This is a genomic window from Rathayibacter sp. PhB127, from assembly GCF_003751665.1.
Classification (GTDB): Bacteria; Actinomycetota; Actinomycetes; order Actinomycetales; family Microbacteriaceae; genus Rathayibacter; species Rathayibacter festucae.
In genome coordinates this window covers 1-56,009 of the sequence record NZ_RKHW01000001.1, presented here as the reverse complement: position 1 = coordinate 56,009, position 56,009 = coordinate 1, and the positions used below count along the sequence as shown (strand labels likewise).

The window sequence follows — 56,009 nt, the reverse complement described above, 5'->3', positions numbered from 1 at the left end:
CAGGAGTGGAGCGCCGCGCGCCGGTCCCGCGGCGGCGCCGGCATCAAGGTGCGCCTGGTCAAGGGCGCGAACCTGCCGATGGAGCAGGTCGAGGCGTCGGTGCACGGCTGGCCGCTGGCGACCTGGTCGACGAAGCAGGACTCGGACACCCACTACAAGCGCGTGATCGACTACGCGCTGCACCCGGACCGGATCCGGAACGTGCGGGTCGGCGTCGCCGGCCACAACCTCTTCGACGTCGCGTACTCCTGGCTGCTGGCCGGCGAGCGCGGTGTCCGCGAGGGGATCGAGTACGAGATGCTGCTCGGGATGGCGCAGGGCCAGGCGGAGGCGGTGCGCCGCACGGTCGGCTCGCTGCTGCTCTACACGCCGGTCGTCTCGCCCGCCGAGTTCGACGTCGCGATCGCCTACCTGATCCGCCGGCTCGAGGAGGGCGCGTCGAGCGACAACTTCATGTCGGCCGTGTTCGAGCTCGAGGCGCAGCCCGCGCTGTTCGCCCGCGAGGAGGCCCGCTTCCGTGCCTCGGTCGCCGCGCTCGACGGCGCGGTGCCGCCCGCGCACCGGGTCGCCGACCGCTTCGCCGCGTCGGGCCGCCCCGGCTTCGGCGACTTCCGCAGCACTCCGGACACCGACCCGTCCGTCGCCGCGAACCGCGCCTGGGCGCAGGAGATCCTCGCCCGCGTGCCCGCCTCCCGCGCCGGGATCGACGCGATCGAGGCCGCGACGATCAGCACCCGCGAGGAGCTGGAGGCGGCCCTCGCCGCGACCCGCGCCGCCGGCTCCGCGTGGGGCGCCCTGCCCGCCGACGAGCGAGCGCGCATCCTGCACCGCGCCGGCGACGAGCTCGAGGCGCGCCGCGGCGAGCTGCTCGAGGTGATGGCCGCCGAGGCGGGCAAGACGATCGACCAGGGCGACCCCGAGGTCTCCGAGGCGATCGACTTCGCGCACTACTACGCCGAGCGGGCCCGCGAGCTGGACGCGGTGGACGGCGCGGTCTTCCACCCCGCGCAGCTGACGCTCGTCGCTCCGCCGTGGAACTTCCCGGTCGCGATTCCCGCAGGCGGGGCGCTCGCCGCGCTGGCCGCCGGCTCGGCCGCGGTGCTGAAGCCCGCCGGGCCGACCGCGCGCTGCGGCGCCGTGCTGGCCGAGGCGCTCTGGGCCGCGGGTGTGCCCCGCGAGGCGCTGCTGCTGCTCCGCCTGCCCGAGGAGGAGCTCGGCGCGGACCTCGTCGCGCACGCCTCCGTCGACCGGGTGATCCTCACCGGCGCGTACGAGACCGCCGAGCTGTTCCGCTCCTTCCGGCACGACCTGCCGCTGCTCGCCGAGACCAGTGGCAAGAACGCGATCATCGTCACGCCCTCCGCCGACCTCGATCTCGCCGTGAAGGACGTCGTCGCGAGCGCCTTCGGCCACGCCGGCCAGAAGTGCTCGGCCGCGTCGCTCGTCGTGCTGGTCGGCTCGGTCGCGCGCTCCAAGCGCTTCCGCGCGCAGCTGCTCGACGCGGTCGACTCGCTCACCGTCGGCCTGCCGACCGACCCGGCGACCCGGATGGGGCCGGTGATCGAGCCCGCCGCGGGCAAGCTGCTGCGCGGCCTGACGACGCTCGGCGAGGGCGAGAGCTGGCTGCTTCAGCCGCGCGCGCTCGACGACACCGGCATGCTCTGGAGCCCGGGCGTCCGCGACGGCGTGCGCCGCGGCTCCGAGTACCACCGCACCGAGTACTTCGGCCCGATCCTCGGGATCATGACGGCGGCGACGCTCGAGGACGCGATCGCGCTCGTCAACGAGGTGGACTACGGCCTCACCTCGGGGCTGCACGCGCTCGACCCCGCCGAGATCGGCACCTGGCTCGGCGGGATCCAGGCCGGCAACCTCTACGTCAACCGCGGCATCACCGGCGCGATCGTCGAGCGCCAGCCGTTCGGCGGCTGGAAGAAGTCGGCGGTCGGACCGGGCACCAAGGCCGGCGGGCCGGACTACCTGCTCGGGCTGGGGTCGTGGACCACCGCGCCGTCCACGGCCACCGCCGCGGTCGAGGACCCGCGCGTCGGCCGGCTCGTGGCCGCCGCCCGCGCCGAGCTGCCCGCCGCGGAGGCGGACGCCGTCGAGCGGACGGCCCGCAGTGCGGCGCAGGCTCTGGCCGCGGGTGCCGCCCGCGACGTCACCGGGCTGGCCGCCGAGCGCAACGTGTTCCGGCACCTGCCGTACGACGCCCCGGTGCTGATCCGCCTCGCGGACGGCGAGCCGGTGGGCTCGCTCGCGCAGGTCGTCGTCGCCGCGGCGACCGCGGGCACCCGGGTGGCGGTCTCGAGCGCGACGGCATTGCCGCCGCAGCTCGTGTCGGCCATCGCGTCGGGAGCCTCCGCTGTCGCCGTCGAGGACGAGGCCGCCTTCGCGGCGCGGGTCCGCGAGCACGGTGCCGGCCGGGTGCGCCTGCTCGGCGCCGACGCCTCCTCCGTGACCGCCGCCACCGGCGGACGCCCCGACCTCGCCGTCTACGCGAACGAGGCCACCGAGTCCGGTCGCCTCGAGCTGCTCCCGTTCCTCCGCGAGCAGGCCGTCTCGATCACCGCCCACCGCTTCGGCACCCCGGACCATCTGACGGACTCCCTGCTCTGACCCCCTCCCCCTCCCCCGCGAGATGCCACTTGTGCACGCATTTCACGGCGTGTCGCGTGCACAAGTGGCATCTCGCGGAGAGGGAGTCCGCCCGTTCGCGACAGGGTGCGGGGGGACGGTCGACGGGGCGGGCGGCGGGCGCCAGGCTGTGCGCATGACGCGGCAGGAGCAGGCGCCCCCGGCCGCGGTGAGCACCCGGCGGGTGAGCATCGGGGCCGCGCTCGATCCGCGCAGCAACAGCATCAACGCACTGCGGCTGGGGCTCGCGGTCCTGGTGATCGTGTCGCACTCGTTCCCGCTGGGCGGCTACGGCGACCCGCCGGGCGCCGGCGGCAGCGGCGGCTCCGGGCTGGGGCACTCCGATCTGGGCGACTGGGCGGTGGGCGGCTTCTTCGTCACCTCCGGCTACCTGATCACCGCGAGCCGGCTCCGCTCGCGCTCGCTCGGCGACTACCTCTGGCGGCGGTTCCTGCGCATCTACCCCGCCTTCCTCGTCTCGCTGCTCGTCGTCGGATTCGCGATCGCGCCGCTCGCCTCGCTGCTGCTCGGCGCCGGACCGTGGAGCGCGGCGGGCGGTGCGCGATTCGTGCTCGGGAACCTCGCGCTCTACATCCGCGAGTACGGGATCGACGGGATGCTCGGCTCGGTGCCGTACCCGGGGGCCTGGAACGGCTCGCTGTGGAGCCTCTTCTTCGAGTTCGTCAGCTACCTCGTGATCGGGGTGCTGATCTCGGTGGTGCCGCGGCGGTGGGTCGCGCCGCTGGTGGTCCTCGGCTTCGCGGGGCTGACCCTGGTCGCCGGCGTGCTGGCCACCGATCTCGTGCCCTTCCCCGCGGCCCTCAACCAGACGGTGACGCTCGTCGCGTACTTCCTGGCCGGCGCGATCGTGCATCTCTTCCGCGACCGGATCCCGCTCACCCTGCCCCTCGCACTCCTCGCGGTCGCCCTCTTCGCGCTGGTGGTGGCGAGCGGGCTGTACCGGGTGCTGGCGGGGCTGCCGCTCGCCTACCTGATGCTGGCCCTCGGCGCGCGCCTCCCCCTTCGGCGCCTCGGGGCGACCCACGACGTCTCCTACGGGATGTACATCTACGCGTTCCCGGTGCAGCAACTGCTCGCGCTCGCGCTGGTCGACGCGGACGTGCCCCTCGTGGCGTACGTGCTGCTCTCGATCGCGGCGACGCTGCCGTTCGCCTGGGCCAGCTGGCTGCTGATCGAGCGCCCGGCGATGCGGCTGAAGCGGCTGACGGCGCGCGCCCCGGTCGACGACGAGGGTCACGTCGGCTGACTCCCTCCCGCGAGATGCCACTTGTGCACGCGACACGCCGACAAAAGCGTGCACAAGTGGCATCTCGCGGAGGAGGGAGGGGGTCAGGCGTCCCAGCCGCCGGGGAGGTCGCGGATCACGCTCCAGCGCGGGTCGAGCTGGGTCGCCGCTCCGCCGTTCCAGGCCCGGCTGTGGAACCAGGGCGCGATCACCTCGGCGTCGCCGTGGCGGTGCCGGCCGAGGTACCCGCCCCAGTAGGAGAACGTCGAGTTCGTCAGCACGAGGCGGCGCGAGGCCGCCAGCAGGGCGAGCTGGCGCGGCACCGGGGTGCCCGGCTCGGGGCAGCGCACGTCGACACCGGTCAGGAGCGGCCCGAGCTTGAGCCGGCACCAGTCGAGATCGTCCGAGACGAGGAGCACGCTGCGCACCTCGGCCGACTCCCGCGCCCGCGCCAGGGCCGCGCGCACGTACTCGACGACGTCGAAGGAGTAGCGGCCGCGGAACTCCGGGACGCTGTAGTAGTCGCCCCGCCGGATGTTGATCGTCAGGTCGGCCGACGGCCGCGCCGCCGCGACCAGCTCCGCGAACGGGCCGGCGAGCAGGTGCGAGTCGAGGAAAGCGTCCAGCTGGTCGGCCCCGAAGTCGACGCCGAAGCGCTGGTGCGTGCCGCCGGCCTCGCGCGGCTGGAGGAAGGAGACGTCCGCGGGAGCGACGACCAGCTCGCCGACGCGCGGGAGCAGCTCCGCCCACTCCGCCGCCCGCGCCGTGCTGCGCACCACCGTCGGCTCGCCGCGCTCGCGGCGCGCGGCGGCCTGCAGCCAGAAGTAGAGCAGGTTGCCGACGCCGAAGGCCTCCTGCGGGATCAGTACCGTCGCGCCCCGCCGGCGGAGCGGCTCGAGGACCGCCGCCCGCAGATCGCCGAGCCGCGGCGTCACGAGAGCTCGCCCAGCGCCACGAGCTGCGCGAATCCGGGATGCGCGGCGCGCACCTCCTCGAAGGTGCCCTCGCCCTCGATCCGCCCGTCCTCGAGGAAGAGCAGCCGGTCGGCGCCCCGCACGGTCGAGAGGCGGTGCGCGACGATCAGGACCGTCATGCTGCCGTGCAGGGCGGCGATGGCCGTCGAGATCTCGTGCTCGGTCCGGTTGTCCAGCGCCGAGGTCGCCTCGTCGAGGACGAGGACCGACGGCCGGCGGTAGAGGGCGCGGGCCAGCCCGATCCGCTGCCGCTGCCCGCCCGAGAGCCGGACCCCGCGCTCGCCGACGCGGGTGTCGAGGCCGAGCGGCAGCTGCTCGACGAAGTCCTCGAGCTGGGCGATGCGGACCACCTCGCGGATCCGCTCGGGATCGACGCCGTCCCGGGGCACCCCGAAGGCGATGTTCGCCGCGAAGGAGTCGTCGAGCAGGAAGACGTCCTGCGGCACGACGCCGAGCCCCGCGTACCAGCCCGCGAGATCCTCCTGGATCGGCCGGCTGCCGCAGAGCACGCGGCCCTCGGTCGGCTCGAGCAGGCCGAGCACGAGGTCCAGGAGCGTGCTCTTGCCCGCGCCGCTCGAGCCGACGAAGGCCGTGGTGGCGTTCTCCGCCAGGCGCAGGGTCACGCCGCGGAGCACGTCGCGGGAGGCGTCGGGGTAGCGGTAGACGACCCGCTCGAGCTCGATGTCGCCGGCGAAGCGGCCGCCGGGGCCGGGCGTCTCGTCGTGCGAGCCGTGCGCGTCGAGCTCGCGGGCCGCGTCGTCGACGATGCGCAGGCTCGCCTGGCCGCTGCGGACGATCGCGAAGGTGGCGGAGATCCGGTTGAGGGTGGGCAGGGCGCGGAGCGACGCGGCGGCGAACACGCCCAGCACCGAGAGCGCCTCGGCGGACGAGCCGGTCGCCACGAGGATGCCGGAGACGCCGATGATCGCGACGACGAAGCCGATCTCGAGGAGGTACTTCGGCAGCTCCGAGACCAGCGAGAGCATCCGGGACGCCTGGGCGCCGCGGCGCTTCGCGGCCTGGAAGCCGGCGACGAGGCTCGAGGCGCTGGAGGAGAGCCGCGCCTCGCGGAAGCCGTCGAGCGACGGGAGGAGGAACTGCCAGGTCTGCAGCGACGCCTCGGCGGTCTCCTCGCCGATCCGCCCCTGCCGCCGGCGGAGCAGGCGCTGCGTGCCGCCGAGCAGCAGCGCGAAGAAGACGGCCGCGAACAGCGTCGCCCCGGGCGAGGCGACGACGAGGACCGCGACGAGCGCGACGAGCACCAGCAGATCGGAGGCGACGCCGAGCACGCCGAGCAGCACCCCGGACGCCTGCGCGGTCGAGTCGTTGATGTTGCGGTACACCTCCGACAGCCGCCGCGTGCGGTGCACGGCGAAGGGGGCGAGCACGTAGCGCCGCAGCAGCTCGGTCGACGCGTCCGCCGCGATCCGGGTGGTCCGGCCGAGCAGCCACCAGCGGAAGACGATCGTGCCGATGCTCTTCAGCACGAAGACGGCGGCGACGAAGCCGGCGACGAGCGGGACGAGGGTCGCGACGTCCGAGGTGCCGACCAGGCCCGCGATCGTGCTCGTCACCGAGCCGGCGCCGGTGTCCGCGCCGGTGAGCAGCGCCATCAGCGGCACCATCGCGGCGACGCCGAGGGTGTCGAGGACGGCCAGCACGATCGAGCCGGCCACCGCGACGACGAGCCAGCCGGGCGACGCCGCGCCGGCGAGGGCGAGCAGGGTGCCGAGTCCCTGCCGGATCGAGCCCCTCACGCCGCCCTCCTCGCGGAGACGCCGGCGTAGACGTCGGCGATGTCGGCGCACATCCGCGCGACGGAGCGCGGCACGGCGGCGGCGGCCGGGTCCTCCGCCTGCCGCTCGAGCGCCCGCGCCACGGCCGCGGGATCGTCCGGGTCGACGAGGGAGCGGCGGTCGAGGATCTCCGGGTTGCCGCCGACCGCGGTGGCGACGACGCCCAGGCCGCGGGCGACCGCGTCGAGGAGGGTGTACGAGCAGTTCTCCCAGACCGAGAGCTGGGCCACGACGTCCGCCTCGGCGAGCATCCGGGCGGAGTCGACGAAGCCGGGGAAGGCGACCGCGTCGCCGAGGCCGAGGGCGCTCGCCTGTGCGCGGAGGGCGCCGTCGAGCGGTCCCTCCCCCGCGACGGTCAGCGTGGCGCCGGGCACCCGGCCGTGCAGGACGGCGAAGGCCTCGAGCAGGGCGTCGATCCGCTTCTCCGGCGCGAGGCGGGAGAGCGAGACGACGCGGAGCGCGCCGGCGGGGCGGGGGCGGCGGGCGGCGGCGCCGGCGGCGTGCGCTGCGGGAGCGTCCACGCCGTTCAGCACGACGGCGACGGGCAGCACCGCGTGCCACTTCTCCCTCATCGCGTGCCGGGTGGCCTGCGAGACGGCGATGGCCCCGTCGAACCGGCGCAGCCGGGCGCGGTGGGCGAGCGCCATCGTCCGGGCCTGCGCGCCCGAGCGGTGGTAGACGGCGTCGGGGCCGGCGATGCCGTGCTCCGTGGTCAGCCGGCGGACGCCGCGGGGCAGCGGGGTCGCGGCGCTGACGAGGTCGGCGTGGGCGAGGTGCGAGTGCACGATCGCGGGCCGCAGGGCCCCGGCCGTGGCGGCGAGCGTGCGGACGGAGGCGGCGAGGCCGGCGGCCGTGCCGAAGCGGCCGGTCGTCACCGCCGAGCCCTGGGCGCGCAGCCGGTGCGCCAGGGCGCCCTCGGGGCAGAGCACGACGACGCGGTGGCCGGGGATCCCCTGCCGCGCGACGTCGACGACGTGCCGGGCGACTCCGCCGTCGTCGGCGACGGGCACCAGCCAGAGGGCGATCGGAGCCGCCCCGCGCACGGTGCCGCCCCCGCCCCCGCCCGCGCTCACAGCCACTCCTCCAGCCGCTCGAGCGCCGTCCAGAAGCCCTCGCCGCTGTCGACGTGGCCCTGCCAGATCTCGGGGATGAACGGCACCCCCGGCGCCAGGGCGTCGAGCGCCGCGGCGAACACCGGCCAGTCGATCTCGCCCTCGCCGATCTGCACGCCCTCGCCGTCGATCCCGGTCGCGTCGACGAGGTGCAGGTGCGCGCTGAGCGGCGCGAGCAGCTCGACCGCCGCCGAGAACGACGTGCCGAGGAAGGTGGTGGCGAGCTTGGTGTGCGAGGCGTCCAAGCAGAGGGAGGTGCCGGTCTCGCGGGCGAACGCGGCGGTGTCCTCCGGATCGACGAACAGGTTGTGGAACTGCTGGCCGCCCATCAGCCAGGGGTAGGGCGGCAGGGTCTGCGCCAGCAGGCGAACGCCGCCCGCGTCGATCCGGTCGAGCGCCTCGGCGACACGCGCGTACATCGCCGGGCGGCGGGAGGGGTCCACGTGGGCGTGGCGGGTGAAGCCGCCCATCGTGACGACCATCATCGGGTCCTCGTCCTGCCGGAACCAGCGCGAGAGCGACCGGGTGACCCCGATCGTCCGCTGCACCTCGGCGATCGAGCGCTCCCAGACGTCGCGGTCGAAGGAGGCGAGATCGACCAGGAAGTCGCCGGAGAAGAGGTCCGGCAGGTGGGTGGTGAAGCCCCGCTCCTGACGCGCGGTGAAGACGTCGTCGACGTCGATCTCGAGGTCGCGGTAGGAGAAGTGGAACTCGAGGAAGCCGGGGTTCGACGCTCCGAGCAGCTCGGCGTGGTCGTGGTAGCGGACCGGCAGCCCCCAGGGCCGCCGGAACCGGAACGGCCGGCCGGCCGGGGTGCTCGCGCGCAGATCGCCGTCGAAGAAGAAGCCGCCCGCGGCGACGTCGCGGTGCAGCGTGCGGCCGAGCAGCCGCGGGAGCTCGTTGGGCTGCAGGCCGCGCCCGGGGCTGCGCACCGCCACGTCCGCCGCGCGCACCACCTCGCCGCTGCGCAGCTCCCGCGCGGCGACGAGCGACTTCGCGAGCGAGACCCGGTTCATCGACTCCCCGGTCGAGACCCCGCGCGGCTCGGCCGAGCCCAGCGCCGACTCGATGTCTCGGATCTCGGCGACCATCCGGCCGAACTCGTCCGGCAGCAGCGACACCGAGTGGTCGTTGCCCTCCATCGCCCGGTCCACGGTGAAGTGCTTCTCGATGATCCGCGCGCCCCGGGCGACGGCGGCGACCGGCACATGCCAGCCGCGCTCGTGCCCGGAGTAGCCGGTGACGCCGCCGCTGATCTCGGCGAGCCGCTCGAGATAGGCGAGGTTGAGGTCGCGGTAGGGCGCGGGATAGGTCGACTGGGTGTGCAGCAGCGCGTAGGAGGTGCCCAGCGAGCGCAGCAGCGCCACCGACTCGAGGATCTCGCTCTCGCGCGACATCCCGGTGCTCAGCAGCAGCGGCAGGCCGCGAGCGCCGGCGTCGGCGAGCAGGTCGTGGTTGGTGAGGTCGGCCGAGGCGATCTTGAGCCCGGGGACGCCGTAGTCGACGAGGGCCTGCACGCTCGGCGAGTCCCACGGGGTGCAGAGGACGTCGATCCCGGCGTCGCCCGCGTGGTCGAACACCTCGAAGAGCGCCTCGGCCGGCAGCGCGAACCGGCGCAGCAGGTCGATCGTGTACTGCGCGCCCAGGTCCTCCCCCGCCGTGGCGCCGCCGCCCTGGCGGTAGAGCGAGTCGAGGTCGCGCAGCTGGAACTTGACCGCGTCGGCGCCGGCCTCGAGCGCGAGGTCGACGAGGCGCTTGGCGAGGTCGACCGAGCCGTTGTGGTTGTTGCCGACCTCGGCGATCACGAAGGCCGGATGCCCCTCGCCGACCGGGTGGCGGCCGATCTGCAGCGCCGCGCCGCCCTCGATCGCGATCGCGACGAGGTGGCCGCGCTCGTCCACGAGCGGCACGTGGCTGATCCCGTCCGCCCCGAGCAGGGCGGCGGCGGCCTGCGCCGGGTCGTCCACGGGCGCGGTCAGCACCGCCGTGTTCGCCACGGCGAGGACCGCGACGTCGAGCGACGCGGTCGGGTTCGCGATGATCCAGCGGCGGAAGTCGCCGTCCGACAGCGAGCCGCGCAGGACGCCGTGGCCGTCGACGCAGAAGACGATGCGCTGCTTGTTCGCGTTGATCTTGGCCAGCGCGGTCAGCACCGGGTCCTCGGCGAAGACGATGTAGGGCGCCAGGTGGCGGTCGACGATCACGCGCGCCCCCGCCGTCTCAGGTCGGCGAGCAGGTGCTCGGCGACGACGAGGTCGTGCTCGCCGTCGATGTCGCCGCCCTCGACCTCGTCCATCACGAACAGCCCGACCCGGCCGCCGATGCGGTTCCGCTCCTGCTCGTAGACCTCGGTCCGGGTGAGGTAGAGCGAGCCGGTCTCGCGGTAGAAGAACTCGGGCGCGGTCAGCTCCTGCCGGCGCGGCCGCGCGGCGACGTCGTAGTGCGCCAGCGCGCTCTCCTCGCCCCGCGAGCGCCAGAGGAACGGGGTCTGCGCGACGACGCCGACGAGCGAGTCGACTCCGGTGCTCGCGAACTGCTCGACGGCGCGGTCGATCGTGCCGGGGAGGCGGATCGGCGAGGTCGCCTGGAGCAGCAGCACCGCGTCCGGCCGGTGCCCGAGGGCGACGCGGTGCGCGATGGCGTGCAGCACGACAGGCTCGGTCGCGGTGTCGTCGCGGGCGAGCTCGGCGGGACGGAGGAACGGCACGTCCGCTCCGGCGTCCGCGGCGATCGCGGCCAGCTCGGCGTCGTCGGTGGAGACCAGCACGTCGAGACCGGCGGCGAGCGCCTGCTCGATGCTCCAGACCACGAGCGGCTTCCCCGCGACGAGGCGCGCGTTCTTGCGCGGCAGGCCCTTCGAGCCGCCGCGCACGGGGATGACGCACAGGATGCTCATCGCACTCCTCCCTCGGTGATCGCGAGCGCCGCGGCGGCGACCGCGGCCGCGGGTTCGAGCGCCGGCGCGAGCGGCGCCGGGGTCGGCGGCCCCTCGCCCCAGACGGACAGTCCGTAGCGGCCCCAGAACTCGCGCACCCAGGCCGGCGGCTCGACGCAGGTCACCCAGGCGGGCGTGCCCGCTGCCGCGGCCTCGAGCACGCCGGTCGAGAACACCGAGGCGATCGGCCGGTGCTGCGCGGCCAGGTCGCCGCCGGCGAGCACGCGGATGCCGCTGCGGCGCCAGGCCGCGTGCTGCCAGCGCGAGCGGCGGTCGACCTCGGCCGGGTGCGGGCGGTAGTCGGCGCCGGTGTCGCGGCAGAAGCGGCCCGCGGTGGCGGCGGCGATCCGGCGCGGGAGCTCGGCGCCGTGCAGCTGGCCGAGGAAGAGCGGGCGCTCCTGCGTCAGGGCCGCGCGCGGGCGCTGCGCCGCCGACCACAGCAGCTGGCTGCCGACGACGGCGGTCGTGACGTCGCTCCGCCCCGAGCGCCAGAAGTCGGCGTCCGCGGCCGAGAAGGCGAGCAGCGTCGACTCCGGCGGCAGCGGCGGGGCGAACGGCGTCAGGAGGCCGTGCTGCACCACGAGGACGCGGGCGCCGAGCGGCCCGGCCCAGCGGTGCGCGGTCGCGCCGGAGCGGAGGTAGTGGCCGGTCGCGACGACGGCGCGCAGCCCCCGCAGCTCGACCGGGGCGGCCGAGCCGTCGGGCACGGGCCGGACGGTCCACTCGCCGGGGAGCAGAGCGGTCACGTCCCCGGGCGCCAGGACGGCGACGGGCAGCCCGTCCAGGTGCGCGAGCGAGGCGGCGGTCGCCGCGACCGCGCTGGCCGTCGCCGCCTCGACGGCGAGCAGGATCGACGGCTCCGCGCCGCGCAGGTGCAGCACGAGCGGCGCCGGGGCCGACGGGCGCAGGCGGGACCGCGCCGCGCGCAGCGGGTCGCGGCCGCGCTGCCAGCGGCGCCAGCCCTCGAGATCGGTCGCGTGCCTCAGCCCCACAGCGCCCTCACCGCCCGCATCCGGTGCACGAAGGTGTGCTCCGCCCGGGTCCGAGCGGCCGCCGCGTCGCGCACGCGGTGCGCCCAGACCGGGTCGGCCTGCGCGTGCCGGACGTGCTCGACGAGCTGCTCGCGGCCGTCGAAGACCAGCACCTCGCGGTCCACCTCGTAGTGGTCGGCGATGTCGGGCCGGTCGAGCAGGGCGAGCGCGCCGACGCCCGGCGCCTCGAACGCCCGCATCGACAGCCCGCCGTGCCCGGTCCCGTGGATCGCGAGCGTGGCGATCGAGCCGGCCATCGCGCCGTAGTAGGCCGCGCGCGAGACGTCGCCGTGCGCGCGCAGACCCGCTCCGCGCAGCCGTCCGGTGCGCACGACGTCGCCCGGGTGACGCGACCACTGCCGGCCGAAGACCTCGACGTCGACGCCGCCGGCGGCGAGCTCGCGCAGCACCCGCTCGCGCTCGGGGTAGCGCGCACCGATGAAGGTCACCGCCGCGGACGGGCGCGGCGTCCAGGCCAGGAGCGAGTCGAAGGCGTCCGGGACGTGCGTCGCCTCGATCCCGGCCGCGCGGAGCGTCGCGACGTCGCGCGGCGAGTAGCTGGCGATCGAGACCCGGGCGGAGGCGAGCGCGCGGAGCCGCTGGAGATCGAAGGTCATGTTGACCAGCTCGTCGTAGAGCCAGAGCACGACCGGCGCGCCGCCGCCGGCCAGCGCGGCCCACCACTCGTCGCCGAGCGAGTCGCCCTTCACCACGAGCACCGCGCGCGGCGACGTCTCCCGCAGCGCCCGGATCGCCCGCTCGGTCTCGGAGCGCCGTGACCACCGGCGCAGCCGGGACCGCGGGAAGCGGTGCGCCACCGCGTCGCGCAGCCGCACCACGCCCGCCGTGTCGTCGTAGCGGTGCACGACGACGTCCTCGCCGAGCTCGACGAGCGCGGCCTCGATCGCGCGCCAGTAGTCGTGGAAGACGGGGCTGACGACCAGCACGGGCCGGCTCATGCCGCCGCCCTCTCGGCCGCGGCGATCAGGCGCAGCTCGCCGCGGAGGACGGCGAGCGGCCGGACGCCGCGCCCCGCGAGCGCGCGCAGGGCGTTGGCACCGAGGTTGACCACCGACGCCGCGCGCAGCGACGCCGCCAGCAGACCGGGGTGCGAGCGCCACTTCCGCGCGTAGCGCAGCCGGGCGGCGACCAGCCAGACCAGCCGGCGGGCGGGATCGGAGGAGCCGCCGCCGGTGTGCACCGCGACGACGTCCCCGGTGTACACCGACGGCACCCCGCGCGCCCGCAGCCGCCGCTGCAGGTCGACCTCCTCGCAGTTCATGTGGAACGACTCGTCGAAGCCGCCGATCGCCCGGAACTCGGCCGTCGGGAGCAGCATCGCCGCGCCGACCACCCAGTCCACCGGCAGCACGGCGCCCTCGACGCAGCGGGTGTCGAGACCGACCGCCGCGCGCAGCTGCGGCCGCCAGCGCGCCAGCGGGGTGAGCCACTCCACCACGTAGTGGCCGAGCCGCGGGAAGCGCCGGCCGACCCACTGCGGCTGCCCGGCGCGGTCGCGCAGCGCCGGGGCGACGACCGCCGGCAGCCAGGGGGTACCCGCGGCGACGAGGTCGCGGAGGAAGGTCTCGCCGATCTCGAGATCGCTGTTCAGCACCAGCAGCAGCGGGTGCGCCGCCTCGGCCGCACCGCTGTTCACGGCGGCGCCGAAGCCGCCGTTGCGCGCGCGGCGGACGAGCGCGAAGCCCTCGCCCGCGGGGAACGGCACCGGTGAGGCGTCGTCGACGACGACGATCTCGTGCTCCGGGGCGCCGACCTGGCGGCGCAGCTGCTCGAGCAGGGCGAGGGCGGGAGCCGGATCGCCGTAGTGCGGCACGACGACGCTGACGGCGGGCCCCGGCCGCTCCCGCTCGCTCACGACGCGACCGCCCGGCTCTCGCGCGCGCGGCGCAGGGAGCGGCGGGTCGGCAGCACCGCCGGGCGCGGCGGATCCCAGTCCGCGGGCAGCGCGCCCAGGGCCGGCAGGATCGTGCGCAGGAGCGCGTCGATCTCGTCCACCGCGCTCGCCGCGACGGCGGCGCCGCGCCCGTGCGGATCGGCGAAGTCGTCCTCGGCGCCGTACGGAGCGGTGTCGCGCGCGATCAGCTCGCGCAGATCCGCTCCGGGGGCCGCCTGCGCCAGCCGGGCCGCACGGCGGATCGTCGCGGTGCGCCGCGCCGCCGAGGCGAAGTGCTGGGCGACCCACTCGCGCTGCTGCGACTCGAAGACCAGCACCAGATCGGCGTCCTGGAGCAGGCGGCCGTCGGCCTGGCGCGCTCGGTGCGAGGCGACGGAGAGGCCGCGGGCGCGGAGCGCGTCGCCCAGGTCGGGGTCGAGGGCGCGGCCGACCGGGGCGTGCGTCCCGGCGCTCGAGACCTGCCAGAGGTCGGAGCCGGCGAGCAGCTCGGCCGCGAGTCGCTCGGCCGACGGCGAGCGGGCCACGTTCGCGTGGCAGAGGAAGAGCAGCCGGGAGCTCATCGAGCCGGCCGCCGGAACGACGACGGGACCTCCGCCTTCGGCGCGGCACGCACGACGTGCTCCAGGGAGCGCGCGGGCTCAGCGGCGCGCTCGGGCTCGGTGACGCGCGTGCGCTCGGGCTCGGCGGCGCGCTCGGGCTCGGCGGCGCGCTCGGGCTCGGCGGCGCGCTCGGGCTCGGCGGCGCGCTCGGGCTCGGCGGCGCGCGTGCGCTCGGGCTCCACCGCGCGCGCCGGCTCCGCGGGCCGGACCGCCGGGAGGGAGCGGGCGGGCTCCTCCGCGGCGGCCCGGCGGCCGGTGGACCGGCCCCGCGAGCGTCCGCCGTCCGGCTCCGCGTAGTACGGGTTCTTGCGGTCGTAGTAGTACGAGTAGCCCGCGTCGCCGTCCTGCGCCGAGACCATGTTCAGCACGGTCCCGAGCACGCGGCCGCGCACCTGCTGGACGATCCGCCGGGCGGCGGTGACCTCGGGGCGGCGGGTGCGGTTGGAGGCGACGACGAAGACGACGCCGTCCACGACGGTCGCGACGATCGACGCGTCGGTGACCGGCAGGATCGGCGGCGCGTCGATGATGACGAAGTAGTCCTCCGCGAGCCGCTCGATCAGCGCGCGCATCGCCGAGGAGCCGAGCATCTCGGACGGGTTCGGCGGGATGTGCCCGGCCGGCAGCGCGAACAGGCCCTCGGTGGCGGTCGGGCGGATCGCGTCCTCGACCGGGATCTGGTGGCTGAGCACCTCGCTGAGGCCGACGGCGCCGTCGATCCCGAGCAGCTTCGCGACGGTCGGACGGCGCAGGTCGGCGTCGATCAGCAGGGTGCGCTGCCCGGAGTCGGCCATCACCCGGGCGAGGCCGGACGCGATCGTCGACTTGCCCTCGGCCTGGTTCGCACTGGTGATCACGACACTGCGGGTCTCGTCGTCGACGCTGGAGAAGCGCAGCCCGGTGCGAAGCGCGCGGAAGGCCTCGGCGGTGATCCCGTCGACCGCCCGGGCGTCGCCGCGGCGCCCGCCCCGGCCCTTGCCCATCTTCGGGATGCGCCCGAGCACGCCGACGCCGAAGAGCTGCGTGAGGTCGTCGACGGTCCGCACCCGGATGTCGAGGGCTCGGCGGAGGATCGCGAGGACGAAGCCCAGCACGAGACCGCCGGCGGCCCCGAGCAGCAGGTTGCGCAGCCAGTTCGGGCTCGTCGGCGCGGCGGCCGGCTCCGCGTTCTCGAGCGGCACCACCGTGATCTGCGGGGTGCGGTCGGCGGTCGACTGCGTCTCGATGTCGGCGATCACGTCGGCGAGCGCGGCCAGGGCGCCGTTCGCGAGCGCCGCGGCGTTCTCGGGCGTCGCCGCCGAGGCGGTCACCTCGATCAGGGTGCTGCCCGGGGCGACGGCCGCGGTCAGCCGGCCGTTCAGCGGCTCGCCACCGGGGTTCGCCTCGGGATCGGACTCGATCCGCTCGTAGACCGCGCTGCTGGAGATGAGCGGCAGGTAGGCGTTCGCCCGCGTGACCGCGGTCTGCGCTCCGCTGATCGCATCGGCCGAGCTGCCGTCGGTGGCCGCGATGACGAAGCCGGCCGAGCTGGAGTCGTAGACCTTCGGCGTCACCGCGGAGAAGGCGGCCATCGCGCTCACGCCGACGAGAACGGCGACGACGATGATCTTCCAGTTCCGCCGGATGAAGGCGATGAAATCGACGACAGTCACTGTGCGCCTTTCTTCCGATCAGAGCAGCGGTTCTCTCCGAGCAGGGCTACTCGACGATGCTGGCCTTTTCGCGTCAGGCTAGCCTGATGCGCCCTCTCCCGCGCAAAGGAATTCCTCCGCCCGAGGAGATGTTCTGCGAGGATTCCGGCATGACCCACGACGTGGACAGTGCGGACCTCTCCGGGGGCGGAATCGGCCTCCGGGTCCGGCAGCGCCCGGATCTCGCAGCGGTGTTCCCGATAGCACACTCGGCGCGGATCATCGACGCGGCACTGATGGGCCTGATCATCTATCGACTCGCCGTTCCTTTCCTTCCGGGATCATTTCCGGCCGCCCAGACCGCGGTTATCGGACTTCTTCTGATCAGCCTCTTCCGCCGCCCTCCCCGCTCTCTCCGGGCCGTCGCCTGGTATCCCTTCCTCTGCCTCGGCCTCCTCGGCTTCGCCGTCGTGATCTCGGCGGTGAACGGACTCGATCTCGAGCGGAGAGCGGGCAACATCGGCCTGCTGATGCTGATGGCCGCCTTCCTCGCCAGCGGCCGGATCGACGTCGCCTCCGCGATCAAGGGCATCGGCGTGGCCCTGACCCTGAACGCCGCGCTCTTCGCCGCCGGCGTCGCCCCGGACGCCTACCAGGGCGCCCTCACCGGCTATCTGCAGGACAAGAACGTCGCCGGGCTCTACTACGGTGTCGCCGCCCTGCTCCTCGCGGCGACCCTCCAGCGCCGGTGGCTCCGGATCGCGGTGCTCGCCGCCGCGGGCCTCGCCGTCGTCGCCACCGACTCGCGCACCTCGATGGCCGCCTACGCCTGCGGGATCCTCTGGCTCGTGGTGACCCCGCGGCTGGGCCTCGCGTTCCGGGCGCTCACCGGCGTCGGCATCGCGGCGCTCTTCGTCTGGGCCGAGGCGAACCTGTCCACCGCGGGCGTCTACGGCGTCGAGCGGGCCGGCTCCGACGCGCTCCGCGAGAGGATCCTGCAGGCCTCCTTCGACCGCGTCGCGCTCGCGCCGTGGAGCGGCGGCGGCCTCGGGACGGCGACGGCCGACGTCGACGGCATCGCCTGGTTCTTCCACAACTCCTACCTCGCGCTGCTCGCCGAGGGCGGCGTCGTGCTGCTCGTCGGGGTCCTCGCGATCTACGCGGTCGCGGGGTTCGGGCTGCTGCCGCGGCGCCCCGAGACGTTCGCGCGGCACGCGGTCGGCGCGGCGACCGTCGTGGTGCTGCTCTGCGCGACGCAGCTCGGCGAGGTGTTCTTCGCGCCGATGTCGTTCGTCGTCGTCGGCGCCGGGTTGGCGCTGCTGGCCGAGCGGCGGCCGGAGGCGGCCGCGGACGCGCTCCCCGGAGCCGAATTCCCCGGGACGGCGCTCCCCGGGACCGAGCTCCCGCTGACCGAGCGCCCCCGCAGCTAGCGCCCCGCGACCTCGCGGAGCACGGCCCGGACGTCGGCCCACATCCGCACGGCGTTCGCATCGGCGAGCACCCGGGCGCGCCCCGCCCGCGCGACCTCGGCGCGGCCGGCGGGATCGCCGAGCGCCGCCTCGACGGCCGCCGCGACCCCCGCCGGATCGTGCATCGGCAGGCCGAACGCCGTGACGCCGTCCTCGAGGTAGCCCGCCATCGCGGCGCTCCTCGTGACCGCCGCGGCGGTTCCGCAGCCGGCGGCCTCGAGCAGCACGCTCTGCCCGGTCGGGTACGCGAGCTCGTGGGTGGGCACGACCACGAGCTCGGCGTCGCGCAGGTTCTCGCGGTGCTCCGCGACGGGCACGGGGGCGTGCAGCACGACGTTCGCCGGCAGCGACCCGCCCGCGAGCCGCTGCGGCGTGGTGAAGACGTCGAAGCGCCGGTGCGGCAGCAGCGCGGCCGCGGCGACGAGCGTGCCGAAGTCGCGCCCTCGGTCGACCCCGGCGGCGAGCACCTCGAAGCGCTTCGGCCGCCCCGGGCCGGGTGTGTAGTAGTCGGCGTCGACCCCGAAGCCGACGGGGACCACCTTCCGCTCGTCCACCCCGTGCCGGGCGAAGACCTCTCGCTGATTCGCGCTGAGCACGAGGATCCGGTCGACGCCCCCGAGCGCCCGGAGCACCCGGCGACGGCGCTCGGGAGCGCCGGTCAGCAGCTCCTCCGCCCACCAGCAGGAAAGCGCGACGAGCGGCGTCCGCGCGTACGGCGGGATCCCGGCGCGGCGCAGCAGCGCCGGGAACTCGGCCTCCGGCTCCAGCACGGCGAGCACCACGTCGGCCGAGGCGACGGCCCGCAGCGAGCGCAGCTGGGTGTCGAGCGCCAGGCCGGTGCGGTGCTCCAGCACGTCGCGGAGCTTCACGTGGGCGGGATGCACCGCGTGGCCTCTCGCGAGGAGCCGGGTGCTCTCGTCCCGGAGGAGATCCGCGCGATAGGGGAGACGTCCGCGGAGAAAGGGCTCGCCGGGTCGGGCGAGGATCGTCGAATGCTTGAGGAAGAGCCCGAGGATCCGGAGCGGCCGGACATCCCGATCCTCCGTGAATGCGTCTTCAGCGGATATCCCAGGACTCATCGTTCCGATTCCCTTTCCTCGAGAGATCGCAGAAGCAGCGCCATTCGATCCGCTCCCGCGGCGGGCGAGAAGTGATCTCTCCATCTCCGCCACTTCTCCCCCGTCTCGCCCTCTCCCTCTCCTCTCGTCGAGGCGGCGACGGCAATGGCGATAGCGGCGGCCAGAGCATCGGCGTCATCCGCCGGGGAGATGGCGCTGATCGACGGACCGACGACCTCGGGAAGCGCTCCGGCGTCGCTCACCAGCACCGGTGTCCGCGCGGACATCGCCTCCGCCGCGACCAGTCCGAAGGACTCCGGCTCGATCGAGGGCACCACGACGAGATCGACCCGGGCGAAGAAGTCCGCCGGGGCCAGCCAGCCCGGCCTCTCCACCAGCGCGGCGACCGGGACGAGAGCCGACTCGACCTCGCGGCGCTCCCGCTCCGAGACGAAGCGCGGCTCGCCGGCCAGGAGCAGCCGGTACGCCCCGGGCTCAGCCGCGTCGAGCCGCGCGAGCGCCGCCGCGAGCACCCGGACGCCCTTGGCGACGGAGGGACGACCGAGGAAGCCGAGCACGACCGGGCCGTCCCCGCGCTCGTGCCGCGCCGCCGGCAGGACGGGCGCGCACCAGTTCGGCAGCACGGTGGCGCCGCGGACGAGGTCCGCCAGGTACCGCGACGGCACCAGCGTCGCCAGCGCCCCCGCCCGGGCGAGCGGCACGAGCGCGCGCTGCAGGCCGGACGGGCGCTGGTGCAGGTGCACGAGCCGTCGCGGACGCCCGGCCGTCGCCGCCGCCGGCACCAGCCCGTTGCACCAGAGCACGCCCCGGCGGGACGACGCGTCCCAGCGCCGCAGAGCGCGCATCCACGCGCGCCGGCCGGAGGCCTCGAGCTCGACGACCGGGTGGCCGGCCGCGCGGGCCGCGGCGACGAGGCGGCCCGGCTCCGACGGCCCGACGACGGTCACCGCGACGCCCTGCTCCTCGAGGGCCGCGGCGATGCTCAGCAGCATCACCTCGCCGCCGCCGATGTCGCCGTTGTTGGTGGCGAGGACCACCCCCTCGCTCCACAGCCCCCCGCCGGCGCGTCCGCGAGCCTCCGTCATCCGCCACTCCCCGCTCGATCCGCGACCACTCCGGGCCCGACTGCTCCCCACGGTAGGACGACCGGGCGCGCGAGGAGGGCGACTGGGATACTGGCCGGATGGAGCTCGTGACCGTTCTCTTCGCCGAGGAGGCGGTCCCGCTGCTGACGGCGTTCGTGCACCGGCGGGCCGAGACGGCCGGGCTGCGCGCGCTGGCGCTCAAGGGCCCGATCGCCGACGCGGACGGGCTCCGACCGCCCCGCGCCTCGGGCGACGTGGACGTGCTCGTGCCGCCGGAGGACGCGCCCCGGCTGGTCGCGCTGCTCGCGGGCGACGGCTGGACCGAGCGCCCCTGGCCCGACGCGCCGACGCTCGCCCAGAAGCACTCCCGCAGCTACCGGCACCCGGACTGGCCGGTCGACATCGACGTGCACTGGCGCTGGCCCGGGTTCCTGGCACCCGCGGCGGAGGCGTTCGAGAGCCTCTGGAGCCGCCGGCGCACGGTCGAGATCGCGGGCCGTCCGGTGGCGACGGTCGGCGTCGCCGACATGGCCCTGATCCTGGCGCTGCACTCGCTCCGCGACGCCTGGCAGATCACCGATCCGCGGCGGACCGGGCCCTCCGACTACGAGCTCCTCGTCGACGCGGTCGCCGCGCGCCCCGCCCTGCACGCCCCGCTGCGCGACGCGGCCGAGTCGCTCGGCGCCGTGCCGACCGCCGCGCCGTTCCTGCACGCGCTCGGCGTCCCGGCCCGGGCGGGCGAGGCCCCGGCCGATCAGCTGCGCGCCTGGCGGCTCGGCGCCCTCTCGCGGCACGCCGCGGCCGGCTGGGTGGAGGCCCTGCGCGCCGCCCCCGCCGCACGCCGGCCGGCACTCCTGCGCCGCGCCCTCTTCCCCTCCGGCTCCGCCCTGCGCGCCGCCGACCCGAGCATCGGACCGCGCCGCCGCGACGCCGTGGCGGGCTGGTGGCGCCGCTTCCGCCGCGGTGTCCGCACCGCTCCCGAGGCCTGGCGACTCCTCCGGCAGGCCGACCACGGCGCGGATCGGACCCCCGCATGACCCGGGATCTCACGATCGCGCCGTTCGGTCTCGGCGTGCGCCTGAGCTTCGACGACACCGTTCCCGAGGCCCTGATCGCGAGGTTCCAGGAGTCGTGGAGTGACGTGACCGACGTCGCGGAACGCCCGGGCTCCGCGCACCGGGTCTCCCTGACCGAGCCCGAGGGCGTCGCGGGCGTCATCGCCCAGCCGACCGAGGAGGCGCTCGCGGAGCACCTCGGCGCGGCGCTGACCGTCGCCGCCGTCGACGCCTGCCGCGGGCGGCTGCTCAGCATCCACGCGTCCGCCCTGGCCCTCCCCGACGGGCGGGTCGTCGCGTTCACCGGCCGCCCCGGCGCGGGCAAGTCGACGCTGATCAGCCTGGCCGGCCGCCGCTTCGGCTACCTCACCGACGAGACGGCCGCCGTCCGCCGCGACGGGACGGTCCTGCCGTTCCGGAAGCCGATCGCCCTGCACGCAGGCGGCTCCGGCTGGAAGCGGCACCGCTCCCCCGCCGCGTCGGGGATGCTCCCGCTGCCGGACGCGCCGCTGCGGCTCGCGGGGCTCTGGCTGCTCGCCCGCGACGCCGACGGACCCGACGCGCCGGTGCTCGAGGAGCTCGGCTTCGACGAGGCGCTGCGCGCGCTCCTGCCCGAGCTCAGCTGGTTCGCCGAGCTGCCGTCGGCACTGCACCACCTCGCCGCGCTGGTCGACGCGATCGGCGGCGTGCGGCGGCTCCGCTACCGCGAGGCGGAGTCGGTGCTGCCGCTCCTGGACGGCGTCGGCGAGCCGGCGGTCGTCGTCGAGGGGCCGGTCGTCGTCGAGGAGCCGGAGCGCGCCGCGTCCGCGGAGGGCGCTCCCGGCGGCTACCGCCGCGACGCCGGCACGGAGTGGATCGAGCGAGACGGCGTCGTCTCCTGCCTGCGCGGGAGCCTCGTCGAATCGCTGACCGGCATCGCTCCGGCGCTCTGGCGCACTCTGGAGCGGCCGGCGAGCCTCGAGGAGCTGACGGCGGCCGTCGTCGCCGAGCACGGCGCGCCGCCCGACGGCGACGCGCGCCACGCCGTCCGGGCGGTGCTCGCCGAGCTGGTCGAGCGCGGACTCGTCGAGCGGGTCCCGCCCCGGGCATGAGACCGGGCGGCACCACCCGATCAGAACCACCCGATCAGGACTGAAGGGGCTCCGAGCCGCCGGCTCGGAGCCCGAGGGCTCAGGGCTGCGGGGTGTTCTCGCCGACCGAGCCTCGAGCGAGGAACAGGTCGAGCAGGTTCACCACGCCCAGCGCCCGGATGTACAGCGCGGCGACGTCGAACCGGCGGGCCGGCAGGCTGTCCCAGGCGGCCGGCCCGGGCGGGTTGGTCGAGCGGTTCTGCGCGTTGACGTCGATGTTGATCAGCGTCGTGAGCGCGGAGAACAGCGGGGTCAGCAGGGCCGACTGCACCGAGGCGATCAGCGGCGTGAGCGTCGTGTTGAGCAGCGTGTTCAGCAGGCCGTTGATCGTGGCCACGACGGCCCCGGTCGCCGCGGAGAGCGGAACGCCGTTGACCAGGATGTTCGCCTGGAGCCGGGTCGTCAGCGTGCTGACCAGCGCGGTCGTGAAGGTGTTGATCGCGGCGGCCGGAAGCGCGAGGTTGTTGTCGACGAACAGCGTCGAGTTCGGCGGCAGGCTGTTGAAGTAGGCCGAGTAGGTGCCGAACGGCGTGTTGCCGGGCTGGCCCGGCGCGGGGCCCAGCAGCGACAGGAGGTCGACGGTGATCGTGGCCGGCGTGACGCCGAGCTGCGCCTGGATCGGCTGGGCGCCGCCGGGGATGTTGCCGGCGAAGATCGCCGTGCTGTTCACCGTGATCGGGAGGATCGGCAGCGACAGCGCGGACACCAGGCCGAGCGTCGCCGTGACCGCGGCCACGATCGACGCGAGCACCGGTGACGCCAGCACCAGGTTCAGCCGCGTCACCTGGTAGTCGCGCTGGATGTTGAGCGTGCTCGGCACGCAGGCCGACTGGATCGCGGCGCGGCCGGTGACGGCGCCGATCTGCAGCCGGAGGTCAGTGACCTGCCCGACGAGGTTCGAGGCGAGCGTGCCGCCGATGCCGGTGAGGATCCGCCGCAGGTCGAGGGTGGCGAAGTCGGGGAACGTCGCCGACGCCGGATTGAGCTCGAGCTGCCCCTGATTGTCGACCGCTCCCGCCGCTCCGCGGCTGTTGCCGTCGATGTTCGCGAAGGCGTACTGGTCGAGGACGCCGACACCGCTGGGCGCGGCGACCGAGAGCAGCGTCGAGAGGGCGCCGGTCAGGCCGGTCGCGTTGATCTGCAGCGTGTTCAGCGCCGCGACGCTCGTCGTCCCGAACCGCGTGGAGGTGGGCGTGCTCTGGTCGGGCACGAGCGCGCGCTCGCCCTGCAGGGTGGCGACGTTGTCGAGGTTCACCCCGCCGAGGAATCCGCTCAGCAGGATGCCGCGCGCCTGCGCCCGGAACAGCGTCCCGACGGGGTAGCAGCTGACCGAGGCCGCGGAGGCGGACTGCGCGACCATGATCGCCGGCACCGACCAGGCGGCACCCGCGACGACCGTGCGTCGCGTGACCCCGAGGCCGTTGCTCCCGGGCTTCCTGGTCTTCTTCTCGCTGATCCCGGAGGATTCGAGCGGATGAGACTCCGTCATGTGCGGCCCTTTCCCGGGATGCTCGACAGATCACCCTCGTGGTGGTGTCGGTGGCGAATGTAGCGAAGGAATTCCGGGGAGAGAGCCTCTGGCGGATTTCTACTCCTCCTGGCGCTGATGCGCGGTGACGGAGGATCGGAGAGAATCGTCTCTCCGAGTCGTATTCCGATATCGGCTGCGGAAAGAGGAGAAGCGGATGCTGCCAGCCGATCCCCGCGCGCGACGCTGGCGCCGGCATCCCGACACCGCTTTCGTCGACGACGGCGAGCGCGTCCTGGTGCTCCCCCTCGGCACCTCGCCGCTGGGCGGTCCCGCCGCCCTGCGGGCGAGCGTCGCGGAGACCTGGCGGGAGCTCGGCGACGACCCGCAGGACTTCGCCGTCCTCGCCTCCCGTCTCGCCGAGCTGCATACCGCCGCGGCGGCGGAGATCGAGGACGACCTCGCCGCGATGCTCGCCGAGATGGAGCAGCTGCTGCTCGTCGAGGGCTCCGACGGCGGCGACGCCGACGACGGGGCCGCGCGGTGAGGGCGAGCGTGATCGTCCCCAGCTACGCGGGCGCCGACCGGCTGCCCCGCCTGCTCACCGCCCTCGCCGCGCAGTCGCACGCCGAGCTCGAGGTCGTCGTCGTCCTCGACGGCGTCGTCGACGGCAGCGAGCGCGTGCTCGACGGCTTCCCCGTCCGCCGGGTCGTGCTGCCGGAGAACCGCGGGCGCTCGGCCGCCCTGAACGCCGGCTTCGCGGCGGCGACCGGCGCGGTGCTGATCCGCTGCGACGACGACCTCGAGCCGCCGCCGGGCTGGGCCGCCGCGCACGTCGCCGCGCACGCGGGCGATCCGGTCGGCGTCGTCGGCCTCTGCCCCAACGCCTACCCCGACTCGGCCTACGCCCGCGCCTACGGCCGCGACGCCGACGCCCGCTTCCGCGCGCACGCGGCGGCCGCTCCCCCGGAGAGCGCCTGGCGGCTCTGGGGCGGCAACGTCTCGGTGACCCGCGCCGTCTTCGACCGGGTCGGCGACTACGGCACCGAGTACCGCGAGTACGGCTGGGAGGACGTCGACTGGGGCTACCGCCTGCACCGGCTCGGCCTGCCCGTGCGGCTCGTGCCGGGCGCCGAGGCCCTGCACCACGGAGCCTCGACGAGCACCGCGATCCGCAGTCGTCGCGCGTTCCTCTCCGGCGCGGCGCGGCGCACCTTCGAGCGGCTGCACCCGGAGGAGGTGCGCCCGCCGGCCCCGCCCGCCGGAGTCTGGGACCGCGCGGTCGGCGCGCTCGCCCGCGTCGAGACCGAGGAGCGGCTCGCCCGCCTCGCCGGCGGGATCGACGCCGTCCTGCCCGCCGTTCCGCGGGCGATCGGCCGGAAGCTGGTCGCGGTCGCGGTCGAATCGGCCGCGATCGCCGGCTACCGGCGGGCCGCCCGGCGCTGACCCGCGGGGCGAGCGGCAGCGCGCCCGAGGTGCTTAGGTGGCGCGCATGCGAGTGCTGTTGATCGGCGGGGCGGGCTACATCGGCAGCCACACCGCCGTCGCGCTCCTGGACGGCGGGCACGAGGTCCTCGTCGTCGACGACCTGTCCCACTCGAGCGCCGGGACCGTCGAGGCCGTCCAGACGCTGACCGGAGCGCGCGTTCCGCTGCTGGTCGCCGACGCGAGGGACGAGGAGCGGGTCGCTCGCTTCGTCCGCGAGCACGACCCCGTCGACGCCCTGGTGCTGCTCGCCGGGCTCAAGGCGGTGGGCGACTCGGTCGCCCGGCCGCTGGAGTACTACGCCGTCAACCTGGGGCTGGCGATGGCCGCCTTCTCGGTCGCCGCGGCCGCCGATATCCGCACGATCGTCTTCTCCAGCTCGGCCGCGGTCTACCGCGGCGACGGGCCGATGCCGCTCGCGGAGGAGGCGCCGACCGGGCTCGACCTGGCCAACCCGTACGGCAAGACCAAGCGGGTGATCGAGGAGATCCTCACCGACCTCGCCCGCGCCGATCCCGGCCTGCGCGCCGTCAGCCTGCGCTACTTCAACCCGGTCGGGGCGCACCCGTCCGGGCTGCTCGGCGAGGACCCGGACGCGGCGGCGAGCGGGCTGATGCCGCTGGTCTCGCGCGCGGCGGCCGACCCGGAGCGGGCGGTCGACGTGTTCGGCGACGACTACGAGACGCCGGACGGATCGGGCCTGCGCGACTACATCCACGTCGCCGATCTCGCGGCCGGGCACGTCGCCGCGCTCGAGCACGCGGCCGCCGGCCACGCGGTCTACAACCTGGGCACGGGGACGCCGACCAGCGTCCTGGAGCTGATCGCCGCGTTCGAGGCCGAGAGCGGCGCCGTCGTCCGCCGGCGCACCGCCGCCCGCCGGCCCGGCGACGTGGCCGCGAGCTGGGCCGACCCGGGCAAGGCCGCCCGCGAGCTGCACTGGACCGCGACGAGGACGATCGGCGAGGCCGTGCGCGATCAGTGGCACCGGCAGACGGCCGGCCGGACGCTCGCCCGCTGACCCTCCCGACAGCCGCTCCGATATCGGCGGGAAAGGCGATCGCCGACGATTGCCCGGCGATTCTCGACAGCTTTCGAATGCTCATCGAGCCGTGATGAATGACAGAGAGGAATCACCTCCGTCATTCTGCGACGGCTCCTCTGTCTTCTTCTTCTCCGGCGATATCAGGCGATTAGCCTCCAAGGCATCGTGACCCCTCTGACGGGGGCGACGGGCTGACGTGAGATCAGCATTCATCACGGGGAACGGGGCCCATCATCACTGCCTTCATCGAAGTGACCGATCGGCAGCGAGCGAGCGCGGCGACCGGTCCGGGCCTGATCGTGCACGAGTGGGTCGAGCGCCGCGGCGGAGCCGAGCGCGTCCTCGAGGCGATGACCGAGGCCTTCACCGACGCCGACGTCCGCGTGCTCTGGAGCGACGCGGACGCGGTGGTCGGCCGTCCCGTCACCGAGTCGTGGCTCGCGCGGACTCCGCTGCGCCGCCACAAGATCCTGGCCCTGCCGGCGATGCTGCCGACCTGGCGCCTGCCGCTCGGCGCCGCGCACGAGTGGGTGCTGGTGAGCTCGCACCTCTTCGCCCACCACGTGCGGACGACCGCGCCGACGAAGAAGCTCGTCTACGCGCACACCCCGGCCCGGTACATCTGGGAGCCCGACCGCGACGGCCGCGGCAGCAGCCGGTCGGCCCGCGCCGCCAGCATGCTGCTGAAGCCGATCGACCGGCACCGGGCCGGCGAGGCGACCTCGATCGCGGTCAACAGCCGCTTCACCGGCGAGCGGGTCGCCGACGCCTGGCACCGGCCGTCGCGCGTCATCTACCCGCCGGTGAACACCGAGGTCCTCCAGGCGATCACCGACTGGCGAGCCCCGCTGAACGACGACGAGCTGCGGATCCTCGACTCCCTCTCCCGGCCGTACCTCCTCGGGGCGTCCCGCTTCGTGCCGTACAAGCGGCTGGAGAAGGTGATGGACGCGGGCGTGCGGACCGGGCTCCCCGTCGTCATCGCCGGCCACGGGCCGTGGGAGGCGCGGCTGCGCGCCTACGCCGCGGAGATCGCCGCCGACGTGACGTTCGTGATCTCGCCGTCGGACGAGCTGATCCGCGCGCTCTACGCCCAGGCGCTCGTCTACGTCTTCCCGGCCGTCGAGGACTTCGGGATCATGCCCGTCGAGGCGATGGCCTGCGGCACCCCGGTCATCGGCACCGACATCGGCGGCGTCCGGGAGAGCGTCGCGCTCGCCGGCGGCGGCGTGACCGGCGACCTCGAGGGGCGCGCCGACTGGAACGACCTGCTGCAGCGCGCCACCGACCTCGACCCGGCCTGCTTCCGCGAGCGCGCCGGCGTCTTCTCCCGCTCCCGCTTCATCGAGGAGCTCCAGGACTGGGTGGCCGAGCAGCTCGACTGACGCGCGGCCGTGGACCGACGAGCGCGGTGCTGGCATCCCAGCTGACCGACCAGCGCGGTCTGCTGGCCTTCATGCTGATCGAGTAGCCCGCGCAGCGGGCGTATCGAGATCCACCACCGTCAGAACGCGAGTCTGCAGACCAGCCCCGCTGACGACGCCGGGTCTCGATACGCCCCTCCGGGGCTACTCGACCAGCATGCGCGCGCGCCGCAGCGTCTCTCGACGAGCGCGGCCCCTCATGCTGATCGAGTAGCCCGCGCAGCGGGCGTATCGAGATCCGCCGCCGCTAGAACAGCCCGCGCGGCGACTCCACCGAGGCGAGGACGCCGGGGGCCGCCACGATCGTCAGGCGGGCGACCTCGTCGGCCGTCAGCTCGGGCAGGCGCTGCGCGAGGTCGAGGAAGCGCTCGACCTCCGCCTCCTCGAGCAAGTCGGCGGCGAGGGTGCGGAACTTCGCGACGTACTGCTCGCGGGTGAACGGGTGCGCGCCGAGCGGGTGCGCGTCCGCCACCGCGATCTCGTCCACGATCGTCGTGCCGTCGGTGAGCAGGATCTCGACGCGCGCGCCGAACGCCTTCTCGGCCGGGTCGGTCGAGTGGTAGCGGCGGGTCCACTCCGCGTCCTCCTCCGTCGTCGTGCGCTGCCAGAGCGCGACGGTGTCGGGGCGGGCGGCGCGCTCGGGGGCGTAGCTGCGCTCGTGGTGCCAGGCGCCGTCCTGCAGCGCGACCGCGAAGATGTACGGCACGGAGTGGTCCAGCGTCTCGCGGGACGCCGTCGGGTCGTACTTCTGCGGGTCGTTCGCGCCGGAGCCGATCACGTAGTGGGTGTGGTGCGAGGTGTGCAGGACGATCCGCTCGACGCGCTCGGGATCGGCGGCCTCGGGGTGCGCGTGGTGCAGGCGGCGGGCCAGGTCGATCAGCGCCTGCGCCTGGTACTCGGCCGAGTGCTCCTTCGTGTAGGTGTCGAGGATCGCCCGCTTGGCCTCGCCCGCGTCGGGCAGCGGTACGTCGTAGGAGGCGTCGGGGCCGTCGAGCAGCCAGGCGATCACGCCGTCCTCGCCCTCGTAGATCGGCGACGGGCTGGTCTCGCCGCGCATCGCCCGGTCGACGGCCTCGATCGCCGCCTTGCCGGCGAAGGCGGGGGCGTACGCCTTCCAGCTCGAGATCTCGCCCTTGCGCGACTGCCGGGTCGCGGTGGTGGTGTGCAGCGCCTGGGCGATCGCCTGCTCGATCACGGCGACGTCGAGGCCGAGCATCGTGCCGAGTCCGGCCGCGGCCGAGGGGCCGAGGTGCGCGACGTGGTCGATCTTGTGCCGGTGCAGGCTGATCGCGCGGACGAGGTCGACCTGGATCTCGTAGCCGGTGACGATGCCGCGGACCAGCCGGGCGCCGTCGATGCCCGCGTGCTGGGCGACGGCGACCAGCGGCGGGATGTTGTCGCCGGGGTGCGAGTACTCGGCCGCGAGGAAGGTGTCGTGGTAGTCGAGCTCGCGGACCGCGACGCCGTTCGCCCAGGCGGCCCACTCGGGCGAGACGCGGCGGCCCGGGTCGACGCCGAACACCGTCGCGCCCTCGCCGCCGATGGAGGCGGGGTGGGCCAGCGCCTGCGAGCGCGCGGCGACGACGGGGCGGCGCACCAGCGACGCGGCGGCGACGGCCGCATTGTCGATGACGCGGTTGACGACCATCTCGGCGACCTCGGCCTCGACCTCGACGGGATCGGCGGCGACCTCGGCCAGGGCGTGCGCGAGCTGCCCGTGGCGCGGGAGGTCCTCGTCGCTGCGGTGGACGCGGACGTGGTGTTCGTGCACGGGGGCTCCTTCGGCTCGTCCCTGCCAATCTAGCGGCGGGGCCGCCGGGCAGACTGTCGGCATGACCGCCACCCGCGTGGCCGCGTTCGACTGCGGCACCAACTCCCTCCGGCTCCTGATCGCGGACGTCGAGGACGGCCGCCTCGTCGACGTCCTCCGCCGCACCGAGCTCGTCCGGCTCGGCCACGGCGTGGACCGCACCGGCCGCTTCGACCCGGAAGCGCTCGAGCGGACCCTCGCCGTGATCCGCGAGTACGCGGAGCTGGTCCGCGAGGCCGGCGCCGAGCGCGTCCGCTTCGTCGCCACCTCCGCCACCCGCGACGCGGCCGACCGCGAGGACTTCCTCGGCGCGGTCGAGCGGATCATCGGCGTCCGCCCCGAGACGATCAGCGGCGAGGAGGAGGCGGCCCTCTCCTTCCGGGGCGCGCTCTCGGCCGTCGACGCGCCCCGGCCCGTCCTGGTCGTGGACCTCGGCGGCGGCTCGACGGAGCTGGTGCTCGGTGGAGCCGAGAAGACGGTGCCGCTCGGCGGAGCGGAACCGGAGCAGGCGCACTCGATGGACGTCGGCAGCGTCCGGCTCACCGAGCGCCACCGCGTCGGCGGGGGTGCGCCGGCCGAGGAGCAGCGGGCCGCGATCCGCGCCGACGTCCGCCGCGCACTGGCCGCCTCCCCCGTCGACCTCTCGGCCGCGCGCAGTGTCGTCGGCGTCGCGGCGACGGTCCTGACCGTCACCGCGCACGTCCTCCGCCTCGAGGCCTACGACCGCGATGCGCTCGAGGCGACCCTGCCGATCCGCGACGTCCTCGCCGCCTGCGACGAGCTCGCCGCGCTCTCCCCCGCCGAGACCGCCGCCCTCCCCTACGTCCGCGCCGGCCGCGAGGACGTCCTCGGCGCCGGCGCCGCCGTCTGGGCCGAGGTCCTCCGCGCCGTCCAGGAGGCCTCCCCCGCCGTGACGACGGTGACGACGACCGCCCACGACATCCTCGACGGCCTGGCCCTCACCCTCTGACACCCTGCACCTCTGATCCCCCTCCGCGAGATGCCACTTATGAGCGCGACACGCCGCAGAACGAGCGCACAAGTGGCATCTCGCGGGGAGGGTCAGCGCGTGAGGGTGCTGCCGGAGTCGTGGGGGAGGCGGGCGGCGGCGATCAGGGGGACGAGGGTCAGGACGGCGAGCGTCAGGAAGGCGAAGCGGTAGGGGACGAGGCCCGGGCCGAACGCGGAGCCCGCGGCCAGCGCGATGCCGCCGGCGGCGACGCCGAAGCCCGCGGCGATCTGCTGGGTCGTCGCGCTGAGGGTGTTCGCGCCGGACATCCCCTCGGGCGCCACCTCGGCGAAGGTGACCGTGTTGTAGGCGGTGAAGCCGGCCGAGCGCGCGACCCCGCTGAGCACCAGCAGCGCCACGATCGCCGGGATCGGCACGTCCGGATCGAGGAACGCCATCGCGACCATGCAGGCGATGCCGACGACGTTCGCCGCGACGAGCACCCCGCGGAAGCCCACCGTGTGCAGGAGCCAGGTCGTCGCCGGCTTGATCGCCAGATTGCCGACGAAGAGCGCGAGCACGATCGAGCCGGCCTGCACCGCGTTCCAGCCGAAGGCGTCCTGGAAGAGCAGCGGCAGCAGGAACGGCACCGCGTTGATCGTCGCCCGGTAGAGCGAGCCGCTCGCGTTCGCCACCCGGAACGTGGAGAAGCGGAACGCGTCCAGCGGCACCAGCGGGTGCGGCGTGCGGCGCAGGTGCCGCACCGCGACGGCGGTGACGAGCGCGCCGGTCACGGCCAGGCCGAGCGCGACGGTGTCCGAGCCGCTGCCGGTCACGAAGCCGGTCGCGCCGACCAGCGCGCCGAGTCCGACCGCGACCAGGAGCAGGCCGACGACGTCCAGCGGAGGCGGTGCGGCCTCGACGCCGGCCGGGATGATCCGCCGCGCAATCACGAAGGCGACGACGCCCAGCGGCAGGTTGATCAGGAAGATCCAGTGCCACGAGGCGTAGGTCGTCAGCAGCCCGCCGACGAAGGGCGCGAGGATCGGCGCGACCAGCCCCGGCCAGACCAGGATCGCGATGGCGCGGATGATCCCCTCCCGCGGCGTGACGCGCAGCACCGCGAGCCGGCCGACGGGCACCATCAGCGCGCCGCCGACGCCCTGCAGCACGCGGGCCGTCACGAGCAGCGGCAGGGTCGGGCTGAGCGCGCAGAGCAGCGAGGCGAGCGTGAACACCGCGATCGCGGTCGTGAAGACCCGGCGCACGCCGAAGCGCTCGCTCAGCCAGCCGGAGGCGGGGATCAGCACCGCGACGGTCAGCAGGAACGCGGTGACGGTGATCGCGACGGCGGCGGAGTCGACGCCCAGGTCGGCGCCGATCGCGGGCGCCGCGGTGGTGACGATCGTCGCGTCGAGGTTCTCCATGAAGAAGCAGCCCGCGACGAGGAAGGCGATCGCGCGCTGACGGCGGGGATCCAGGGCGGGCCTCCTGCGGGGACGGGTGCGGCGGGGCGGGCGCCGGGACGACAAGGGCGAGCGTAGCGCGCGGCCCGGCAGCGACTCCGCCTCCACCGCATCCGGGCCCGGTACCGTCGAGGGCATGAGCGACTCCGAGAACCGCACCGTCCAGCTCCGCCGCTACGAGCTCGTCGACGGGGTGATGGACGACTTCCTGTCCTGGTACCGGGCGAAGATCGTCCCCGCCCGCGCCGCGCACGGCTTCACGATCGAGTTCGCCTTCGCCGACCGCGAGGTGAACGAGTTCGTCTGGGCCGTCAGCACCCCGGGCGACGCGGAAGCGTTCGCCGAGATCGAGAAGACCTACCTCGCCTCCCCCGAGCGCGAGGCCGCCTTCGCCGGCGAGCCGACCCGCGTGGCCGTCCACCACGTCCGGCTCGTCGAGCGCATCGTCTGACCGGGGCGGGGCGGCTCCTCGTCAGAAGATCCGGATGCGGAAGCGATCCGCAACCGTCCTGAGGTCGTCATCGGTGACGAGGACGGGCTCGACGGCACCCACGAGCACACGGTGCGCGTCGGGGTGGTCGAGCCAGAGCGCTCTGCACCACGCGGCGCCGTGCTTGCTGCCGAAGTGGACGCCGAGCGGTGTCCCGCCGGTGTCGAGTGTCAGTCCATGCAGATGCTCGGCGATCCGGGTCGTGACGGCGCGATCCTCGGAGCGCAGTGTGCCGGTGGTGAGGTGCGGGACCTGGAGTTCGGCGAGGAGTGTGCCGATCGCGCGCTCGATCGACGCGAGCGAGTCGGGGTGCTCGACGTCGACGAGCCATCCCGAGTCCGGGAGCGCGGCGAGGATCATCGCCCGGTCGTAGCGCCAACCCGCGGGGACCGCTCCGAGGCCCATGAAGTCTCGCTCGGACCACTCGCGCGCGATCTCCTCGACGTACTCCTCGAGCGTGACCCCGGCGTAGTCGGCGTCTCGAGCGAGTGCGTCGTCGATGCCGTTGGCCCGTTTGAAACCGGAGAGCACCTCGGCGTACGCCGCCGACCGAGTCTCGGCGAGGTAGAACGTCTGGCCGAGCACGTCGTAGCGTCCCCACTCGTGACGGGATCGCGCCGCGGCGTCACGAGGAGCCCCCGACAGCGGCGGGTGGACCCTCTTGCCGACGTGGTACCCCTGGGCTCCCGGGTCCGAGACGAGTCGGAGTCCGGTGACCGAGCAGGTACGAGCGGCCGTCACGCGTCGGCGGTTCCGGCGATGAAGGACTCGACGGCCGCGGCGACATCGCTGTGGCGCCCCTCGCGGATCGCGGTGATCGGCGTGCTCTCACCGAGGTGCGGGTTCCCTCCGATGAACCACTGCCGTGCGACGTGGTCGCCGTCGGCAGCGGAGAGAAGCGTCCACTGACGATGCGCGAAGATCAGCCGGTTGGCGGCCTCCGAGCGCGGCTCCGGTCCGTCGGCCTTGGCCCAGCGGAGGGGCAGCTTGCGATCCTTCGTTCCCGCCAGGCCTGCCACGAGCGTCGGGCCCAGGGCCGCAGTGAGCTCGCGTGCGATGTCATGGATGTCCATGCGCAGGGTGCGACCGTGCTGAGCAGCGGGGGTGAGGATCTCCATGCAGGGAAGCCTACTCACGAGGCCCCCTGAAAACCACCGGAATACCACCGTGCGCAGTGAGCCTTCGACACGGTGAGCGCGGCTGAGCGGCTCGGAGGTCCAGCGGTGGAGCGGCACTCCGCGAAGGTCGGAGAATCACGATGCCGGCGCCTCTCGCTAGCCCCGGGCGCGGCGCGCGACGGCGAGGACGGCTCGGAGCGCCAGGGAGCCGACGGCGACCGAGGCGACGGTGCCGAGCAGCCGCGGCAGGACGTGCTTCGGCGAGTCGACACCTTCGCGGTCCTTCGGTGACGCCAGTGCCGCGGGCTGCAGGGTGCGGCCGTTGGCGCCCGCCTCGGCCATGTGCGCGAGCCGGCGGAGCGTCTCGATGTTGCGCACCCAGAGGAACGAGTGCAGCAGCGGCTTCGGGATCAGCGTGCCCGGGCCCTTCACCGCCGTCTCGTGGATGCGGACCCTGCAGCCGTCGCGGTGCGGCTCGACCTCGAGGCGGACGCGCGCCTCGCCCATCGGCCAGCCGGCCGCCTGGATGATGAAGCGGCTCGACGGGTCCCACTCGAGGACCGTCGTCTCGTCGTCGATCACCAGCGGCCAGACTCCGAAGGAGTGGTGCAGCTTCGAGCCGACGTGCGGCCAGTCGCGGCCGACCCGGCGCATCCGGGACGAGCCGACGACCCAGGAGGGGAAGAGCCAGCCGGACGCGAAGACGGCGAAGACGGACTCGGGCGGGCAGTGGAAGACGCGGGTGTTGCGGGACATCGCGGGCTCCTTGTCGTGAGGGCGGGGTCGGGTGGGTCGTGCCGCCCGACCCTCAGGGTGTCAGATCGGGCGAGCGGTTCTGATCGGGCGAGGGCGACAGATCAGGCGCCCGCCGGATCCCGAACTCGTGCCGGAGCGCGCTGCGGGCGGCGTGCCAGCCGGCCATTCCGTGCACGCCCGGGCCGGGCGGCGTCGAGGACGAGCAGAGGTAGAGCCCCTTCGCGGGCGTGCGCCACGGGTCGGAGGAGGGGATCGGCCGCGAGAGCAGCTGCGCGACGCTCGCCGCTCCGGCCGCGATGTCGCCGCCGATGTAGTTCGGGTTCCAGGCCTGCATGTCGCGGGCCGTCATCGAGGACACGGCGAGGACGCGGTCGCGGAAGCCCGGGGCGAAGCGCTCGATCTGCGCGGTGATCGCCTCGCGCTGGTGCGCCGGCGAGTCGCGCGGCACGTGCGTGTAGGCCCAGAGGACCTGCTTGCCCTCCGGCGCGCGGGTCGGGTCCAGCACGGAGGGCTGCGAGACCAGCACGTACGGGTTCTCGCTGTGCCGGCCCTGGACGACGTCGCGCTCGGCCGCGGCGATCTCGGCGCGGGTGCCGCCGACGTGCAGGGTGCCGGCTCCGGCGAGCTCCGGGTCGGTCCAGGGGACGGGACCGTCCAGCGCGAAGTCGACCTTGGCGACGCCGTTGCCGTAGCGGAACATCCGCAGCGCGGAGGCGTAGGGGCCGGGCAGGCGGTCGCCGGCGAGCGCGAGGAGGGCCCTCGGCGTGAGATCGAGCAGCACGGCGCGCGCGCTCGGCAGCTGGGAGAGCGAGGTGATCTCCACCCCGGTCTCGATGGTGCCGCCGTGGGCGCGGAGGTCGTCCGCCATGGTGTCGACGATCGCCTGGCTGCCGCCGACCGGCACCGGCCAGCCGCGCGCGTGCGCGTAGGAGCCGAGCGCGAGCGCCGCGGCGGCCGTGGACAGGCTCGGCATCGGCCGGATCGCGTGCGCCGCGACGCCCGCGAACATGGCGGGCGCGACCTCCTCGCGGAACCGCGCGTTCCAGAGCGGCGAGCCCTGCTCGAGCACGCGCAGGCCGAAGCGGAGCAGCACCGAGGGGTCGGTCGGGATCTTGAGCAGCGCGTCGTTCGTGAAGCCCGCGACGCGGTCGGCGCGCTCGGCGAGCGGACCCATCAGCGAGCGCCAGGCCGCACCGTCGCGCCCGAGCGCCGCGGCGGTCCGCTCGAGGTCGCGGTAGGCGATGCCCGAGCGGCCGCCGTCGAGCGGGTGCGCGTAGGAGATCTCGGGCAGCCGCAGGTCGATCCTCCGGTCGAGCTGGAACCGGCGGAAGAACCCGGAGGCGAGCGCCATCGGGTGCACGGCCGAGCCGATGTCGTGGTGGAAGCCGGGCAGCGTCAGCTCGGCGGTCCGGGCGCCGCCGCCGAGGGTCTCGTTGCGCTCGTAGACCGCGACCGAGAGCCCGGCGCGGGCCAGGGTGACAGCGGCGGAGAGCCCGTTGGGGCCGGAGCCGACGACGACGACGTCGACCACGTCACTTCCTCCGCAGGGCCGCGACCGCGCCGACCAGGCCGGCCGCGCCGAGCACGGCCGCTCCGGCGTAGCTCGCCGCGCGGTGGCGGATCATCCAGATCTGCGGCGTCATCGTGTGCGCGCGGTCGCTGAAGAGGCCGCGGGCGCCGTGGTCGCCGGGGACCGGCTCGTAGACGTTGTTCGGAAGCATCGGCTCCTTCTTGTCCGGCGCCTGCTGGCCGTCGAAGGCGCTGCGGGCCAGGTACCAGTCCATGAAGGCGCCGGCGAAGCGGTCGCCCAGGATGGTGCCGGCCGTCGGCTCGCCGACCCAGGTGCGCCGGCGCGGCTTGTCGGCGACGTCGGCGATCGCGATCGCGCCGACCTCGGGCTCGTAGATCGGCGGCACCGGCTGCGGGTGGTGCGGCAGCTGCGACTTCACCCAGTTGAACTGGATGGTGTTGAGCGCGGGCATGTCGACCTCGGACAGCTTGATCCTGCTCTTGGAGTGCAGCAGCTCGGCGGTGACCGCCTCGGTGAAGCCGCGGGCGCCGAACTTCGAGGCGCAGTAGGCGGCCTGGAGCGGGATGCCCCGGTGCGCGAGCGCCGAGCCGACCTGGATGACGTGACCGCGGCCGCGCGGGGTCATCCGCGAGAGCGCCGCGCGGGTGCCGTTGACGAAGCCGAAGAAGTTGACCGCGACGGCGCGCTCGAAGTCGGCCGGCTCGGTCGAGAGGAACTCGCCGAAGACGCCGACCATCGCATCGTTGACCCAGAGCTCGATCGGCCCGAGCTCGGCCTCGATCCGGTCGGCGGCCGACTCGACGGCCTCGCGGTCGGCGACGTCGGTCGGGATGGTCAGACCGCGGCGGCCGGCCTGCTCGATCTCGGCCAGCGTGGCCGCGAGACCGTCCTCGCCGCGGGCGAGCACGGCGACGTCCCAGCCGCGGGAGGCCAGCTCGCGGACGGTGGCGCGGCCGAGACCGGCGGTGCCACCGGTGACGACGGCGACGCCGCGGCTCATGCGCGGGCTCCGGGGGCGGGGGTGCGGGGGTTCTGCGTCATGGTCGAGCTCCTTCGTGAGGGCGCCGGAGGCGGCTTGCTGCTCCTCCACGGTAGGCGGCACCGGAGGCGCGCCGCGCGGGGTTGCGCACGATCGGTGGGAGCATCGCAGGACCACCGCCTGGGGAGGAGCCTCGGCCACCTCCCGATCCGTCCAGCGATCATCCAGACCGCACCCAGACGTCGGCGCCAGACTGACCGCCGCCGCGCCCCGCGCGACCCCGCCCCTCGACGACCGGACCGACCCATGAACGCACTCCTCGGGCTCAGCCTCGTCTCCGGTCCGGTGGTGGTCGCGGTCTACGCGGTGTCGGGTCTCGCCCTGCTCCTGCTCGTCCTCGCCTTCGCGCGCTCCGCCCGCCGCGGTCGCCGCCGCCGCCTGGCGCTGGCCGCGGCCGTCCTGCTCCTCGGCCTGCTCGGCGGCTGGGCGCTCGGCGGACTGCTCGGCGGCACCGGCGGACTCTTCGGCGTCGACTTCACCCCCGTCACGCGGGTGTGGATCGGGCTCGGTCTGGGCGGACTCGCCGTGGCGCTGATCGTCCTGGTGCACGCCCTCGTCCGCCGGCGCGGCCGGCGGGTGCTGGCCTCGGCGCTCGTCGGCGTCCTCGTCGTCGCGACCGCGGCGATGACCGTCAACATCGACTTCGGCCAGTACCCGACCGTCCGCAGCCTCCTGGGCATCAGCGCCTACCCGACCGTGGCCGATCCGATCCCGACGCCCGCCGGCGAGCACGCCTCGCTCGACAGCTGGACCGCCCCCGCCGGGATGCCGACCGCGGGCAGCGTCACCAACGTGGCGATCCCCGCCACGAAGTCCGGCTTCCCCGCCCGGGACGCCGTCGTGTACCTCCCGCCGGCCGCCCTGACCGAGGACCCGCCGCTGCTGCCGGTGATGATGATGCTCTCCGGCCAGCCCGGATCGCCGTCCGACCCGCTCGCCGTCGAGCACCTGCAGCAGACCCTGGACACCTACGCGGCCGCGCACGCCGGCCTCGCCCCGATCGTGGTCTCGCCCGACCAGCTCGGCGACCCGACGGCGAACCCGATGTGCATCGACTCGCCGCTCGGGAACTCCGCGACCTACCTCACCGTCGACGTGCCGAACTGGATCCGCGCCAACCTGCCCGTCCTCGGCGACGCGCAGCACTGGGCGATCGGCGGCCTCTCGCAGGGCGGCACCTGCGCGATCCAGCTCGGCGCCGGCTACCCGCAGCTCTTCGGCAACATCGTCGACGCCTCCGGCGAGCTCGCCCCGACGCTCGGCGACGACGCGACCACGATCCAGCAGGGCTTCGGCGGCGACGCGGCGGCGTACGAGGCGGCCAAGCCCGCGGCGATCCTCGCGAAGAACGCGCCCTACAAGGACTCCTTCGCGGTCTTCGGCGTCGGCGCGAACGACACCTCCTTTCTCGCCGGAGTCCAGACCCTGCACGCCGCCGCGCAGGCGGCCGGCATGGACACCGCCTACCTCGAGGTGCCGGACAGCGCGCACGACGCGACGGCGTGGTCGACGACCTTCGACAAGGGCGTCGAGCTGCTGACGGCGCGCTGGAACCTGGTCCCCGCGTCCTAGGCGCTCGCGACCGCCGGCAGCACCCCCGCCGCCGTGCCGGAGACGACGAGATCCGCCCGATCGCGGGTCGCCTCGATCAGGACGGCGTTCGCGCCGTCGACGTCCGCCGCCCAGGCCGACGCCGCCTCCGGAGCGCGACCGAAGGACACGTGCCGGTCGACCAGCCGCTCGAAGCGCTCCGACTCGGGGGTCGCGCAGAACCAGGCCTCGTCGAACTCCGCGCGCAGCAGGGCCCAGGGCCCGTCGTCCACCAGCAGGTAGTTGCCCTCGACCACCACCAGCGTCGCCTCGGGCCGGACGGCGAGCGAGCCCGCCACGCCCTCGTCGACCGTGCGCTCGAACGTCGGCGCGTAGACCACGTGGTCGGTCTCGGCGCCCAGCCGCCGCACCAGGGCGAGGAAGCCCCAGCCGTCGAAGGTGTCGATGGCACCCTTGCGCCCGTGCCGGCCGAGCTCGTCGAGCATCGCGTTCGCCAGGTGGAAGCCGTCCATCGGCACGAAGGCCGCGGTCCCCTCCCCCGCCAGCTCGTTCGCGCGGGCGACCACGGCCCGGGCGAGAGTGGTCTTGCCCGCGCCCGGGCTGCCCGCGAGGGCGAGGACCGCTCGCCGCCCGGACCTGCGGAGCGCGAGCGCCCGGCGGGCCAGCTCGTCGAGGTCAGGCGTCGCCACGGGTGCCCTCGAGCGCGTTGACGAGGAACGCGTGCGCGTGCCGGGCGAGGGCGGGGCCGTCGTTCCAGAGGTTCCGCCAGACGGCGAGGTCGTTCGAGAGCGTCGGCGAGACGACGGCCGAGGAGAAGGACTCGAAGGTGATCGGCCCGCGGTAGTCGATGGCCGCCAGGGCGTGGAAGAAGCTGGTGAAGTCGAGGTGCCCGCTGCCGAGGTAGCCGCGGTGGTTCTCACCGATGTGCACGTAGCCGAGGCGGTCGCCGACGAGCAGCACCGGGCGGAAGAAGTCGTCCTCCTCGATGTTCATGTGGTACGTGTCGAGGTGGATCAGGACGTTGTCGGCGCCGATGTCGTCGGCGAGTCGCAGGGCCTCGGCGGCGGTGTTGATGACGTTGGTCTCGTAGCGGTTGCAGATCTCGAGACCGAGGGTCATGCCCTTGCCGGCGGCCTCCGCGGCGAGGTCCGTCAGCACCGAGACCACGTTGGCGCGGCCCGCGGTCGACAGCGGCGCGCTGTACTTGCCGAGCGCGCTGTAGAGCGCGCCGGTGAAGTGCGTGCCACCGAGCGCATGAGTGGTCTCGAGCGAGTCGGCGAGCAGCTTCGCGCCGCGGGCCACCACCTCCGGGTCGTCGCTGGAGACGTCGGCCGAGAACGCGAGGCCGCGCGAGCAGACGATGCCGAGGTCGTTCGCCTCGAGGGCGGCGCGGGCGGAGGCGGTGTCGAGGTTCTCGACGTCGTGCAGCGAGAGCTCCAGCAGGTCGAAACCGGCGGCCTTCGTCTGCTCGATCGTGCTCGTGACTTCGGCGGGCGTGGTGCCGCCGGCGAAGACGAGGGCGTGCACTCCGAGGGGGTTCGTGGGCATGGTGGTACTCCTGGTTCGGTCGAAGGGTCGAGGTCGAGAGGTCGAGATCGAGAGGTCGGGGGGTCCGGTCGCGGCGTCAGGCCGCGGCGGACCGCGAGGTGTCGAGCAGGCCCGCGAGGAACGCGTGGCCCGAGGTCGCGAGGGCGACCGGGTCGTGCCAGAGCTCGCGCCAGAGGCCCATCGCCTCGGCGGACGCGGTCGGCTGGATCCGCGGCGAGAAGCTCTCGAGCGTGAGCGGGCCGCGGTAGCCGGAGGCCGTGAGCGCCGCGACGAGTCCGGTCCAGTCGGTGCTGCCGGTGCCCAGCTCGCCGCGGTGGTTCTCGGAGGCGTGCAGGTAGCCGAGGGCGCCGCCCGCGTCGCGGACCGCGCTCGCCAGGTCGACCTCCTCGAGGTGCGCATGGAAGGTGTCGAGGTGCAGCAGCACGTTCGGAGCGCCGAGCTCGTCGAGAAAGGCGACCGTCTGCGCCGCTGTGTTCAGCAGATTGCTCTCGTAGCGGTTCACGTACTCCGCTCCGAGCGCGATGCCCGACGGCGCGGCCGCCGCGGCGACCCTCCGCAGCACCGCGAGCGAGCGCTCCCGTGCGGCGGCGTCGGCCGCGTGCTCGTACTTGCGCATCGCCGAGTACGTGACGCCGCCGACGTACCGGGCGCCGATCGCCTCCGCGAAGCTCACGGCGTCGAGGAGGCGCTCCTCGCCGCGGGCCGAGACCGCCGCGTCGGCGGCGGTGATGTCGGAGTCGGCGTCGAGCGCGAGCGAGACGACGGCGTCGATCCCGTGCTCGTCGAGCAGGGCTCCGGTCCATGCAGCGGCGGCGGGGTCGCCGGGCGCGGGGATCTCGATCAGGTCGAAGCCGATCGCGGCGGCCGCGGCGATCGCGCGCCGGCCCGACTCCCTGGTCCAGTCGCCGGTCAGCAGGCCGGCGTGCACGCCCAGCGGCGAGGAGCGCGCAGGGCTCCCGCGGTGCACGAGCGAGGGCCGCATCAGGCGGCCTTCGCGCCGGTGATCAGCGAGACGAGCTCGTCGCCGCTGGTCTCGGCGGTGCGGCGCCCGGCGACCGCCAGGCCCGCGCGCATCACCCAGACCTGGTCGCTGAGCCGCATGACCTGGTCGAAGTTGTGGCTGATGAGCAGCACGGCGACGCCGGCGTCGCGGAGCTTGAGGATGATCTTCTCGACCCGGGCCGTCTCCTGCACGCCGAGCGCCGCGGTCGGCTCGTCCATGATCACGATCTTGCTGCCCCACCCGGCGGCGCGGGCGATGGCGACGGCCTGGCGCTGGCCGCCGGAGAGGCGGCGGACCTTGCTGGTCACCGGCGGGACGTTGACGGCCAGATCGCCGAGCAGCTCCTGCGCGGTCCGCTTCATCTGCGCCCGATCGAGGAACCGCAGGCCGGGCACGCCCTTGGTGAGCTCGCGGCCGAGGAAGAAGTTCTGCCAGACGGCCAGGTCCTCCACGAGCGCGAGGGTCTGGTGCACCGTCTCGATCCCGCCGTCGCGAGCACCGAGCGGCGAGGTGAAGTGGACGACGTCGCCGTCGAGCACGATGGTTCCGGAGTCGGCGGGGTGCACGCCGGAGAGACAGCGGACGAGCGTCGACTTGCCGGCGCCGTTGTCGCCGATCAGGGCGGTGATCTCGCCGCGGCGCATCGAGATCGACGCGCCCTTGAGCGCGTGGACGCCGCCGAAGGACTTCTTGATGTCGGTCGCCTCGAGCAGGAGGTCGCTGGTCATGGCGGGGCTCACTTCTTCTGGTAGCGGGTGATGAGGGCGGCGAGCACGACGACCAGGCCGACGGCGAGGGGCTGGTAGAACTGCGAGACACCGAGCAGGGTCAGGCCGTTCGTCAGCGCGGTGAGCAGGAACGCACCGATGATCGGGCCGACGATCTTGGCCTTGCCTCCGGTGAGGCTCACGCCGCCGAGCACGACGGCCGCGATCGAGTTGAGCAGGTACTGCGTGTTGATCGCGGGCTCCGCGGCGCCGACGCGGGCGACCAGGAGCAGTGAGCCGATGCCGGCGAGGACCGCCGCGATGATGTACACCGCGATGCGCACCCGGCCGGCCTTGATGCCGTTCGCGACAGCGCTCTCCTCATTGCCGCCGACCGCCTGCACGTGCAGGCCGAAGCGGGTGCGGAACATGACCACCCAGGCCACGACTCCGATGACCGCGGCCAGGATGATCGGGTAGCCGATGATCCCGATCGAGCCGGTGGTCAGCGTCAGCAGCTCGGGGCTGCCGACGGTGATCGGCTTGCCGTCGGAGGCGATGAGCGCGAGTCCCGTCGCCACCGACAGCGTGCCGAGGGTCGCGATGAAGTCGGTGACCTTGCCGCGGGCGATGAGGAGGCCGTTGATCACGCCGATCACGCCGGCGAAGAGCAGGGCCGCCAGCGCCGAGAGCCAGAAGCCCCAGCCCCCGCTCCAGGCGAGGCCGAAGCCGACCGCGCCGACCGTCATCGTCGCCGAGATCGACAGGTCGATGCCGCCGGTCGTGATGACGAACGACTGGCCGATCGACAGGATCACCAGGATCGCCGCGGCGACGAGCATCGCCTTGATGTTGCCGAGGCTGAGGAAGGTCGGCGTCGCGATCGAGAACACGATCACCAGGGCGACGAGCCCGATGGGAGCGGCGTTCTCGGCCCAGAAGCTGAGCTGGCGGAGGTTCGCGAGCAGGGGCGCGGCGCTGATCGGGCTGGGGGAACGGGCGGGGACTGTGGTCATGGTCGCTTCCTGGGTCGCGGAGGGCGCGTCGGGCCGGGTGGCGTCGGGCTGGGTGGCGTCGGGCTGGTGCGCGTCGGGCTAGTCGCTGGGGACGAGGTCGGCCAGCGGGTTGTCGAACTCCTCGAACGGGGCGGGGAACGCCGCGAGTGCCTTGTCGGCGGTGTCGGAGGTGACGAGCGCGGTGGGCGACTCGATCTCGGCGGGGATGCTCTCGCCGCCCTGCACCGCCTCGCACGCCTGCAGGCCGAGCTGGCCGATCGCGTAGGGGTACTGCGCCACGGTCGCGGTCAGCCCGCCGTCCTTCACGGACTGCAGGGCGTCCTCGTTCCCGTCGACGCTGACGACCTTCACGGTGCCGGTGAGGCCCGCGTTCTCCACGGCCTTGACGATGCCGAGGCCCATGTCGTCGTTCGCGGCGAAGAACGCCGTGACGTCGGGGTTCGCGGCGAGGATGTCGGTCGCCTTGGTCAGCGCGATCTCGCGCTTCCAGTCGGCGGCGGCCTCCTGCACGACGGTGAGGTCCGAGCCGATGGCGGCGGTGAAGCCGTCGACGCGGGCGGCGCTGGTGACGTCGCCGGAGATGCCGCCGATGACGGCGACCTTCGAGCCGGCCGGCAGCTGGTCGACGAGGAGGTCGCCGGCCTTGCCGCCCGCGGCTTCGTTGTCGGTGCCGATGTAGGTGGTGACGTCGAGGTTCGCCGCCTTCACGGCGTCCGGGTCGAGCGGGCTGTCGATGTTGACGATCGTCTTGCCGGTCGCCGAGGCGAGGGCCTGCACGAGGTTGGTGCCGCTGATCGGGTTGACGATGATGCAGCCGAAGTCCTGGCCGGCCACGGTGGTCAGCTTGTCCGCCTGACCGGTGGTGTCGCCGATGTCGGCGGCGGCCTGGACCGAGACGTCCACGCCGTCGTCCTTCGCGGTGGCCTCGATCCCGTTCTCCATCGCCTGGAAGAAGGGGTTGTCGAGGCCCTTGATCACTGCGGCGACCTTGGCCGAGCCGCCGCCGGAGGTGGCGTCCCCGGTACCGGAGGAGGCGCAGCCGGTGAGCAGGAGAGCGAGGGCGCCGACCGGTGCGAGGACGGGGAGGAGTCGGCGGGCGGCCGTCGAGCGGTTCATCTTTGAAGACATCGTCATCCTTGAAGATCAGGGCACCACTGCGTGCCGATGTGTGAAAACTAGCGCCCCTTTCGCTTGACCGCAACACGAAAGTTAGCCGACTTCCTGCTTTCCATCGACGGCGATGTACGCTGACCCTGACGATGGGGGCGGGATGACGGCATATCCGACCGGTGAGACGGGATCGCACGTGGCGGATGTCCTCGCCCTGTTCCGCGAGCAGGGCGAGATCTCGCGCAACGCGGTGATGGAGCAGACCGGCCTCTCCCGGTCGACCGTCAACCAGCGTCTCGCCACCCTCGTCGAGCTCGGCCTGATCGTCCCGACCTCGGGCGGGGAGTCGACGGGCGGTCGGCCCTCGAGCATGTTCGCGGTGAATCTGCGCGGCACCGTCCTCCTCACCGCCGACATCGGCGCGAGCGGCTTCGTCGTCGCCGCGTGCGACCTGCGCGGGACGCCGCTGCGGCACGAGAGCGCGGTCATCGACGTGTGGGAGGGGCCCGAGAAGGTCCTCGCGCAGGTCCTCGAGGCCTTCGAGCGCCTCCGCCTCGGCGACGCGGTCGCCGGCATCGGCATCGGGGTCCCCGGGCCGGTGGAGTTCGCCGCCGGGCGGGTGCGCAACCCGCCGATCATGACCGGCTGGGACGACTTCGACATCGCCGGCTTCTTCGCCCAGCCCTACGGCGGGGTCCAGGTCGTCATCGAGAACGACGCGAACGCGCGTGCGCTGGCCGAGTCCCGGCACCACGGCTCCGACAATCTGATCAGCCTCAAGCTCGGCACCGGCATCGGGGCGGGTCTCGTCTTCAACGGCGCGACGATCCGCGGCGCCGTCGGCGCGGCCGGGGACATCGGCCACACCCGCGCGGTCGCCGACACCGTCGACGACGACCCGCTGCCCTGCCGGTGCGGCAACTCCGGCTGCGTGGAGGCCTACGCGAGCGGCTGGGCGCTCGTGCGCGACCTCTCGGTGCACGACCCGTCGATCACCCACGTCGCCGACGTGACCGCGCGCGTCCTCCGCGGCGACATGCGGGCGACCCAGGCGGTGCACCGGGCCGGACGGGTCCTCGGCGAGGCGGTCGCCGACCTCGTCAACATCCTCAACCCGCGCACCATCGTCGTGTCCGGCCAGCTCGGCGACTGCGGCGAGGTGCTGATGTCGGGCCTGCGCGAGCGCGTCTACCTGCGCACGCACCCGCTGGCGACGCGCTCCCTCACCATCCACACCTCCGACCTCGGCGAGCTCGCCGGCGTCATCGGCCTCGCGCTCACCACCGCGGACCAGGTCTTCAGCCGGAGCCGCTTCGACCGCGAGGCGCAGGAGCCGCAGGAGGCGCAGGACTCCCCCGCGCGCTCCGCCTAGGCGCGGGTCGCCGCCGCGACCGCGGCCGCCACTCCCCCGCCCCACGGCGCGCCGTGGCCGGGCAGCACCCAGGTGGCGCCGGTCGGCAGCAGGCGCTGCAGCGAGGCGAGCGCCTGCTCCGGCTCGTCGGTGAACGGCGCGGGGGCCGGCCCGGTCGCGCCGGTCAGCACGTGGCGCGTGGTGAGGCCGTCGCCGACGAACACGGCGTCGGCGATCGGCACGTGCACCGCGATGCTGCCGGCGGAGTGGCCGGGCAGCCCGATGATCCGCGGGGCACCCGGGAGGTCGAGCGTCTCGCCGTCCCGCACCGTCACGACCTCGGTCAGCGGGGGCACGCGCGCGCCGCCCTTGCGCAGGAAGTAGCCGAGGAAGCCGACGAGTGCGCCGAGCTTCATCGACTGCTTCCCGTTCGCGGGCTTCTTCCCGCCCTTCGCGCGCTCGGCGTCGGCCTCGTGCACGAAGACGGGCACGCCGTGCTCGTGCCGGAGCCGCTCGGCGAAGCCGATGTGGTCGGAGTCGCCGTGGGTGAGCACGACTCCCCTGATGTCGTCGACGGAGCGGCCGATCGCCTTCAGCTCCGCGAGCAGCTCGGGCCAGAGCCGGGGCAGGCCGGCGTCGATGAGGGTCACGCCCTCGGGCGTGTGGACGAGGTAGGCGGCGACGATGTCCGAGCCGATGCGGCGGAGGTGGGGGGCGAGTTCCATGATGGCTACGGTAGCTAGCCATCATGGCTACTGTCAATAGCTATAGTGAAGGCATGCCCACCCCCGAGCGCACCTCCCTCGACGCGATCGTCCGCGCCGCCGCCGAGATCCTCGAGGAGGAGGGGCTCGCCGGCGTGACGATGCAGGCCGTCGCGCAGCGCGTCGGCGTGCGCGCCCCCTCCCTCTACAAGCGGGTCGAGGGCCGCGACACCCTGCTGCGCCTGGTCGCCGAGGCGACGCTGGGCGAGCTCGCCGCGCGCGTGGAGCCGATCGAGGACGCCGCCGCGCTCGCCGGCGCCTTCCGCGCGTTCGGCCGCGAGCGGCCCGCCGCCTTCCTCCTGGTGATGGCGCCGGCACCCGGGACCCCGGTGGCCCGGCAGGAGTTCCGCGACGCGGCGAGCGCCTCCGTCCTCCGCGTCGCCGCCGGGCTCGCGGGCGAGGAGCACGCGCTCGAGGCCGCGCGGACCCTCACCGCCTGGAGCACCGGCTTCATCGGCATGGAGATCAACGGGGCGTTCACCCTCGGCGGGGACGTCGAGAGCGCCTGGCGCTTCGGGCTGACCCGGGTGATCGCGGCGCTGGAGCTCGCGGAGGTGGAGCTCGCGGCGGTGGAGCGCGCGGAGCTGGAGCCGGCCGAGGTCAGCGCGCCGCGGCCTCGTCCTCGAGGAAGCGCGGCCGGCTCGCCGCGAGTCCGCTGAGCAGCAGCACCACGAGGCTCACCAGCAGCAGGGCGTACGAGCCGGTCCAGCTCCCCTGCGCCTCGTAGAGCAGGCCGATCAGCAGCGGCCCGGCGCAGGCGAGCGCGTAGCCGAGGCCCTGCGTCGCCCCGGAGAGCACCGAGGAGCCGGCCGTGCTGCGGGTCCGCGCGTTGACGAGCGTGAGCGTCATCGGGAAGGTGCTGACACCCAGGCCGAGGCAGACCACCCAGGCCACGGCGCCGGCCAGCGGCGCGACCAGCAGGCCGACGTAGCCGACGGCGAGCAGCGCGACGCAGACGACGACCACGATCGAGGGGTTCCGCATCCCGAGGGTCAGCGGCGGGACGACGAAGGCCGCGCCGAGGCCGAAGATCGAGAAGAGGGCGAGCAGCGCCCCGCCCTGGGCCGGGTCCGCGCCGGCGTCGACGAGGATCGTCGGCAGCCAGGTGATGATCGCGTAGGTGTTCAGCGCGGTCATCCCGAGCATCAGCACCATCGCCCAGAGCAGGCGGGTGCGCCAGGCGCCGGCGAGGCGGGTGGGCGCGGCGGCCGCGGCGGCGCCGGCCTCGCCGCGCCGGGCGAGCGCCGCCCAGAGCAGGCAGGCGACGGCGGTCAGCGCCGCCCAGACGCCGACGGCGAAGCGCCAGTCGAGGGCCGTGGCGAGCGGGACGGCGACCAGCGGGGCGATGAACTGGCCGGTCTGGAGCAGCGCGAGGTAGAGCGAGCTGATGGTCTTCAGCCGGTCGGCGAAGTAGCGCTTCACGATCGGCACGATCAGGACGTTCGAGGTGCCCACTCCGGCGAAGGCGACGACGGAGGAGAGCACCAGCGCGAGCGGGCTCGGGCTGAGCGCACGGAGCACGACGCCCGCGGTGGTCACCAGCGTGGCGACGGCGAGGGTGCGCTCGAGGCCGAAGCGGCGCGCGGCCCCGGCGGCGACCACGCCGAAGACGGCGAAGGAGGCGGTGACGACGGTGCCGAACACGCCGTAGAGCGAGGGGCCGAAGTCGAGGTCGGCGCCGATCGTATGGAGCAGAGGGCTGAAGCCGGTGACGGCCGTCCGGAGATTCAGCGCCGTCATCACGATCGCGGCGAGAGCGAGGAGCGCGGTCCTCTGCGGGGTGACGACGGTGGACGTCATGGCGGCCTGCCCTGGGTAGGATGATGGGATGAATCTCGCCGAGCCTAGCGCGCCGGAGCCCCGGTCGGTCGACCTCCGCGCACCGGAGCCGTTCCGCCGCGAGAGCGTCATCGACCACGTCACGGCGCTCTTCCACGAGGAGATCCGCTCCGGCCGGTGGGCGATCGGCACGCGGATCCCGACGGAGCCGGAGCTGGTGCGCTGGAGCGGCGCGGGGCGGAACTCCGTGCGCGAGGCCGTGCAGACGCTCGTGCAGTCGGGGCTGGTGCGGCGGGAGCAGGGGCGCGGCACCTTCGTGATCGCGCGCTCGCAGCTCACCACGTCGCTCCGGAGGCGACTGCCGAGCGCCGAGCGGCGCGACGGCCTCGAGCTGCGCTTCGCGATCGACGGGGCGACCGCGGCCCTCGCGGCCGAGCGACGCACCGCGGAGGACGCCGAGACGCTGCGGGACCTGCTCGCCGCCCGCACCCGCTCCTGGGAGGGACACGACCTCGCCGAGCGGACCGCGACCGACACCGCGCTGCACCGCGCCGTCGTCGCCGCCACCCACAACGCGCTCTTCCTCGAGCTCTACGACGGGCTGACGGGCCTCTTCGAGACGGTGCTGCAGGACGACGTCGTCGGCGAGGAGGACCGGCACGCCCGCGAGCACGCGCTGCTGGTCGAGTCGATCGCCGCCGGCGATGCGGACGGGGCCCGGCGAGCGATCGAGGAGCTGCTCGCGCCGCTGCTGGAGCCGGACGGCGAGCAGAACATCAGCTGAGAGGCCTCGTCATCGGCCATCGGCGATGAGACGTGCTCTCAGCCGAGGTTCTGCAGGAGCAGCGCCGATCAGCGCTGCGGCCGGCGCGTGGACCAGAGCGCCCAGGCCACCAGCAGCGGCTGGAAGACGAGCCGGACGGCGCGCTTGCGGTCGGTGTCGAGGCCGAACGCGCTGGTCTTCGTGACGTACTGCGAGACGTTGCCGGGGAAGATCGCGGTGAAGAAGGCGGCCGCCGCCGCCCCGACCAACGGCGCCCGGCGGCGCGCGAGCACCAGCGAGGCGCCGAGGCCGATCTCCACGACGCCGGACGCGAGCACGACCGTGTCCTTGTCCAGCGGCACCCACTCCGGCACCTGCGCCTGGAACTCCTCGCGCGCGCGGGTCAGATGGCTGACGCCGGCGAAGACGAGGGCGGAGCCGAGGAGGACCTTGGCGCCGGTGCGGATCAGGGACGGAGTGGAGGAGGCCATCCCCCCATCGTTCCCGATCGAGCGGGCCGGAGTGCCCGGCAGCGCCCGAACCGCACGGATGTGCCGTGTCGGAGGCCCGGCCTAGTCTGATCGGGTGTCAGACCGCATCCTCGTCCTCACCACCGGCGGAACCATCGACAAGGAGTACTCGCTCGCGGGCGAGCTCGAGATCGGGGCGCCGACGATCCCGCGCCTGCTCGAGCCCGTGCTGTCGACGCTCGAGTTCCGTGTCGAGGAGGTCCTGCGGAAGGACAGCCTCGACCTCGACGACGCCGATCGCGCGCTGATCCGCGAGCGCGTGCTCTCGGCGGAGGAGGACCGGATCGTCCTCACCCACGGCACCGACACGATGACCCTGACGGCCGAGGCGCTCGGCGCCGTCCGCGACCGGGTCGTCGTGCTGACCGGCGCGATGCAGCCCGCGCGGATGCGCGACAGCGACGCCGCCTTCAACCTCGGCGCGGCCGTCGCGGCGGTGCAGCTGCTGCCGCCGGGCGTCTACCTCGCGATGAGCGGGCGGGTGCTGCCGGCCGGCGCCGTCGTCAAGGACCGGGCGGCCGGGATCTTCCTGCCGGCCTGAGCCGCGAGACTCGAGGCGGCCGTCACTCCGCCGCAGCGACCGCCCGCGTGCACTCCGCGCACAGCCCGAAGACGTCCACGACGTGGTGCGCGTCGGTGAAGCCGTTCTGCGCCGCGACGCTGTGCGCCCAGGTCTCCACCGCGTCCGCGGCGATCTCGACGGTCAGCCCGCAGCGCCGGCAGATCAGGTGGTGGTGGTGGGTGCCCGGGGTGCAGGCGCGGTAGAGGCTCTCGCCGTCCGGCGACTGCAGCGAGTCGGCCTCGCCCTCGACCGCGAGGTCGGAGAGGGCGCGGTAGACCGTCGCCAGGCCGATCGGCGAGCCCGAGGCGTGCAGGGCGCTGTGCAGCCCCTGGGCGCTGACGAAGTCCTCGCGCCGGGTGAGCGCCTCGCGCACGGCCTCGCGCTGCCACGTGTTCCGCTTGACCACCGGTCCGCCTTCCCGTTTCACGACCCGCGCCACGCTATACCCCCGCCCCGACCGCGGCCGGTGAGCGCCGGCGCGAGGGCCGCCGCACGCCCTTGCGGCCGATGATCCGGCAGACGACGTAGATCGTGAACGAGATCGTCGTCACATACGGGCTGATCGGCACCGATCCGCCGAGCGCGAGCAGGATCCCGCCCACCAGCGCACCGACCGCGAACAGCACGCTGAGCAGCGGCACGAGCACCGGCGACGCCGAGATCCGCAGCGCCGCCGCCGCCGGAGTCACGAGGATCGCGAGCACCAGCAGCGAGCCGACGATCTGCACCGACACCGCCACGGCGAGGCCGAGCAGCAGCATGAACACGATCGAGAGCGCCCGGGTCGGGATGCCGCGCGCGGCCGCCACGTCGGCGTCGACGCTCGCGAAGGTCAGCGGGCGCCAGATCAGCGCGAGCCCGATCACGACGACGATCGAGATGGCGATCAGCCAGCCCAGCTGCGGGTCGTCGACCGCGACGATCTGCCCGGTGAGCAGGCCGAACTTGTTCGCGCTGCGTCCCGGGTACAGCGCGAGGCAGAGGATCCCGAGGCCCAGGCCGAACGGCATCAGCACGGCGATGATCGAGTTGCGGTCGCGCGCGCGAGAGCCGAGCAGCCCGATCAGCAGCGCCGCGACCAGCGAGCCGACGATCGAGCCCTGCACGACGCCGACGCCGAGCAGCAGGCCGGCCGAGGCGCCCGCGAACGACAGCTCGCTGATCCCGTGCACGGCGAAGGCCATGTCGCGCGACATCACGAAGACGCCGATCAGCCCGCCGACGACGCCGAGGACGGCGCCCGCGATCACGGAGTTCAACAGCAGCGCGAGCAGCGCGCCGTAGTCGGAGAAGTCGAAGATCTGCGACCAGACGTCGTCGGTCATGCGCGCTCCTCCTCGTGCTCGTGCACGTGCGAGTGGTCGGGGGCGCCGACCACGATGACGCGGCCGCGCGCGCGGATCACGTCGACCGGCGCGTCGTAGAGCTCGCTGAGCACCTCGGAGCGCAGCACCTCGTCGGGGGTGCCGATCCGGAAGCGGCCGCCGGCCAGGTAGAGCACCCGGTCGACCATCCCGAGCACCGGATTCACGTCGTGGGTGACGAAGAGGACGCCGAGGTTCCGCTCGCGCCGGTGCCGGTCGATCAGCTCGCTGACCGCGCGCTGGTGCGCGAGGTCGAGGGCGATCAGCGGCTCGTCGCAGAGCAGCAGGGCCGGGTCGCCGGCGAGCGCCTGGCCGACGCGGACGCGCTGCTGCTCGCCGCCGGAGAGGCTGCCGATCGGCGCGTCGGCGTAGTCGGTGGCGCCGACGGACGCGAGCAGGGCGTCGACCTGCGCACGACGCGAGCGCGAGGGCAGCGGCAGGCCGAAGCGGTGGCCGTCGATGCCGAGGCCGATCAGGTCGCGGGCGCGCAGCGGGGTGCCCTCGTCGGCGAGCTTCTGCTGCGGGATGTAGCCGATGCGGCGGTTGCCGCGGTGCACGGGCTCGCCGAGGACGCGCAGCTCGCCGCTGCTGAGCGGCTGCTGGCCGAGGACCGCGCGGAGGAGGCTGGTCTTGCCGGAGCCGTTGGCGCCGAGCACCGCGACGAACTCGCCGGCCCGCACGTCGAGGTCGACGCCGCCCCAGAGCTCGCGGTCGCCGAAGCGCAGACCGGCTCCGCGCAGCTGCAGCACGGACGCCGAAAGGCCCGCCTCCGAGGAGGCGGGCGCTGACGACGGACCGGGTGGGGTCGAGGAGGGTGGCGTCACGACGAGAGGGCTCCCTCGAGGGCGTCGAGGTTGGCGGTCATCCAGCCGACGTAATCGTCGCCCTCGGGCAGCGTCTCGGTGACCCCGACGGTCGCGATGCCGGCCGCCTCCGCCGCGTCGAGCACGGCCTGGGTCTGCGAGCTCTCGGTCTGCTCGTTGAAGACGAGCGCGTCGACGGTGCCGTCGGAGAAGAGGGCGAGCGTCTCCTGCAGCGTGGTCGCGGGGACGTCGGTGCCCTCCTCGACCGCCTCGCTGAACGCCTCCGGAGTCGCGTTGACGAGCCCGAGCGCGTCGGTCAGGTAGAGCGGGACGGGCTCGGTGATGGCGATCGACCGGCCGCCGAGCGCGCCCTTCAGCTCCGCCTCGCGGTCGATCAGGGCGTCGAGGGAGCCGCCGAGGGTCTCCGCGTTCGCGGCGTAGGTCGCGGCGTTGTCCGCGTCGACCGTGGACAGCTCGTCGGCGATCGACGTGACCATCTTTCGGACCGCGGACAGGTCGTACCAGACGTGCTCGTTGTACTCGGCGTGCTCGTGCCCGGCCTCGTCGTGACCGGCGTCGGCGGCCTCGTCCTCGTGGTCGTGCTCCTCCTCGAGCCCGGCGACGACGGTGGCGGTGATCACGGGGGCGGTGGAGCCGGACGCGTCGATCATGGTGTCGACGAAGGAGTCGTAGCCGCCGCCGTTCTCGATCACGAGCGCCGCGTTCGAGAGGGCGAGCTGGTCGCGGGCCGTCGCCTCGTACTCATGCGGGTCCTTGTCCGGGCTGTCGATGATGCTCGTGACGTCGACCAGGTCGCCGCCGATGCTGCGGACCAGGTCGCCGTAGACGTCGGTCGACGCGACGACGGCGACCTTCCCGCTGTCGGCGGAGGCGCCGGTCGAGGAGGCCGTGCCGGAGCACGCCGAGAGGGCGAGCGCGGTGCTGCCGAGCAGCGCGACGAGGGCGAGGGAGCGGGTCTTCACGGGTGAGCCGATCTGGGTCTGGAGCGGGGCGGTCGGGATGCTGACACGGTAGCGACTATTGATAACGATTGTCAAAGTCACTGCGGAGTACCTGCGTCGCGAGGAGTCGCCCGGGTCGCGTCGCGCGGAGTCACACGCGGTCACGGGTCGTCGCATTCCGGCAGGGCACCCGCTGCGGCTGCCACAGTCGCCGCAGCACCCCGCGATCGCCGCCTCCGCCGCGATCGCCCGCACCGGAAGGAACCACCGTGAGCAGCACCGTCTCGACCCCGACGCTCGACAGCCGACTCCCGCTCGACAGCCCGCCCCCGACCGATCGCTGGGCCCGCTCCCCGCGCCCCGCCACTCCTGGTGAGTGGCTCGCCCGCGCCGAGGAGACCGCCGCGGTCCTCGCCGTCGACGCGCTCGAGCGCGACCGCGCCGGCGCCGCGCCCGTCGCCGAGGTCGCCCTGCTGAAGAGCGCGGGCCTGGTCACCCTGCTCGGCCCGCTCGAGCACGGCGGCGGCGGCCAGGAGTGGAGCGTCGCCCTCCGCGTGATCCGCACGATCGCTCGCGCCGACGGCTCGATCGGCCAGCTGCTCGGCTACCACTACCTCTGGGCCTGGGCGGCCCGGCTGGTCGGCACGCCCGAGCAGATCGCGGCCGTCGAGCAGCAGGCGACCGAGGGGAACCTCCTCTACGGCGGCGCGGTGAACCCGCGCGACTCCGATCTCACGGTCCGCGAGGAGGGCGACGAGCTGGTCTTCACCGGCCGGAAGTCGTTCTCGACCGGCGGAGTCGTCAGCGACCTGACCGTGCTCGAGGGCGTCCTCGAGGGGACGGACACCCACGTCTTCGCGATCGTGCCGACCGCGCAGGACGGCATCGTCTTCGGCCGCGACTGGAACAGCCTCGGGCAGCGCCTCACCGAGTCGGGCTCGGTCGAGATCCGCGGAGTGCGGGTGCCGTGGGCCGCGGCGGCGGGCTTCGTCGACCGGGTGTTCCAGCCGCTGGTCTACAACACCCTCAACGTGCCGACGATCCAGCAGGTGTTCGCCGAGTTCTACCTCGGCATCGCGCAGGGCGCACTCGAGCGGGCGGCGCAGTACACCCGCGAGTCGACGCGGGCGTGGCCGTACGGCGGCGACGACAAGGCCCGCGCGAGCGAGGAGTGGTACATCCTCGAGGGCTACGGCGACCTGCAGTCGCGCCTCTGGGCCGACGAGGCGCTGATCGACGCGACCGGCGCCGCCCTCTCGGCTGCGCTGCACGCGCCGCGCGAGGAGCTGACCCCGCGCCGCCGCGGCGAGATCGCCGTGCGGATCGCGGCCGCGAAGGCGCGCATCGTCGAGGACGGCCTGGCCGCCGCCACCCGCGTCTTCGAGCTGACCGGCGCCCGGGCCTCCTCGAGCTCGGTCGGCCTCGACCTCTACTGGCGCAACCTGCGGACCCACTCGCTGCACGACCCGCTGCCCTACAAGCGCCGCGAGGTCGGCGTCTACACGCTGCTCAACGAAATTCCGGAGCCGAGCTGGTACACCTGATCGGCCGCGGCGGCGCGGACGGCGTCAGAGCAGGCCGTGCCGCCGGAACGCCGCCAGGACGCCGTCCTCGCGCACGGAGGCGGTGACCTCGTCGGCGGCGGCGAGGGCCGCGGCGGAGGCGTTCCCCATCGCGATGCCCAGGCCCGCCGCGGCCAGCATCTCGACGTCGTTCGAGCTGTCGCCGATCGCCATCGTGTCCGCCAGCGGGTGGCCGAGGCGCTCGGCCAGTCGCACCAGCGCACTGCCCTTGTCGACGCCGCGGACGCTGACCTCGCCGCCGGCGTCGCCGAGGGACGGGATCGTCCCGGTGATCACGTGGAAGCGGTCGCCGAGGCCCTCGCGGACGAGGGCGAAGGCGGTGCCGTCCTCGCCGAAGAAGGTCGCCTTGGCGATGCCCTCGGTCGGGACGGTGCCGTAGCCGCCGCCCACCCCGCCGCTCGTGAAGACGTCGTCGTACGACTGCAGCGAGTAGGCGATCCGGTGCGCCTCGAAGAAGCCGGCGATCGCCTCGACGTCCTCGGGCGCCATCGTCCGCGACTCGAGCAGGACGCCGTCGAGCTCGACGAAGCCGCCGGCCGCCGAGACGACCCCGTCGAAGCCGAGGTCGAGGACCTGCTGCGGGATCTCCGGGCGCGAGCGGCCGGTCGCGACGAGGACGAGATGGCCGTTGCTCCGGGCGCCGGTGATCGCCTCGCGCACCGACGGCGCGACGACCCCCTCGTCCAGGAGCGTGCCGTCGACGTCGAGCAGGACCAGTCGGGTGCGTGTCACCCGCGGAGCCTACCGGCCGGGTCCGACGCCCTCGCCGGTCGGCCCGCGTCCCGGGATCAGCCGAGCGTGCGCGGCGCCCGCCACTCCCAGGAGCGGTCCTCGTCGCCGATCGGCCGCAGCACCCGCGCCGGCACGCCGCCCGCGACCACCATCGGCGGCACGCTCGCCGTGACGACCGCGCCCGCCGCCACCACGGAGCCCGCGCCGATCACCACGCCGGGCAGCAGGATCGCGCCCGCACCGATCCAGACGTCGTCCTCGATCACGACCGGCGCCGAGAACTGCGTGCCGTCGCGGCGCAGCTCCGGGTGAACGGGATGCCCGGTGGTGCTGATCGTGACGTTCGGCGCGATCATCACCCGGTCGCCGATGACGACCTCGACGTCGTCGACCAGCGTCAGCCCGAAGTTCACGTACACGTTCGCGCCCAGGCGGACCCGGCGGCCGTAGGCGACGTGCAGCGGGGGCTCGACCCAGGCGCCCTCGCCGACCGCCTCGAACAGCTCGTGCAGCAGGCGACGGCGCTCGTCGACCTCGCGGGGGCCGGTCGCGTTGTAGGCGTGGGCGAGCTCCTTGCCGCGGATCCGCTCCTCCTCGAGCGCCTCGAGGCCCTCGCCGGCGTCGACGTACAGCTCGTGGGCGTCCATCCGCCGGCGGACCTCGTGCTCGCGCGCGTCCATCGCGTCCCCTCTCGTCGTCACCAGCCTGGCACGGGGGCGCCGACGGCCCCGGGTGCGCGGTGAGGGGAGGAGGGACGGGGAATGCAGGGAGGGACGGGGGCGCTCACGCGGCGCGAGGTCGCCGCGCCGCGTCAGCAGGCGCAGATCTCCCGGCGGATCCAGTCGCCGGCCTCGGCGACCGGCAGCTCGCCGCGCCGCAGCAGCCGGCTCCACTCGACCGCGCGCCCGGTGAGCCGGTCGTCCGCGGTGCCGCGGTGGTCACCGCCGGCCGTGCGCATCAGGAGGTGAGCGATCGGGCCGCCGAGGCGCAGCGTCGCGCCGGCCACCCCGGCGAAGTGCCGGGCCTGGCCGCGGGTGTCGTCGTCGTAGGGCGGCGCGAAGCCGCGGCCGCGGATCCGGTTGCTGCCACCGGAGGCGAGGTCGATCAGCCCGCGCGGCCAGGGACGGATCCCGGCGACCTCGCGCGCTACCGCGGCGATCAGGGCGCGGGGGTGGGGCGAGGCGGCGGCGAGGGCGTCGACGCGGTCGGCGAGGGCGGAGCAGGCGTCGGAGGCGGGCACCCGCCCAGTGGAGCACAGGACGACTGGGCGGTGGCGGGGAGCAGCGGCCTTGACACCCGCGGCTCGCGCCAGCACCATCGACAGTACAACGTTAGAAACAGCGGGCGGCGATCGCCGACGATCACCCCGTCCGGCCCGGCCGGAGCCCGCCGACGCCTCGGAAGGGCCCCGAATGACCGACTCCTCCGCCACCTCCTCCCCCGCCGCCGCCGCGCGCGTCTTCCTCGATCCGGCCGCGGTGGTCGCTCCCGTGAATCCGCGGCTGTTCGGGTCGTTCGTCGAGCACCTGGGCCGCTGCGTCTACGACGGGATCTACGAGCCCGGGCACCCGACCGCGAACGAGGACGGCTTCCGCCTGGACGTGGT

At 74.2% G+C, this 56,009-nt stretch carries 53 protein-coding genes and 1 pseudogene (1 of these 54 running past the window's edge); 18 read left to right on the top strand and 36 right to left on the bottom strand.

Annotated elements, in window-relative coordinates:
- Together EDF22_RS00270 and EDF22_RS00265 are read left to right on the top strand one after the other, a co-directional pair.
- Positions 1–2,619 carry the 3' portion of a bifunctional proline dehydrogenase/L-glutamate gamma-semialdehyde dehydrogenase gene (locus tag EDF22_RS00270; protein WP_123701498.1) on the top strand. 870 nt of this gene lie to the left of the window's left edge, so the window shows 2,619 of its 3,489 coding nt (coding positions 871–3,489); its start codon lies off the left edge, out of view; its stop codon occupies positions 2,617–2,619.
- Between the two features lie 154 nt (positions 2,620–2,773).
- A complete protein-coding gene (locus EDF22_RS00265) occupies positions 2,774–3,904 on the top strand; it encodes an acyltransferase (RefSeq protein WP_185038630.1) in 1,131 nt (376 codons plus the stop codon).
- A gap of 83 nt (positions 3,905–3,987) precedes the next feature.
- Here EDF22_RS00265 and EDF22_RS00260 read toward each other — a convergent pair whose 3' ends face one another.
- Genes EDF22_RS00260 through EDF22_RS00215 form a run of 10 tightly spaced genes read right to left on the bottom strand, consistent with a single transcriptional unit; the run spans position 3,988 to position 15,897 of the window.
- Positions 3,988–4,818 (bottom strand): alpha-1,2-fucosyltransferase, encoded by an 831-nt coding sequence (locus EDF22_RS00260; RefSeq protein WP_185038627.1) that lies wholly within the window; start codon positions 4,816–4,818, stop codon positions 3,988–3,990.
- Positions 4,815–6,614, bottom strand: a complete 1,800-nt coding sequence (locus tag EDF22_RS00255) for an ABC transporter ATP-binding protein (RefSeq protein WP_123701494.1) — start codon at positions 6,612–6,614, stop codon at positions 4,815–4,817. The genes EDF22_RS00260 and EDF22_RS00255 overlap by 4 nt, the downstream gene beginning before the upstream one ends.
- Positions 6,611–7,726 (bottom strand): glycosyltransferase family 4 protein, encoded by a 1,116-nt coding sequence (locus tag EDF22_RS00250; protein ID WP_260301797.1) that lies wholly within the window; start codon positions 7,724–7,726, stop codon positions 6,611–6,613. Before EDF22_RS00250 ends, EDF22_RS00255 begins: the two co-directional genes overlap by 4 nt.
- Positions 7,723–9,969, bottom strand: a complete 2,247-nt coding sequence (locus tag EDF22_RS00245; RefSeq protein WP_123701492.1) for an N-acetylneuraminate synthase family protein — start codon at positions 9,967–9,969, stop codon at positions 7,723–7,725. Before EDF22_RS00245 ends, EDF22_RS00250 begins: the two co-directional genes overlap by 4 nt.
- Positions 9,966–10,661: a cytidylyltransferase domain-containing protein gene (locus tag EDF22_RS00240; RefSeq protein ID WP_123701490.1), complete on the bottom strand. Its 696-nt coding sequence runs from the start codon at positions 10,659–10,661 to the stop codon at positions 9,966–9,968. The genes EDF22_RS00245 and EDF22_RS00240 overlap by 4 nt, the downstream gene beginning before the upstream one ends.
- The gene (locus EDF22_RS00235; protein WP_123701488.1) at positions 10,658–11,692 is read right to left on the bottom strand and encodes a hypothetical protein; all 1,035 of its coding nucleotides are present in this window, start codon (positions 11,690–11,692) and stop codon (positions 10,658–10,660) included. The genes EDF22_RS00240 and EDF22_RS00235 overlap by 4 nt, the downstream gene beginning before the upstream one ends.
- On the bottom strand, positions 11,683–12,690 hold the full coding sequence (locus EDF22_RS00230; RefSeq protein ID WP_123701486.1) for a glycosyltransferase: 1,008 nt from the start codon (positions 12,688–12,690) through the stop codon (positions 11,683–11,685). The genes EDF22_RS00235 and EDF22_RS00230 overlap by 10 nt, the downstream gene beginning before the upstream one ends.
- On the bottom strand, positions 12,687–13,607 hold the full coding sequence (locus EDF22_RS00225; protein ID WP_123701484.1) for a glycosyltransferase family 2 protein: 921 nt from the start codon (positions 13,605–13,607) through the stop codon (positions 12,687–12,689). Before EDF22_RS00225 ends, EDF22_RS00230 begins: the two co-directional genes overlap by 4 nt.
- Complete coding sequence (locus tag EDF22_RS00220) at positions 13,604–14,206, bottom strand: hypothetical protein (protein WP_123701482.1); 603 nt, start codon at positions 14,204–14,206, stop codon at positions 13,604–13,606. The genes EDF22_RS00225 and EDF22_RS00220 overlap by 4 nt, the downstream gene beginning before the upstream one ends.
- On the bottom strand, positions 14,203–15,897 hold the full coding sequence (locus tag EDF22_RS00215; RefSeq protein WP_123701481.1) for a polysaccharide biosynthesis tyrosine autokinase: 1,695 nt from the start codon (positions 15,895–15,897) through the stop codon (positions 14,203–14,205). Before EDF22_RS00215 ends, EDF22_RS00220 begins: the two co-directional genes overlap by 4 nt.
- A 149-nt stretch (positions 15,898–16,046) precedes the next feature.
- Here EDF22_RS00215 and EDF22_RS00210 point away from each other — a divergent pair, with 149 nt between their 5' ends.
- Positions 16,047–17,306, top strand: coding sequence for an O-antigen ligase family protein (locus EDF22_RS00210; RefSeq protein ID WP_123701480.1), 1,260 nt, complete (start codon positions 16,047–16,049; stop codon positions 17,304–17,306).
- Here EDF22_RS00210 and EDF22_RS00205 read toward each other — a convergent pair.
- Both EDF22_RS00205 and EDF22_RS00200 read right to left on the bottom strand, forming a co-directional pair.
- Entirely contained in the window at positions 17,303–18,229 is a 927-nt protein-coding gene (locus EDF22_RS00205) for a glycosyltransferase (protein ID WP_123701479.1), read from the bottom strand. The genes EDF22_RS00210 and EDF22_RS00205 overlap by 4 nt on opposite strands.
- Before the next feature lie 191 nt (positions 18,230–18,420).
- Positions 18,421–19,509: a glycosyltransferase family 4 protein gene (locus EDF22_RS00200; protein WP_123701477.1), complete on the bottom strand. Its 1,089-nt coding sequence runs from the start codon at positions 19,507–19,509 to the stop codon at positions 18,421–18,423.
- A gap of 98 nt (positions 19,510–19,607) precedes the next feature.
- On the opposite strand from EDF22_RS00200, the gene EDF22_RS00195 reads away from it, so the two are divergent.
- Positions 19,608–20,546 carry a nucleotidyltransferase family protein gene (locus EDF22_RS00195; protein ID WP_123701475.1) on the top strand — a complete coding sequence of 313 codons (939 nt, stop codon included), beginning with the start codon at positions 19,608–19,610 and terminating at the stop codon, positions 20,544–20,546.
- Positions 20,543–21,655 carry a PqqD family protein gene (locus tag EDF22_RS00190; RefSeq protein WP_123701473.1) on the top strand — a complete coding sequence of 371 codons (1,113 nt, stop codon included), beginning with the start codon at positions 20,543–20,545 and terminating at the stop codon, positions 21,653–21,655. Before EDF22_RS00195 ends, EDF22_RS00190 begins: the two co-directional genes overlap by 4 nt.
- Before the next feature lie 79 nt (positions 21,656–21,734).
- Here EDF22_RS00190 and EDF22_RS00185 read toward each other — a convergent pair whose 3' ends face one another.
- Entirely contained in the window at positions 21,735–23,183 is a 1,449-nt protein-coding gene (locus EDF22_RS00185) for a choice-of-anchor G family protein (protein WP_123701471.1), read from the bottom strand.
- A 196-nt stretch (positions 23,184–23,379) separates the two neighbouring features.
- Between EDF22_RS00185 and EDF22_RS00180 the strand changes: the two genes are divergently transcribed.
- The 4 genes from EDF22_RS00180 to EDF22_RS00165 all read left to right on the top strand — a co-directional run bounded on the left by EDF22_RS00180 (position 23,380) and on the right by EDF22_RS00165 (position 27,077).
- The gene (locus tag EDF22_RS00180) at positions 23,380–23,709 is read left to right on the top strand and encodes a hypothetical protein (protein WP_123701469.1); all 330 of its coding nucleotides are present in this window, start codon (positions 23,380–23,382) and stop codon (positions 23,707–23,709) included.
- Positions 23,710–23,717: 8 nt separating this feature from the next.
- Positions 23,718–24,608: a glycosyltransferase family 2 protein gene (locus EDF22_RS00175; RefSeq protein WP_185038624.1), complete on the top strand. Its 891-nt coding sequence runs from the start codon at positions 23,718–23,720 to the stop codon at positions 24,606–24,608.
- Positions 24,609–24,654: 46 nt separating this feature from the next.
- Positions 24,655–25,668 carry a UDP-glucose 4-epimerase GalE gene (galE, locus tag EDF22_RS00170; RefSeq protein WP_123704570.1) on the top strand — a complete coding sequence of 338 codons (1,014 nt, stop codon included), beginning with the start codon at positions 24,655–24,657 and terminating at the stop codon, positions 25,666–25,668.
- 275 nt (positions 25,669–25,943) lie between these two features.
- Positions 25,944–27,077, top strand: coding sequence for a glycosyltransferase (locus EDF22_RS00165; RefSeq protein WP_123701465.1), 1,134 nt, complete (start codon positions 25,944–25,946; stop codon positions 27,075–27,077).
- 286 nt (positions 27,078–27,363) lie between these two features.
- Here the strand turns inward: EDF22_RS00165 and EDF22_RS00160 are convergent, their stop codons facing one another.
- Entirely contained in the window at positions 27,364–28,887 is a 1,524-nt protein-coding gene (locus tag EDF22_RS00160; RefSeq protein WP_260301784.1) for an MmgE/PrpD family protein, read from the bottom strand.
- Positions 28,888–28,948: 61 nt separating this feature from the next.
- Between EDF22_RS00160 and EDF22_RS00155 the strand changes: the two genes are divergently transcribed.
- Positions 28,949–29,896 carry an exopolyphosphatase gene (locus EDF22_RS00155; RefSeq protein ID WP_123701463.1) on the top strand — a complete coding sequence of 316 codons (948 nt, stop codon included), beginning with the start codon at positions 28,949–28,951 and terminating at the stop codon, positions 29,894–29,896.
- Between the two features lie 92 nt (positions 29,897–29,988).
- Here the strand turns inward: EDF22_RS00155 and EDF22_RS00150 are convergent, their stop codons facing one another.
- Positions 29,989–31,407 (bottom strand): MFS transporter, encoded by a 1,419-nt coding sequence (locus EDF22_RS00150; RefSeq protein ID WP_260301781.1) that lies wholly within the window; start codon positions 31,405–31,407, stop codon positions 29,989–29,991.
- Between the two features lie 70 nt (positions 31,408–31,477).
- Here EDF22_RS00150 and EDF22_RS00145 point away from each other — a divergent pair, with 70 nt between their 5' ends.
- Complete coding sequence (locus tag EDF22_RS00145; protein ID WP_123701461.1) at positions 31,478–31,792, top strand: NIPSNAP family protein; 315 nt, start codon at positions 31,478–31,480, stop codon at positions 31,790–31,792.
- Between the two features lie 21 nt (positions 31,793–31,813).
- Here the strand turns inward: EDF22_RS00145 and EDF22_RS00140 are convergent, their stop codons facing one another.
- From EDF22_RS00140 to EDF22_RS00120, 5 genes are all read right to left on the bottom strand, one after another.
- Positions 31,814–32,416, bottom strand: a complete 603-nt coding sequence (locus tag EDF22_RS00140) for a hypothetical protein (protein WP_123701460.1) — start codon at positions 32,414–32,416, stop codon at positions 31,814–31,816.
- Between the two features lie 152 nt (positions 32,417–32,568).
- On the bottom strand, positions 32,569–32,949 hold the full coding sequence (locus tag EDF22_RS00135; protein ID WP_123701458.1) for a hypothetical protein: 381 nt from the start codon (positions 32,947–32,949) through the stop codon (positions 32,569–32,571).
- Between the two features lie 156 nt (positions 32,950–33,105).
- Entirely contained in the window at positions 33,106–33,705 is a 600-nt protein-coding gene (locus EDF22_RS00130) for an SRPBCC family protein (protein ID WP_123701456.1), read from the bottom strand.
- Positions 33,706–33,757: 52 nt separating this feature from the next.
- The gene (locus tag EDF22_RS00125) at positions 33,758–35,236 is read right to left on the bottom strand and encodes an NAD(P)/FAD-dependent oxidoreductase (protein ID WP_123701454.1); all 1,479 of its coding nucleotides are present in this window, start codon (positions 35,234–35,236) and stop codon (positions 33,758–33,760) included.
- Between the two features lies 1 nt (position 35,237).
- Positions 35,238–36,236, bottom strand: coding sequence for an SDR family oxidoreductase (locus EDF22_RS00120; RefSeq protein WP_123444693.1), 999 nt, complete (start codon positions 36,234–36,236; stop codon positions 35,238–35,240).
- Positions 36,237–36,521: 285 nt separating this feature from the next.
- Here EDF22_RS00120 and EDF22_RS00115 point away from each other — a divergent pair, with 285 nt between their 5' ends.
- Complete coding sequence (locus EDF22_RS00115; RefSeq protein WP_123701452.1) at positions 36,522–37,847, top strand: esterase family protein; 1,326 nt, start codon at positions 36,522–36,524, stop codon at positions 37,845–37,847.
- Here EDF22_RS00115 and EDF22_RS00110 read toward each other — a convergent pair.
- The 6 genes from EDF22_RS00110 to EDF22_RS00085 all read right to left on the bottom strand — a co-directional run bounded on the left by EDF22_RS00110 (position 37,844) and on the right by EDF22_RS00085 (position 43,228).
- Positions 37,844–38,515, bottom strand: a complete 672-nt coding sequence (locus tag EDF22_RS00110) for a nucleoside/nucleotide kinase family protein (RefSeq protein WP_123701450.1) — start codon at positions 38,513–38,515, stop codon at positions 37,844–37,846. The genes EDF22_RS00115 and EDF22_RS00110 overlap by 4 nt on opposite strands.
- Positions 38,502–39,374, bottom strand: coding sequence for a sugar phosphate isomerase/epimerase (locus EDF22_RS00105; protein ID WP_123701449.1), 873 nt, complete (start codon positions 39,372–39,374; stop codon positions 38,502–38,504). The genes EDF22_RS00110 and EDF22_RS00105 overlap by 14 nt, the downstream gene beginning before the upstream one ends.
- Positions 39,375–39,450: 76 nt before the next feature.
- Positions 39,451–40,356 (bottom strand): sugar phosphate isomerase/epimerase, encoded by a 906-nt coding sequence (locus EDF22_RS00100; RefSeq protein WP_123701447.1) that lies wholly within the window; start codon positions 40,354–40,356, stop codon positions 39,451–39,453.
- Complete coding sequence (locus tag EDF22_RS00095) at positions 40,356–41,105, bottom strand: ATP-binding cassette domain-containing protein (protein ID WP_123701445.1); 750 nt, start codon at positions 41,103–41,105, stop codon at positions 40,356–40,358. Before EDF22_RS00095 ends, EDF22_RS00100 begins: the two co-directional genes overlap by 1 nt.
- Before the next feature lie 8 nt (positions 41,106–41,113).
- Positions 41,114–42,100 carry an ABC transporter permease gene (locus EDF22_RS00090; RefSeq protein WP_123701444.1) on the bottom strand — a complete coding sequence of 329 codons (987 nt, stop codon included), beginning with the start codon at positions 42,098–42,100 and terminating at the stop codon, positions 41,114–41,116.
- 78 nt (positions 42,101–42,178) lie between these two features.
- Positions 42,179–43,228 (bottom strand): substrate-binding domain-containing protein, encoded by a 1,050-nt coding sequence (locus tag EDF22_RS00085; protein ID WP_221180871.1) that lies wholly within the window; start codon positions 43,226–43,228, stop codon positions 42,179–42,181.
- Positions 43,229–43,370: 142 nt separating this feature from the next.
- On the opposite strand from EDF22_RS00085, the gene EDF22_RS00080 reads away from it, so the two are divergent.
- The gene (locus EDF22_RS00080; RefSeq protein WP_165908974.1) at positions 43,371–44,582 is read left to right on the top strand and encodes an ROK family transcriptional regulator; all 1,212 of its coding nucleotides are present in this window, start codon (positions 43,371–43,373) and stop codon (positions 44,580–44,582) included.
- Here EDF22_RS00080 and EDF22_RS00075 read toward each other — a convergent pair.
- Positions 44,579–45,286 carry an MBL fold metallo-hydrolase gene (locus EDF22_RS00075; RefSeq protein WP_123701438.1) on the bottom strand — a complete coding sequence of 236 codons (708 nt, stop codon included), beginning with the start codon at positions 45,284–45,286 and terminating at the stop codon, positions 44,579–44,581. The genes EDF22_RS00080 and EDF22_RS00075 overlap by 4 nt on opposite strands.
- A 53-nt stretch (positions 45,287–45,339) precedes the next feature.
- Here EDF22_RS00075 and EDF22_RS00070 point away from each other — a divergent pair, with 53 nt between their 5' ends.
- The gene (locus EDF22_RS00070; protein WP_123701436.1) at positions 45,340–45,984 is read left to right on the top strand and encodes a TetR/AcrR family transcriptional regulator; all 645 of its coding nucleotides are present in this window, start codon (positions 45,340–45,342) and stop codon (positions 45,982–45,984) included.
- Here the strand turns inward: EDF22_RS00070 and EDF22_RS00065 are convergent.
- Positions 45,926–47,125, bottom strand: a complete 1,200-nt coding sequence (locus EDF22_RS00065) for an MFS transporter (RefSeq protein ID WP_123701434.1) — start codon at positions 47,123–47,125, stop codon at positions 45,926–45,928. The two genes, EDF22_RS00070 and EDF22_RS00065, sit on opposite strands and share 59 nt — an antisense overlap.
- A 28-nt stretch (positions 47,126–47,153) precedes the next feature.
- On the opposite strand from EDF22_RS00065, the gene EDF22_RS00060 reads away from it, so the two are divergent.
- Positions 47,154–47,888 (top strand): FadR/GntR family transcriptional regulator, encoded by a 735-nt coding sequence (locus tag EDF22_RS00060; RefSeq protein ID WP_123701432.1) that lies wholly within the window; start codon positions 47,154–47,156, stop codon positions 47,886–47,888.
- A gap of 68 nt (positions 47,889–47,956) precedes the next feature.
- Here EDF22_RS00060 and EDF22_RS00055 read toward each other — a convergent pair whose 3' ends face one another.
- Positions 47,957–48,358, bottom strand: a complete 402-nt coding sequence (locus EDF22_RS00055; RefSeq protein WP_123444687.1) for a hypothetical protein — start codon at positions 48,356–48,358, stop codon at positions 47,957–47,959.
- A gap of 94 nt (positions 48,359–48,452) precedes the next feature.
- On the opposite strand from EDF22_RS00055, the gene EDF22_RS00050 reads away from it, so the two are divergent.
- Positions 48,453–48,938 carry an asparaginase domain-containing protein gene (locus EDF22_RS00050; protein WP_123444686.1) on the top strand — a complete coding sequence of 162 codons (486 nt, stop codon included), beginning with the start codon at positions 48,453–48,455 and terminating at the stop codon, positions 48,936–48,938.
- Between the two features lie 22 nt (positions 48,939–48,960).
- Here the strand turns inward: EDF22_RS00050 and EDF22_RS00045 are convergent, their stop codons facing one another.
- From EDF22_RS00045 to EDF22_RS00030, 4 genes are all read right to left on the bottom strand, one after another.
- Positions 48,961–49,365: a Fur family transcriptional regulator gene (locus tag EDF22_RS00045; protein WP_123701430.1), complete on the bottom strand. Its 405-nt coding sequence runs from the start codon at positions 49,363–49,365 to the stop codon at positions 48,961–48,963.
- A gap of 34 nt (positions 49,366–49,399) precedes the next feature.
- Positions 49,400–50,284, bottom strand: coding sequence for a metal ABC transporter permease (locus tag EDF22_RS00040; RefSeq protein ID WP_123701428.1), 885 nt, complete (start codon positions 50,282–50,284; stop codon positions 49,400–49,402).
- Positions 50,281–51,072 (bottom strand): metal ABC transporter ATP-binding protein, encoded by a 792-nt coding sequence (locus tag EDF22_RS00035; RefSeq protein WP_243587249.1) that lies wholly within the window; start codon positions 51,070–51,072, stop codon positions 50,281–50,283. Before EDF22_RS00035 ends, EDF22_RS00040 begins: the two co-directional genes overlap by 4 nt.
- A 71-nt stretch (positions 51,073–51,143) precedes the next feature.
- On the bottom strand, positions 51,144–52,109 hold the full coding sequence (locus EDF22_RS00030; protein ID WP_260301773.1) for a metal ABC transporter solute-binding protein, Zn/Mn family: 966 nt from the start codon (positions 52,107–52,109) through the stop codon (positions 51,144–51,146).
- A 248-nt stretch (positions 52,110–52,357) separates the two neighbouring features.
- On the opposite strand from EDF22_RS00030, the gene EDF22_RS00025 reads away from it, so the two are divergent.
- Positions 52,358–53,632 (top strand): acyl-CoA dehydrogenase family protein, encoded by a 1,275-nt coding sequence (locus tag EDF22_RS00025; protein WP_123701424.1) that lies wholly within the window; start codon positions 52,358–52,360, stop codon positions 53,630–53,632.
- 24 nt (positions 53,633–53,656) lie between these two features.
- Here EDF22_RS00025 and EDF22_RS00020 read toward each other — a convergent pair whose 3' ends face one another.
- The 3 genes from EDF22_RS00020 to EDF22_RS00010 all read right to left on the bottom strand — a co-directional run bounded on the left by EDF22_RS00020 (position 53,657) and on the right by EDF22_RS00010 (position 55,643).
- Positions 53,657–54,403 carry an HAD hydrolase family protein gene (locus EDF22_RS00020; RefSeq protein WP_123701422.1) on the bottom strand — a complete coding sequence of 249 codons (747 nt, stop codon included), beginning with the start codon at positions 54,401–54,403 and terminating at the stop codon, positions 53,657–53,659.
- Positions 54,404–54,459: 56 nt separating this feature from the next.
- A complete protein-coding gene (locus EDF22_RS00015; protein ID WP_123701420.1) occupies positions 54,460–55,083 on the bottom strand; it encodes a sugar O-acetyltransferase in 624 nt (207 codons plus the stop codon).
- Positions 55,084–55,214: 131 nt separating this feature from the next.
- Positions 55,215–55,643 carry a hypothetical protein gene (locus EDF22_RS00010; RefSeq protein ID WP_123701418.1) on the bottom strand — a complete coding sequence of 143 codons (429 nt, stop codon included), beginning with the start codon at positions 55,641–55,643 and terminating at the stop codon, positions 55,215–55,217.
- Between the two features lie 172 nt (positions 55,644–55,815).
- Here EDF22_RS00010 and EDF22_RS00005 point away from each other — a divergent pair.
- Positions 55,816–56,009 (top strand): annotated as a pseudogene (locus EDF22_RS00005) (alpha-L-arabinofuranosidase); the annotation flags it as partial.

Coding starts and splice junctions, on each gene's coding strand:
- EDF22_RS00185 (WP_123701471.1), bottom strand. CDS start 23,183: ATGACGGAGTCTCATCCGCTCGAATCCTCCGGGATCAGCGAGAAGAAG.
- EDF22_RS00065 (WP_123701434.1), bottom strand. CDS start 47,125: ATGACGTCCACCGTCGTCACCCCGCAGAGGACCGCGCTCCTCGCTCTC.
- EDF22_RS00060 (WP_123701432.1), top strand. CDS start 47,154: ATGAATCTCGCCGAGCCTAGCGCGCCGGAGCCCCGGTCGGTCGACCTC.
- EDF22_RS00130 (WP_123701456.1), bottom strand. CDS start 33,705: ATGTCCCGCAACACCCGCGTCTTCCACTGCCCGCCCGAGTCCGTCTTC.
- EDF22_RS00090 (WP_123701444.1), bottom strand. CDS start 42,100: ATGACCACAGTCCCCGCCCGTTCCCCCAGCCCGATCAGCGCCGCGCCC.
- EDF22_RS00070 (WP_123701436.1), top strand. CDS start 45,340: ATGCCCACCCCCGAGCGCACCTCCCTCGACGCGATCGTCCGCGCCGCC.
- EDF22_RS00180 (WP_123701469.1), top strand. CDS start 23,380: ATGCTGCCAGCCGATCCCCGCGCGCGACGCTGGCGCCGGCATCCCGAC.
- EDF22_RS00085 (WP_221180871.1), bottom strand. CDS start 43,228: ATGTCTTCAAAGATGAACCGCTCGACGGCCGCCCGCCGACTCCTCCCC.
- EDF22_RS00155 (WP_123701463.1), top strand. CDS start 28,949: ATGACCGCCACCCGCGTGGCCGCGTTCGACTGCGGCACCAACTCCCTC.
- EDF22_RS00115 (WP_123701452.1), top strand. CDS start 36,522: ATGAACGCACTCCTCGGGCTCAGCCTCGTCTCCGGTCCGGTGGTGGTC.
- EDF22_RS00100 (WP_123701447.1), bottom strand. CDS start 40,356: ATGCGGCCCTCGCTCGTGCACCGCGGGAGCCCTGCGCGCTCCTCGCCG.
- EDF22_RS00240 (WP_123701490.1), bottom strand. CDS start 10,661: ATGAGCATCCTGTGCGTCATCCCCGTGCGCGGCGGCTCGAAGGGCCTG.
- EDF22_RS00120 (WP_123444693.1), bottom strand. CDS start 36,236: ATGAGCCGCGGCGTCGCCGTCGTCACCGGTGGCACCGCCGGTCTCGGC.
- EDF22_RS00095 (WP_123701445.1), bottom strand. CDS start 41,105: ATGACCAGCGACCTCCTGCTCGAGGCGACCGACATCAAGAAGTCCTTC.
- EDF22_RS00040 (WP_123701428.1), bottom strand. CDS start 50,284: ATGACCGACGACGTCTGGTCGCAGATCTTCGACTTCTCCGACTACGGC.
- EDF22_RS00105 (WP_123701449.1), bottom strand. CDS start 39,374: ATGCCCACGAACCCCCTCGGAGTGCACGCCCTCGTCTTCGCCGGCGGC.
- EDF22_RS00195 (WP_123701475.1), top strand. CDS start 19,608: ATGGAGCTCGTGACCGTTCTCTTCGCCGAGGAGGCGGTCCCGCTGCTG.
- EDF22_RS00210 (WP_123701480.1), top strand. CDS start 16,047: ATGACCCACGACGTGGACAGTGCGGACCTCTCCGGGGGCGGAATCGGC.
- galE (WP_123704570.1), top strand. CDS start 24,655: ATGCGAGTGCTGTTGATCGGCGGGGCGGGCTACATCGGCAGCCACACC.
- EDF22_RS00055 (WP_123444687.1), bottom strand. CDS start 48,358: ATGGCCTCCTCCACTCCGTCCCTGATCCGCACCGGCGCCAAGGTCCTC.
- EDF22_RS00265 (WP_185038630.1), top strand. CDS start 2,774: ATGACGCGGCAGGAGCAGGCGCCCCCGGCCGCGGTGAGCACCCGGCGG.
- EDF22_RS00145 (WP_123701461.1), top strand. CDS start 31,478: ATGAGCGACTCCGAGAACCGCACCGTCCAGCTCCGCCGCTACGAGCTC.
- EDF22_RS00220 (WP_123701482.1), bottom strand. CDS start 14,206: ATGAGCTCCCGGCTGCTCTTCCTCTGCCACGCGAACGTGGCCCGCTCG.
- EDF22_RS00200 (WP_123701477.1), bottom strand. CDS start 19,509: ATGACGGAGGCTCGCGGACGCGCCGGCGGGGGGCTGTGGAGCGAGGGG.
- EDF22_RS00075 (WP_123701438.1), bottom strand. CDS start 45,286: ATGGAACTCGCCCCCCACCTCCGCCGCATCGGCTCGGACATCGTCGCC.
- EDF22_RS00015 (WP_123701420.1), bottom strand. CDS start 55,083: ATGGACGCGCGCGAGCACGAGGTCCGCCGGCGGATGGACGCCCACGAG.
- EDF22_RS00080 (WP_165908974.1), top strand. CDS start 43,371: ATGACGGCATATCCGACCGGTGAGACGGGATCGCACGTGGCGGATGTC.
- EDF22_RS00190 (WP_123701473.1), top strand. CDS start 20,543: ATGACCCGGGATCTCACGATCGCGCCGTTCGGTCTCGGCGTGCGCCTG.
- EDF22_RS00135 (WP_123701458.1), bottom strand. CDS start 32,949: ATGGAGATCCTCACCCCCGCTGCTCAGCACGGTCGCACCCTGCGCATG.
- EDF22_RS00230 (WP_123701486.1), bottom strand. CDS start 12,690: ATGAGCCGGCCCGTGCTGGTCGTCAGCCCCGTCTTCCACGACTACTGG.